General features: G+C 65.7%; 52 protein-coding genes and 1 pseudogene. 25 read left to right on the top strand and 28 right to left on the bottom strand.

The genetic code is table 11. The features are described 5' to 3' along the window. Positions 1-183: 183 nt before the first annotated feature. On the bottom strand, positions 184-900 hold the full coding sequence (locus ACN0SE_RS18620; protein ID WP_417526033.1) for a chromosomal replication initiator DnaA: 717 nt from the start codon (positions 898-900) through the stop codon (positions 184-186). Continuing rightward, complete coding sequence (locus ACN0SE_RS18615; protein WP_417526032.1) at positions 893-1951, bottom strand: AI-2E family transporter; 1059 nt, start codon at positions 1949-1951, stop codon at positions 893-895. Before ACN0SE_RS18615 ends, ACN0SE_RS18620 begins: the two co-directional genes overlap by 8 nt. A gap of 230 nt (positions 1952-2181) precedes the next feature. Between ACN0SE_RS18615 and proS the strand changes: the two genes are divergently transcribed. The 4 genes from proS (at position 2182) to ACN0SE_RS18595 (ending at position 5493) form a co-directional block, all read left to right on the top strand. Further along, positions 2182-3522 (top strand): proline--tRNA ligase, encoded by a 1341-nt coding sequence (gene proS / locus ACN0SE_RS18610; protein ID WP_417526031.1) that lies wholly within the window; start codon positions 2182-2184, stop codon positions 3520-3522. Positions 3523-3624: 102 nt separating this feature from the next. Further along, the gene (locus ACN0SE_RS18605; protein ID WP_417526030.1) at positions 3625-4104 is read left to right on the top strand and encodes a UPF0262 family protein; all 480 of its coding nucleotides are present in this window, start codon (positions 3625-3627) and stop codon (positions 4102-4104) included. Positions 4105-4108: 4 nt separating this feature from the next. Next, positions 4109-4564 (top strand): low molecular weight phosphatase family protein, encoded by a 456-nt coding sequence (locus tag ACN0SE_RS18600; RefSeq protein WP_417526029.1) that lies wholly within the window; start codon positions 4109-4111, stop codon positions 4562-4564. A gap of 560 nt (positions 4565-5124) precedes the next feature. Next, positions 5125-5493, top strand: a complete 369-nt coding sequence (locus ACN0SE_RS18595; protein WP_417526028.1) for a hypothetical protein — start codon at positions 5125-5127, stop codon at positions 5491-5493. Here the strand turns inward: ACN0SE_RS18595 and ACN0SE_RS18590 are convergent. From ACN0SE_RS18590 to ACN0SE_RS18570, 5 genes are all read right to left on the bottom strand, one after another. After that, positions 5490-5996, bottom strand: coding sequence for a DUF2937 family protein (locus tag ACN0SE_RS18590; RefSeq protein WP_417526027.1), 507 nt, complete (start codon positions 5994-5996; stop codon positions 5490-5492). The genes ACN0SE_RS18595 and ACN0SE_RS18590 overlap by 4 nt on opposite strands. A gap of 70 nt (positions 5997-6066) precedes the next feature. Then, positions 6067-6414: an arsenate reductase (glutaredoxin) gene (arsC, locus tag ACN0SE_RS18585; RefSeq protein WP_417526026.1), complete on the bottom strand. Its 348-nt coding sequence runs from the start codon at positions 6412-6414 to the stop codon at positions 6067-6069. A 4-nt stretch (positions 6415-6418) separates the two neighbouring features. Further along, positions 6419-7720 (bottom strand): histidinol dehydrogenase, encoded by a 1302-nt coding sequence (hisD, locus tag ACN0SE_RS18580; RefSeq protein WP_417526025.1) that lies wholly within the window; start codon positions 7718-7720, stop codon positions 6419-6421. Positions 7721-8032: 312 nt separating this feature from the next. Continuing rightward, positions 8033-8737, bottom strand: a complete 705-nt coding sequence (locus ACN0SE_RS18575) for a hypothetical protein (RefSeq protein WP_417526024.1) — start codon at positions 8735-8737, stop codon at positions 8033-8035. 51 nt (positions 8738-8788) lie between these two features. Then, positions 8789-9037: a hypothetical protein gene (locus ACN0SE_RS18570; protein ID WP_417526023.1), complete on the bottom strand. Its 249-nt coding sequence runs from the start codon at positions 9035-9037 to the stop codon at positions 8789-8791. Between the two features lie 199 nt (positions 9038-9236). Here ACN0SE_RS18570 and ACN0SE_RS18565 point away from each other — a divergent pair, with 199 nt between their 5' ends. The 8 genes from ACN0SE_RS18565 to ligD all read left to right on the top strand — a co-directional run bounded on the left by ACN0SE_RS18565 (position 9237) and on the right by ligD (position 19784). Next, positions 9237-9677, top strand: a complete 441-nt coding sequence (locus ACN0SE_RS18565) for a hypothetical protein (protein WP_417526022.1) — start codon at positions 9237-9239, stop codon at positions 9675-9677. A 174-nt stretch (positions 9678-9851) separates the two neighbouring features. Then, positions 9852-10484, top strand: a complete 633-nt coding sequence (locus tag ACN0SE_RS18560; protein ID WP_417526034.1) for a ribonuclease HII — start codon at positions 9852-9854, stop codon at positions 10482-10484. A gap of 89 nt (positions 10485-10573) precedes the next feature. Then, positions 10574-11689, top strand: coding sequence for a site-specific DNA-methyltransferase (locus tag ACN0SE_RS18555; RefSeq protein WP_417526021.1), 1116 nt, complete (start codon positions 10574-10576; stop codon positions 11687-11689). A gap of 446 nt (positions 11690-12135) precedes the next feature. Continuing rightward, entirely contained in the window at positions 12136-13683 is a 1548-nt protein-coding gene (murJ, locus tag ACN0SE_RS18550; RefSeq protein ID WP_417526020.1) for a murein biosynthesis integral membrane protein MurJ, read from the top strand. A gap of 2 nt (positions 13684-13685) precedes the next feature. Next, complete coding sequence (locus tag ACN0SE_RS18545) at positions 13686-15161, top strand: phospholipase D family protein (RefSeq protein WP_417526019.1); 1476 nt, start codon at positions 13686-13688, stop codon at positions 15159-15161. 122 nt (positions 15162-15283) lie between these two features. Next, positions 15284-16303, top strand: a complete 1020-nt coding sequence (locus ACN0SE_RS18540; protein ID WP_417526018.1) for a DNA topoisomerase IB — start codon at positions 15284-15286, stop codon at positions 16301-16303. A gap of 214 nt (positions 16304-16517) precedes the next feature. Continuing rightward, positions 16518-17339, top strand: a complete 822-nt coding sequence (locus ACN0SE_RS18535; RefSeq protein ID WP_417526017.1) for a Ku protein — start codon at positions 16518-16520, stop codon at positions 17337-17339. Beyond that, positions 17340-19784 (top strand): DNA ligase D, encoded by a 2445-nt coding sequence (gene ligD / locus ACN0SE_RS18530; protein WP_417526016.1) that lies wholly within the window; start codon positions 17340-17342, stop codon positions 19782-19784. On the opposite strand, the gene ACN0SE_RS18525 is transcribed toward ligD, so the two are convergent. Further along, positions 19781-20830 (bottom strand): AI-2E family transporter, encoded by a 1050-nt coding sequence (locus tag ACN0SE_RS18525; protein WP_417526015.1) that lies wholly within the window; start codon positions 20828-20830, stop codon positions 19781-19783. The genes ligD and ACN0SE_RS18525 overlap by 4 nt on opposite strands. A 205-nt stretch (positions 20831-21035) precedes the next feature. Here ACN0SE_RS18525 and ACN0SE_RS18520 point away from each other — a divergent pair, with 205 nt between their 5' ends. The 3 genes from ACN0SE_RS18520 (at position 21036) to ACN0SE_RS18510 (ending at position 22596) form a co-directional block, all read left to right on the top strand. Further along, positions 21036-21362, top strand: coding sequence for a hypothetical protein (locus ACN0SE_RS18520; protein WP_417526014.1), 327 nt, complete (start codon positions 21036-21038; stop codon positions 21360-21362). Between the two features lie 112 nt (positions 21363-21474). Next, positions 21475-22074: a BON domain-containing protein gene (locus tag ACN0SE_RS18515; RefSeq protein ID WP_417526013.1), complete on the top strand. Its 600-nt coding sequence runs from the start codon at positions 21475-21477 to the stop codon at positions 22072-22074. A gap of 357 nt (positions 22075-22431) precedes the next feature. Further along, positions 22432-22596: a hypothetical protein gene (locus tag ACN0SE_RS18510; protein WP_417526012.1), complete on the top strand. Its 165-nt coding sequence runs from the start codon at positions 22432-22434 to the stop codon at positions 22594-22596. A gap of 11 nt (positions 22597-22607) precedes the next feature. Here ACN0SE_RS18510 and ACN0SE_RS18505 read toward each other — a convergent pair whose 3' ends face one another. Together ACN0SE_RS18505 and ACN0SE_RS18500 are read right to left on the bottom strand one after the other, a co-directional pair. Beyond that, complete coding sequence (locus ACN0SE_RS18505; protein ID WP_417526011.1) at positions 22608-23087, bottom strand: sigma-70 family RNA polymerase sigma factor; 480 nt, start codon at positions 23085-23087, stop codon at positions 22608-22610. A gap of 476 nt (positions 23088-23563) precedes the next feature. Next, positions 23564-24463, bottom strand: a complete 900-nt coding sequence (locus ACN0SE_RS18500) for an MBL fold metallo-hydrolase (RefSeq protein ID WP_417526010.1) — start codon at positions 24461-24463, stop codon at positions 23564-23566. Positions 24464-24808: 345 nt separating this feature from the next. Between ACN0SE_RS18500 and ACN0SE_RS18495 the strand changes: the two genes are divergently transcribed. Further along, positions 24809-27286, top strand: a complete 2478-nt coding sequence (locus ACN0SE_RS18495) for an NAD-dependent epimerase/dehydratase family protein (RefSeq protein WP_417526009.1) — start codon at positions 24809-24811, stop codon at positions 27284-27286. Positions 27287-27297: 11 nt separating this feature from the next. On the opposite strand, the gene ACN0SE_RS18490 is transcribed toward ACN0SE_RS18495, so the two are convergent. The 5 genes from ACN0SE_RS18490 to ACN0SE_RS18470 all read right to left on the bottom strand — a co-directional run bounded on the left by ACN0SE_RS18490 (position 27298) and on the right by ACN0SE_RS18470 (position 31502). Then, positions 27298-28704 (bottom strand): dihydrolipoyl dehydrogenase, encoded by a 1407-nt coding sequence (locus ACN0SE_RS18490; protein ID WP_417526008.1) that lies wholly within the window; start codon positions 28702-28704, stop codon positions 27298-27300. A 34-nt stretch (positions 28705-28738) separates the two neighbouring features. Beyond that, positions 28739-28924, bottom strand: coding sequence for a PLDc N-terminal domain-containing protein (locus ACN0SE_RS18485; protein WP_417526007.1), 186 nt, complete (start codon positions 28922-28924; stop codon positions 28739-28741). Between the two features lie 87 nt (positions 28925-29011). Then, positions 29012-30751, bottom strand: coding sequence for a sensor histidine kinase (locus ACN0SE_RS18480; RefSeq protein ID WP_417526006.1), 1740 nt, complete (start codon positions 30749-30751; stop codon positions 29012-29014). After that, entirely contained in the window at positions 30748-31302 is a 555-nt protein-coding gene (locus ACN0SE_RS18475) for an RNA polymerase sigma factor (protein ID WP_417526005.1), read from the bottom strand. Before ACN0SE_RS18475 ends, ACN0SE_RS18480 begins: the two co-directional genes overlap by 4 nt. Then, positions 31299-31502: a NepR family anti-sigma factor gene (locus ACN0SE_RS18470; protein WP_417526004.1), complete on the bottom strand. Its 204-nt coding sequence runs from the start codon at positions 31500-31502 to the stop codon at positions 31299-31301. The genes ACN0SE_RS18475 and ACN0SE_RS18470 overlap by 4 nt, the downstream gene beginning before the upstream one ends. An 85-nt stretch (positions 31503-31587) precedes the next feature. On the opposite strand from ACN0SE_RS18470, the gene ACN0SE_RS18465 reads away from it, so the two are divergent. Beyond that, complete coding sequence (locus ACN0SE_RS18465; protein WP_417526003.1) at positions 31588-32406, top strand: response regulator; 819 nt, start codon at positions 31588-31590, stop codon at positions 32404-32406. A 35-nt stretch (positions 32407-32441) separates the two neighbouring features. On the opposite strand, the gene ACN0SE_RS18460 is transcribed toward ACN0SE_RS18465, so the two are convergent. Next, positions 32442-32645 (bottom strand): DUF1328 domain-containing protein, encoded by a 204-nt coding sequence (locus ACN0SE_RS18460; protein WP_417526002.1) that lies wholly within the window; start codon positions 32643-32645, stop codon positions 32442-32444. A gap of 235 nt (positions 32646-32880) precedes the next feature. Further along, a complete protein-coding gene (locus tag ACN0SE_RS18455; protein ID WP_417526001.1) occupies positions 32881-33060 on the bottom strand; it encodes a NepR family anti-sigma factor in 180 nt (59 codons plus the stop codon). Positions 33061-33264: 204 nt separating this feature from the next. On the opposite strand from ACN0SE_RS18455, the gene ACN0SE_RS18450 reads away from it, so the two are divergent. Together ACN0SE_RS18450 and ACN0SE_RS18445 are read left to right on the top strand one after the other, a co-directional pair. Continuing rightward, entirely contained in the window at positions 33265-33852 is a 588-nt protein-coding gene (locus ACN0SE_RS18450) for an exopolysaccharide biosynthesis protein (RefSeq protein WP_417526000.1), read from the top strand. A 111-nt stretch (positions 33853-33963) separates the two neighbouring features. Beyond that, the gene (locus ACN0SE_RS18445) at positions 33964-35139 is read left to right on the top strand and encodes a PRC-barrel domain-containing protein (RefSeq protein ID WP_417525999.1); all 1176 of its coding nucleotides are present in this window, start codon (positions 33964-33966) and stop codon (positions 35137-35139) included. Positions 35140-35723: 584 nt separating this feature from the next. Here ACN0SE_RS18445 and ACN0SE_RS18440 read toward each other — a convergent pair. From ACN0SE_RS18440 to ACN0SE_RS18415, 6 genes are all read right to left on the bottom strand, one after another. Further along, positions 35724-36692, bottom strand: a complete 969-nt coding sequence (locus ACN0SE_RS18440; protein ID WP_417525998.1) for a YihY/virulence factor BrkB family protein — start codon at positions 36690-36692, stop codon at positions 35724-35726. Then, on the bottom strand, positions 36685-37971 hold the full coding sequence (locus ACN0SE_RS18435) for a DUF3618 domain-containing protein (RefSeq protein WP_417525997.1): 1287 nt from the start codon (positions 37969-37971) through the stop codon (positions 36685-36687). Before ACN0SE_RS18435 ends, ACN0SE_RS18440 begins: the two co-directional genes overlap by 8 nt. Next, the gene (locus ACN0SE_RS18430) at positions 37961-38359 is read right to left on the bottom strand and encodes a phage holin family protein (protein ID WP_417525996.1); all 399 of its coding nucleotides are present in this window, start codon (positions 38357-38359) and stop codon (positions 37961-37963) included. The genes ACN0SE_RS18435 and ACN0SE_RS18430 overlap by 11 nt, the downstream gene beginning before the upstream one ends. Continuing rightward, a complete protein-coding gene (locus tag ACN0SE_RS18425; RefSeq protein ID WP_417525995.1) occupies positions 38356-39003 on the bottom strand; it encodes a hypothetical protein in 648 nt (215 codons plus the stop codon). The genes ACN0SE_RS18430 and ACN0SE_RS18425 overlap by 4 nt, the downstream gene beginning before the upstream one ends. Positions 39004-39396: 393 nt before the next feature. Further along, positions 39397-39909 (bottom strand): pyridoxamine 5'-phosphate oxidase family protein, encoded by a 513-nt coding sequence (locus ACN0SE_RS18420; protein ID WP_417525994.1) that lies wholly within the window; start codon positions 39907-39909, stop codon positions 39397-39399. A 9-nt stretch (positions 39910-39918) separates the two neighbouring features. Further along, on the bottom strand, positions 39919-40116 hold the full coding sequence (locus tag ACN0SE_RS18415) for a CsbD family protein (protein ID WP_417525993.1): 198 nt from the start codon (positions 40114-40116) through the stop codon (positions 39919-39921). A 185-nt stretch (positions 40117-40301) separates the two neighbouring features. Between ACN0SE_RS18415 and ACN0SE_RS18410 the strand changes: the two genes are divergently transcribed. Further along, positions 40302-40523 (top strand): hypothetical protein, encoded by a 222-nt coding sequence (locus ACN0SE_RS18410; RefSeq protein WP_417525992.1) that lies wholly within the window; start codon positions 40302-40304, stop codon positions 40521-40523. A 107-nt stretch (positions 40524-40630) separates the two neighbouring features. Here ACN0SE_RS18410 and ACN0SE_RS18405 read toward each other — a convergent pair whose 3' ends face one another. Together ACN0SE_RS18405 and ACN0SE_RS18400 are read right to left on the bottom strand one after the other, a co-directional pair. Then, positions 40631-40906, bottom strand: coding sequence for a hypothetical protein (locus ACN0SE_RS18405; protein ID WP_417525991.1), 276 nt, complete (start codon positions 40904-40906; stop codon positions 40631-40633). 132 nt (positions 40907-41038) lie between these two features. Then, positions 41039-41389, bottom strand: coding sequence for a response regulator (locus tag ACN0SE_RS18400; protein ID WP_417525990.1), 351 nt, complete (start codon positions 41387-41389; stop codon positions 41039-41041). Positions 41390-41795: 406 nt separating this feature from the next. Here ACN0SE_RS18400 and ACN0SE_RS18395 point away from each other — a divergent pair, with 406 nt between their 5' ends. Further along, the gene (locus ACN0SE_RS18395; protein WP_417525989.1) at positions 41796-45788 is read left to right on the top strand and encodes a chemotaxis protein CheB; all 3993 of its coding nucleotides are present in this window, start codon (positions 41796-41798) and stop codon (positions 45786-45788) included. Here the strand turns inward: ACN0SE_RS18395 and ACN0SE_RS18390 are convergent. Continuing rightward, positions 45775-46200, bottom strand: a complete 426-nt coding sequence (locus ACN0SE_RS18390; RefSeq protein ID WP_417525988.1) for a hypothetical protein — start codon at positions 46198-46200, stop codon at positions 45775-45777. The genes ACN0SE_RS18395 and ACN0SE_RS18390 overlap by 14 nt on opposite strands. Positions 46201-46288: 88 nt before the next feature. Between ACN0SE_RS18390 and ACN0SE_RS18385 the strand changes: the two genes are divergently transcribed. Then, a complete protein-coding gene (locus tag ACN0SE_RS18385; RefSeq protein WP_417525987.1) occupies positions 46289-47020 on the top strand; it encodes a Crp/Fnr family transcriptional regulator in 732 nt (243 codons plus the stop codon). A 170-nt stretch (positions 47021-47190) separates the two neighbouring features. Beyond that, entirely contained in the window at positions 47191-48294 is a 1104-nt protein-coding gene (locus ACN0SE_RS18380; protein ID WP_417525986.1) for an AI-2E family transporter, read from the top strand. A 3-nt stretch (positions 48295-48297) separates the two neighbouring features. Here the strand turns inward: ACN0SE_RS18380 and ACN0SE_RS18375 are convergent, their stop codons facing one another. Continuing rightward, a complete protein-coding gene (locus tag ACN0SE_RS18375; protein ID WP_417525985.1) occupies positions 48298-48981 on the bottom strand; it encodes a rhomboid family intramembrane serine protease in 684 nt (227 codons plus the stop codon). A gap of 94 nt (positions 48982-49075) precedes the next feature. On the opposite strand from ACN0SE_RS18375, the gene trpS reads away from it, so the two are divergent. Continuing rightward, a complete protein-coding gene (trpS, locus tag ACN0SE_RS18370) occupies positions 49076-50110 on the top strand; it encodes a tryptophan--tRNA ligase (RefSeq protein WP_417525984.1) in 1035 nt (344 codons plus the stop codon). A gap of 133 nt (positions 50111-50243) precedes the next feature. Here trpS and ACN0SE_RS18365 read toward each other — a convergent pair whose 3' ends face one another. Next, positions 50244-51467, bottom strand: a complete 1224-nt coding sequence (locus ACN0SE_RS18365; RefSeq protein ID WP_417525983.1) for an ATP-binding protein — start codon at positions 51465-51467, stop codon at positions 50244-50246. 453 nt (positions 51468-51920) lie between these two features. On the opposite strand from ACN0SE_RS18365, the pseudogene ACN0SE_RS18360 reads away from it, so the two are divergent. Continuing rightward, positions 51921-52329 (top strand): annotated as a pseudogene (locus ACN0SE_RS18360) (hypothetical protein); the annotation flags it as partial.

Raw genomic sequence — 52329 nt, 5'->3', positions numbered from 1 at the left:
CCGCTGCCCCAAGGTGTTCCTCTCTGCCATCGCGCTCGCGGCTCTCGTCATCTATTGGTTATGAATCCTGACCCTAAATCGCCGTGCCGGTGGGCGGCCCGGCGATGCGCGGCGGCCTTTGGCCGCTGTTAACGCGCAGGAAACACAGACCCGGCGGCAACACTCGCGCCGCACAAACCTACGCTACTCGTCGAAATCCCTCAGGCTCAGCACAGCCCGGCGGGCCATCTCGCGGCTCATCGGCTTGCCGAGGCCCAGCGCCATGTCGTCCAGCGTGCCGACGATCCGCCGCGCCGCATCGAAGGAGCGCGGCGCGTGGCGCACCAGATAGGGGATCACGTCGGGGTTGGGGCTGATCTGCCGGTCGGAGAACAGCTTGCCCAGCACCGCCCCCAGCAGCTCGTCATCCGGCGGGTTGAGCGAAACAACCTGCGTCCCCTGCACCCGGCTTTTCAGGTCCGGCAGGTCAAGCGCCCAATGCGCCGGCTCCAGCGTCGTGGTCAGCAACAGCGCATGCCCCTCGGCCAGCACCAGGTTGTGCAGGTGGAACATATGCGCCTCGGCGTCGGGATTGCCGGCTGCGCCCTCGGCATCCTCGATGCAGAGCGGCGCCTGCGCAAGTTCACCGACGTTGGCCTCTGGCAGGTCGACCGCGCGGATGATCCGCGCGCCCGCCATCTCGGCCCAGACATGGGCGAGATGGGTCTTGCCGCTGCCGCGCGCGCCCTTGAGCACCAGCTTGCGGTTGGGCCAGTCGCGCCAGCTGTCGAGCATGGCCAGCGCCACGGCATTGGCCGGCGAGACGTAGAAATCCTCTCGCCCCAGCGCCGGCCGCGTCGTCAGATCGAATTTCAACTGTCGCGTCATCAAAAATGCCTCGTGGTCCAGGGGACTAGTCATCGGTCACCCCCCGGTACAATCGGCTTTCAAGATACTGCCGTGTTGCAAATCGGGCAATCACCCCCAGCGCCGCAGCCACCGGCACCGCCACCAGCATGCCGACAAAGCCGAAAAGCGAGCCGAAGACGCTGAGCGACAGCAACAGCCAGACCGGATGCAGGCCGACGGAATTGCCCACCAGTTTGGGCGTCAGGAAATTGCCCTCGATCACCTGCCCCACCACGAAGATCAGCCCGACGATGGCGATCTGCAGCCAGTCGCCCCAGAACTGAAATAGCGCCAGCCCCAGCGCCAGCGACCCGCCGACCAAAGCCCCGACATAGGGAATGAAGGTGATCAGCCCGGCGATGAAGCCGACGATCAGCCCGAACTGCAGCCCCGCCAGCATCAGCGCCGCGGCATAATAGGTGCCGAGGATCAGGCAGACCGTGCCCATACCCCGGATGAAACTGGCCAATGTCTTGTCGATGTCGCGGCCAAGCTGGCGGATGGTCGGCGCATGATCGCGCGGCAAGAGCTCGTCGATCCGGGCCACCATGTTGTCCCAGTCGAGCAGCAGGTAGACCGACACCACCGGCACGATCACGAAAAGCAGCACCACGTTGATGATCGAGGCCGCCGAAGACAGCAGCGTTTCCAGCAGCTTGCCGCCGTATTCCTGCACCCGCTCGCCGATCGAGACCAGCGACTGGCGCACGGCTGATTCCGAATCCACGAGGTCCGGGAAGCGCGAGACGAGGAAATCCTTGAGGTTGTTGAAAAGCTGCGGCGCGATGTCCACCAGGTCGGCCGCCTGCCGCACCAGCGCCGGCACCACCAGCAGCGACAGCAGCACGAAGACCACCAGCGCCAGCACGGTGATCACCGCCACCGAGGCGGTGCGGCTCAGCCCCGCGCGCTCCAGCCGGTCGGCCACCGGGTCGAGCAGATAGGCAATCGCCCCGCCCAGCACGAAGGGCAGGAGCACATCCCCCAGAAACCAAAGCACCACGGCAAAGGCCACGGCCGCGACGCCCCAATATTTGAACTGTTCCCGTACCGGCAGGGCCATGAGATCATCCTTTGCTGCGCGGCAAACATCGCCGATGCACAAAGCCGCCGCAAGGCCCGCAGCGCCGGATTTGCCCGCCCGAGCGCCCTTCTCCTCGGGGAAAGTGTCGCCAGCGCCGCGACAGGGCCGTCCCGGCCCCTGCCCCGCTTGCCCCTTGCCAATATCGCGCACATGCAGCACAACCCATGCCAAACCAGAACATTCCGGCCCCTCAGAGGACACCCATATCCATGCGCCTTTCCCGCTATTTCCTGCCTGTTCTCAAGGAAAACCCCGCCGAGGCGCAGATCGTCAGCCACCGGCTGATGCTGCGGGCCGGCATGATCAAGCAGGCCAGCGCCGGGATCTATTCCTGGCTGCCGCTGGGCTTCAAGGTGCTGCGCAAGATCGAGCAGATCATCCACGAGGAACAGGCCCGCGCCGGCCATATCGCCATGCTGATGCCGACCATCCAGTCGGCCGAACTCTGGCGCGAAAGCGGCCGCTACGACGATTACGGCGAAGAGATGCTGCGCATCCGCGACCGGCATGACCGCGACATGCTCTTTACCCCCACCGCCGAAGAGCTGATCACCGATATCTTCCGCGCCCATGTCGGCAGCTACAAGGACCTGCCGCTGACGCTCTACCAGATCCAGTGGAAATTCCGCGACGAGATCCGCCCGCGTTTCGGCGTGATGCGCGGCCGCGAGTTCTACATGAAAGACGGCTACAACTTCGACCTGACCAAGGAAGACGCGCTGCATGCCTACAATCGTCACCTGGTGAGCTACCTGCGCACCTACGAGCGGATGGGCCTGCAGGCGATCCCGATGCGGGCGGACAGCGGCCCGATCGGCGGCGACGACACGCATGAATTCCTGGTGCTGGCCGAGACCGGCGAAAGCGAGGTCTTCTACGACAGCCAGATCACCGATCTGAAATTCGGCGATCGCGAGATCGACTATGACGATCACGCCGCCTGTCAGGCGGTGCTGGAAGAGTTCACCTCGCGTTATGCCCGCACCGACGAGACCCATGACGAGGCGATCTTCAACGAGGTTCCTGAAGAGCGCCGCCGCACCGCGCGCGGCATCGAGGTCGGGCAGATCTTCTACTTCGGCACCAAGTATTCCGATGCCATGGGTGCCACCGTCACCGATGACGCCGGCAACAAGGTGCCGGTGCACATGGGCTCGCACGGGATCGGCGTCTCGCGCCTGCTGGGCGCGATCATCGAGGCCAGCCATGACGACAAGGGCATCATCTGGCCCGAGGGCGTGACGCCCTTCCATTGCGGCATCGTCAACCTCAAGCAGGGCGATGACGAGGCCGACGCGGCCTGTGACGCGCTTTATGCCGCGCTCACCGCGCTGGGGCTGGAGCCGCTCTATGACGACCGCAAGGAACGCGCCGGCGCCAAGTTTGCCACCATGGACTTGATCGGCCTGCCCTGGCGGATCACCGTGGGGCCGCGCGGTCTGAAAAACGGCGTGGTCGAACTGACGTCGCGCCGGACCGGCGAGAGCGAGGAACTGCCTCCCGAAGAGGCGGTCAAGCGGATCGCCGCGATCTATCAGGGCGCTGCCTGAGATGCGGGCCGGGGTCCGGCGCATGGTCCTTTCGGACCGATTGCCCGAGCCCCGGCATTCCGCTAGGCAGGTGGGATTCGCCGCAAGCCGAGGCCCGCGCCCATGAGCCGTATCATCGCGATTGACCTGGACGACGCCAACCTGCCGCCGCCCACCCCCGAGGTCGAGCAGGAGCGCAAGGTCGCGCTCTTCGACCTGATGGAGCAGAACTCCTTTGCCCTGCCTGCCCGCGACGGCGTGGCGGTGCCGCCGGGACCCTATCGGCTGACGCTCTGCATTCGCGACAAGCGGCTGGTGTTCGACCTGAACACCGAAGACCACCAGAAGGCGGCCGAGTTCCACCTGTCGCTCAGCCCGTTCCGGCAAGTGGTCAAGGACTACTTCCACATCTGCAAGAGCTACTTCGACGCGGTCAAGAAGCTGCCCGCCAGCCAGATCGAGACCATCGACATGGCCCGACGCGGCATCCACAACGAGGGCGCGCGCATCCTGCAGGAGCGTCTCGAGGGCAAGGCCGAGCTCGACACCGACACCGCGCGCCGGCTGTTCACCCTGATCTGCGTCCTGCACTTCGGGGCCTGACCTGGTGACGCGTCCGCTGCCGCAATCCGTTCTGTTCTGCTGCGACCACAATGCCGTCCGCTCGCCCATGGCCGAGGGGATCATGAAGAAGTTCTACGGGTTGCAGACCTATGTGCAATCGGTGGGCGTGCGCAACGACCTCGAGATCGACGGCTTTGCCATTGCCGTCTGCCAGGAGATCGGCGTCGAGCTCGACCGTCACCGCTCGCGCTCCTTTGACGAGCTCGAGCAGATGGGCGAGGCGCTGTCGTCGTTCGACCTGGTGGTGGCGCTGTCGCCGGCCTCGCAGCACCGCGCGCTGGAGCTGACGCGGTTCTTTCACCTGACGGTGGATTACTGGCCGATCATGGACCCGACAGCCCAAGGCGACACCCGCGAAGCCAAGCTCGCCGCCTATCGCCAGACGCGTGACCAGATCGTCAACCAGCTGCGGGCCGACTGGGGGCCTGTGCGGGCGTAGGGGTTGGTGCCTTCGCGGCACTGAGCCGGAAGGTGGGCCCTGTCCCGCCAAACGCGCAAGCCGCGCATCGTCGGGCCGCGGTGCGGCGAGCCCTCGTCAGTTCGACAGCGTTTTATCTCCGCCAAATCCGGAAGAGATCGGAGCGATGCGCTCACATCAACCAAATCGCCGCGCCGTGGGGCGGCCCGGCGATGCGCGGCGGCCTTTGGCCGCTGTTAACGCGCTTGGGAAACAGACCCAAGAGGGGCATCTGCCGACCAAATGCACAAGTCGTGCATTGTCGAGCCGCGGTGCGGCGAGCCACCCTCAGTTCATCAGCGCTTTATCCCAGCCAAGCCCGGAAGCCATCAGACCGACGCGCCCACGTCCGCCAAACCGCCATGCCGGGGGCGGCCCGTCATGCCGAAGGCATGCCTTCGGCATGACGGGCGGCGGCCTTTGGCCGCTGTTAACGCGCCAGGACACAAACCCCACCCCACCAAAATCCCTCGCCCCACCTCTGGATGCGCCGCCAGTCCATCCTATCTCTCTAAAGACCCCCGCCGCGATGGAGCCGTGCCATGAAACCGTTTCTCCAAGCCTCAGCCCTTGCCGCTTGCCTCGCCCTGCCAGCCGCCGCGCAGGAGACCGAGGACGACAGCTTCAACCTGATGGAAGAAGGCGCCAAGCTGTTCTTTCGCGGGCTGATGGAGGAAATGGAACCGGCGCTGCGCGAACTCGAGGGCTTTGCTCGCGAGATCGAGCCCAACCTGCGCAGCTTCGTCCAGGAAATGGGTCCCGCCCTGCGCGAGCTGATGACCGAGGTCGAGGACTGGAGCGCCTATCACCCGCCGGAAATCATGCCCAACGGCGATATCGTGATCCGCCGCAAGACCCCGCAGGAGATGCTCGACGCACCGGTCACCGGCAAGGACGAGATCGAGCTCTAGGCCGGCACCGCCCGGCGGCGGCGGCGAAACAGCCGCCGCAGGAGCGACAGCACCACGCCGACCAGCGCCAACCCGGCCACATACCCGACCCCGGCAAAGGTCACGCCTTCGAAGGTCGCTGGCACCGCCGGCTTGTAGGCCTGCCAGGCGCGCTCGGCGATGTCGCTGTCGGTCATCCGCGCGGCGAAATAGGCGCGGGTGAAGGGCCCGGCGCCTTCCAGCGCCTGCAGATCGGCCGAGAGCCTGTCATGCCGCTCAATCGTGGCCTGCATTGTCACAGCGCGCGCCCGCGCCATCGATCCGCCGCGCGCCAGCTGCGACAGCGCCTCCTCGCGGCTGAGGCTCAGGCCGGCCGCATCGGCGTCGAACTCTGAGACCACGCGCGACAGCTCATCCACCGCGCCGCCCAAGCGTTGGGCGTATTGCTGCGAGAACTCGGGGAATTGCGACAGGCTCACCGCACCGGCGAGGCCGCCGGCGAGGCTCAGGGCTTTGGCGATCATGGCATGTCCTGCTCTTCTGCTCGCGCCGAGCATAAGGCGCTGCGCCGCGCCCGATCAAGCCTCTTGCGGCTCAGAGAAGGTCGCCGACCAACTCGGGCGGACGGCAGATCCGCACGCCCTTGGGGCTGCAGACCAGCGGCCGCTCGACCAGCTCGGGATGGGCCACCATGGCGTCGAGGATTGCGTCGTCGCTCACCCCGTCCTCCAGCAGACCCAGTTCACTGGCCGGGCCGCGCCCGCTGCGCAGCGCCTCGCGCGGAAAGATATCCGCCACGGCAAACAGCGCCTGCAGCTGCGGCTTGGTCCATCCGGACTTGAGATAGGGCACCACCACCGGTTCCTGCCCGGCCTCGCGGATCAGCTCCAGCGTGGCGCGGGATTTCGAGCAATTGGGGTTGTGAAAGATCACGATGGCCATGGTCTCACCCGTTCAGCTTGCGCAGACGCGCGGTGACCGAAAGGCCATGCGCCTCGAGGCTTTCCGACCGGGCCAGCACTTCGGCTGCGGGACCGCAGGCGCGCAGCGCATCGGGCGACATCCGAGACAGCGTCGTGCGCTTCATGAAATCCAGCACCGAGAGACCGGAGGAGAACCGGGCCGAACGGGCGGTGGGCAGCACGTGGTTCGGGCCGCCGACGTAATCGCCGATCGCCTCTGGCGTCCATTGGCCGAGGAAGATCGCGCCGGCGTGGCGGATCTTCTGCGACAGCGCCTCGGGGTCGGCGACGCAAAGCTCGAGGTGCTCGGGCGCGATCCGGTCGGACAGCTCCGCCGCCTCGTCCAGGTCCGTCACGGTGATCACCGCGCCGAAGTCGCGCCAGCTGGCTCCGGCGATGGCGCGGCGTTCGAGCGTCTCGAGGCGCTTGTCCACTGCGGCAGCCACGGCGCGGCCGAATTCGGCGTCATCGGTGATCAGCAATGACTGCGCGCTCTCGTCGTGTTCGGCCTGGCTCATCAGGTCGAGGGCGATCCAGTCGGGGTCGTTGTCGCGGTCGGCGATCACCAGAATTTCCGACGGGCCGGCGATCATGTCGATGCCGACCTTGCCGAATACGCGGCGCTTGGCGGCGGCGACAAAGGCATTGCCCGGCCCGGTGATCTTGTCGACCGGGGCGATGGTCTCGGTGCCATAGGCCAGCGCGGCAATCGCCTGGGCGCCACCGATGCGATAGACCTCGTCGACGCCGGCGATCTTCGCGGCCAGCAGTACCAGCGGGTTCACCACCCCGTCGGGCGTCGGCACGGTGATCGCCAGCCGCTCGACCCCGGCGACCTTGGCGGGGATGGCGTTCATCAGCACCGAGGAGGGATAGGACGCCAGCCCGCCCGGCACGTAGAGCCCGGCGGCGGACACGGCGGTCCAGCGCCAGCCCAGCGTCGCGCCCTCGGGGTCGGTCCATTGCTGGTCTTCCGGCAACTGCCGCACATGGTAGGCGCGGATGCGTTCGGCGGCGGTTTCCAGCGCCTGGCGCTCGGCATCGGGCACCTTGGCGCACTGCGCCTCGATCTCCTCGGCGGAAAACGCCATGCCGGCGGGGTCGAGCGTCATCCGGTCGAAGCGCTCGGTCAGCTCGATCACCGCCCGGTCGCCACGGGCGCGCACGTCGGCGATGATCCGGGCGACGGTATCGTCGACATCGGGGCTGTCCTCGCGCTTGGCCCCCAGCAGGGCGCGGAACTTTGCCTCGAAATCGGGCTCCTGGGTCGAGAGAAAGACGGGCATGGCGGGCTCCTGATGGCTCCTGCGAGACATAGACCGCCGGGGGAGAAGGCTCAAGCGGAGGTGGGGTCTGGTTTGGGGTGGGGATATGGCGCCGCATGTCCCAGCTGGCGCGACCGCGCCCCGGACTTGATCCGGGGCCTCTTGGTCTGCTGGTGGAGTGACATAGCCTGACCGGGAGGTCCCGGATCACGTCCGGGGCGCGTATCGAGGCGTTTCTGGGGTCGCGCCTGAAGCGGCGTTGCACGGAAAACTGCTGGATAGAGAAAAGGTCGGAGGCCTGCGCAAATACAAACCGCACGCACCCTGCCCCGCCTACAACACCCGGATCACATCCTTGCCAACCGAAAGCACATAGCCCCGCCGCGCGATGTTCTTGACCAGCAGCGCGCTTACCAGCTGGTTGCCCAGCCCGTCGCGCAACCGCTTGATTCGGGTGGCGCCGGCAGCTTCGTCGCAATCGGACTCGAGCCGGCCCGAGATCATCGCCTCGATCTGCGCGCCGGTCAGCACCTCTTCGTCCATCCGCGCCTCGGCCAGCACACAGAGCGTCTCGATCGCGGCGTCGGTCAGTTTGAAGCCCATGTTGTTGAGGTAGACCGTTTTCTCGTCGCGGCTGATCAGCAGCGAGGACACCTGGATGCCCGACTGCTCGATCTGCGCCATCCGGCGGTTCAGCGTGACCAGCATCACCAGGAACACCAACGTCGCCACCAAAAGCCCGGCGGCAAAGACCAGCAGCACGAAGATCACCATCCGGTAAGAGGTCAGCGTTTCGGAAAAGGCGGTGCCGGAGAGCGCGAGGATTTCCAGCAGCTTGATCTCGGCGTCGCTGGTCAGCGCGTCGTTTTCCACGAAGATGCGCTCGACCCGGGCATTGAAGGCATTGGCGTCTGGCAGGTTGAGAAACAGGAAGATCGCGGCCAGCGCCAGGATCGCCACCACGGCGGCGATGCCCCCTTGCACCACACGGCTTCCCGAACGGCGCAGGTCTGCGGCACTGGTGTCGGTCTCGATCACATCTGTCTCCGGGTCAGCCTGGGTCCATGACGCCTGAAGCGGCGGTCGGCGTCAACCGGCGTCGGTCTCGTTCACCGACAACACCTTGAGCAGGGTCTGGCCCTGCGTCTCCAGCCGGGCCTGCAACTGCTCTTCGGCGTTCTCGATCGTACAGTCGCCGGTGATCGGCGCAATGTCGTAGATCAGTTCGAGCGGATTGTCCCGCTTGGCCTTGTACTCGGCCAGACAGGCGGCCTCGGCCCAGGCGGGCGTCAGGCCGAGGGTCGCCGCGAGGGCGAGATATGCAATGGTTCTTTTCATGACCCCAAGCTGCGCCCTCGCGCGGTGTTTTTCAATAACATGAAGGGCCTCGGGGCGGCGTTATCCGATAACATCGGCCTGATATTGCCTGTCCGGGCCCTTCCGCCGCACCGTCCTGTCATCGCCGGTCCGTTGCATCCATCCCCCGATGCGGACCCCCACGAGACAACGAAGAGGTGCCCCGGAAAGGACATTCCCGATGCGCAAGTTCACTCATTCCCTGCTGGCCGCTGCCATGGCCCTGACCAGCCTGGTGGCCGCCCCCGCGGCCGCCGAGCACCAAAGGTTCCAATTCGGCTTTTCCATCGGTAACGGCACGATCCAGCTGTTCAACCCGGCCAATCCGTTCGGCCGACATGCCTATCACAAGGATCGCGGCTACGACCGTGGCAAGGGCAAGGGATATGCGCGCCGCGTGCCGCTGCCCGCCTATTGCCTGCGGCGCATCGAGACCCACCGCGGCCCGGTCCGCATGTTCGGCAGCCGCTGCCTGCAGCGGAACTACCGCCAGGCCGACTGGCTGCCGCGGGCCTGCCTGATGGAGGTCAGAACCTGGCGCCACGGCCGCCCTGTCACCCGCGTCGGCTATCACCCGCGCTGTCTTCGGGACCGGGGCTACCGGGTGGCGAACTACAGATAAGGCCCGATCATGGTCGCACGCGATCGGGCATAGGTGCAGGACATAGCCCCTGCGTCCTGCACCGCACCGGGGCGCTCCTTCACGGGAGCGCCCCGGTTTATGTGCGGCGGACGGTTCGCGCGACCGACGTGATTCTTGCTTGAAATGCCCGCCGCGCCGGGCCACTCCCAAGGCATGACACAGCCTGACACGAGTTTCGAAGACCTCGCCCGCGCCGAGGGTTACCTGCGGATTGCCGGCGTCGACGAGGTCGGCCGCGGCCCCCTGGCCGGGCCGGTGATGGCGGCAGCGGTGATGCTCGATCCGGTACGGGTGCCGGTGGGGCTCAACGATTCCAAGGTCTTGTGCGAGAGCAGGCGCTGCGCCCTGGTGGAAGAGCTGGAAGTTTGCGCGCATATCGGCGTCGGTACCGCCAGCGTCGAGGAGATCGACAGCCACAACATCCTGCGCGCCAGCCACATCGCCATGCTGCGCGCCGTGGCCGCCCTGCCCGAATCGCCGGACTTCCTGCTGATCGACGGCAACCTTCTGCCGCGCGGGCTGACTCTGCCTGCGCGTGCGGTCGTCAAGGGCGACAGCCGCTCGGTGTCGATCGCGGCGGCCTCGATTGTGGCGAAAATCAGGCGGGATTATGTCATGCGGGATTTGGCGCAACACTTCCCCGGATATGGCTGGGAAACCAACGCGGGTTACCCGACGAAAAGCCACAAGGCGGCTCTGGCAAATCTTGGGGTGACCCCACACCATAGACGTTCCTTCAAGCCGGTCCACAATATCTTGTATCAAGAGGAAAACTTAACCCCTTGATTCAAAAAAGAAATTGACCACGATTCGCCTTTGACTCATCCTGTGTCCAACCAATGAGTGCGATAACGCACCGGGGACAGAGGCAGAAAATGAAGACGAAAACCAAGACAAAGGGGGCTCTCGAGCTCCCGCTCAACACGATTCTTGCCGGCGATTGCATCGAAGTGATGCAAAGCCTGCCGGCGAATTCTGTCGATCTGATCTTTGCGGATCCGCCTTACAATCTGCAACTCAAGGGCGAGCTTCACAGGCCCGACAATTCCCGGGTCGATGCGGTGGACGACCATTGGGACCAGTTCTCGTCCTTTGCCGCCTATGACCGCTTCACCAACGAATGGCTGGCCGCCGCGCGCCGCCTGCTCAAGCCCAACGGGGCAATCTGGGTGATCGGCTCCTATCACAACATCTTCCGCGTCGGCGCGGCGCTGCAGAACGCCGGCTACTGGATCCTCAACGACGTGATCTGGCGCAAGTCGAACCCGATGCCCAATTTCCGCGGCAAGCGGTTCACCAATGCGCATGAGACGATGATCTGGGCCTCCAAGGAAGAAGGCGCCAAGTACACCTTCAACTACGAGGCGCTGAAGGCGCTGAACGAAGGCATCCAGATGCGGTCCGACTGGGTGCTGCCGATCTGCAACGGCGGCGAGCGCATCAAGGACGATGCCGGCGACAAGGCGCATCCGACGCAGAAGCCGCAATCGCTGCTGCACCGGGTGCTGGTCGGCTCGACCAACCCCGGCGACGTGGTGCTCGACCCGTTCTTCGGCACCGGCACCACCGGTGCGGTGGCCAAGATGCTGGGCCGCGATTTCATCGGCATCGAGCGTGAAGAGGCCTATCGCAAGGTCGCCGAGACCCGCCTGTCCAAGATCCGCAAGTTCGAGCGCGAGGCGCTCGAAGTCACCGCCTCCAAGCGCGCCGCCCCGCGGGTGCCCTTTGGCCAGCTGGTCGAACGCGGCATGCTGCGGCCGGGGGAAGAGCTGTTCTCGATGAACGAGCGTCACAAGGCCAAGGTGCGCGCCGATGGCACGCTGGTCGGCGGCGATGTGCGCGGCTCGATCCACCAGGTGGGCGCGGCGCTTGAAGGGGCGCCGTCATGCAACGGCTGGACCTACTGGCACATCAAGCGCGATGGCAAATCGGTGCCGATCGACGTCTTCCGCCAGCAGATCCGGGCGGAAATGGGCCACCGGCCCAACTGAGATACCCTCCAGAAAAGACGCAAACCGCCGGTGCCACTCCCTCGTGTTGGCATCCACCTGACCCCGCCATCACTGGCGGGGTTTTTTTGGTTTTGGCCGGACATTATGTCCCCGGTCCGGAACCAAGGCCGCAGGCCGCCGGACCAGCGGCTGCCCGCCTCACCGGGCTGCCGCTTGGGTGACGTGCGCGCGCCGCTCACAGGTCTTGCGGATTTGGCGTAGATAAAGCGCTGCCGAACCCCGGGTGCGGCGGCCCCCCGCGAGCAGCCGCTGGTCCGGCTTTTGCGTATTGGCTGGCCGGGAGGCCCCGGATCAGGTCCGGGGCGGCGGGCGCTCATGCGGCGGGCGTCATGCGCCCCCTCAGGAACCCGCCCCCTTCCGCCGCGTTGGCCAATCGGATAAGCCGATGCCAGCCCTTTTCGCCCTGCACGAGGCCCAAACACATCATGAAACCCATCCGCCTGATCTCCGGCATCTTCACCGTCGGGATATGGACCCTGCTGAGCCGCGTTCTCGGGGTCATCCGCGAGGTGATGATCCTCGGGTTGATCGGCCCGGGTCCGGTCATGGACGCCTTTGTCGCCGCCTTTCGCCTGCCCAACATGTTCCGCCGCTTCTTCGCAGAGGGCGCCTTCAACGCCGCTTTCGTGCCGATGTTCTCCAAGCGCGTCGAGGCCGACGAAGACCCGGACGGCTTCGCCTCCGAGGCGGCCTCGGGGCTGGCCTTCGTGCTGCTCTGCCTGACCGGTCTGTCGCTGGTCTTCATGCCGGCACTGGTCTGGGCCACGGCCGAGGGCTTTGCCGGCAACGAGCGCTTCGACCTCACGGTGAGCTATGGGCGCGTGGTCTTTCCCTATGTGCTCTTCATCTCGCTGGCGGCGCTGTTTTCCGGCATGCTCAATGCCTCTGGCCATTTCGCCGCCGCCGCCGCCGCGCCCTCTCTGCTCAACATCTTCGTGATCCTTACCATGGGGATTGCGGCGCTGATGGGCGGGCCGGTGTCGGAGGTGCTGATCTGGACGATCCCCTTTTCGGGCATCGCCCAGCTGGCGCTGGTCTGGGCGGCGGTGCGAAGGGCGGGGTATCGCATCGACTGGCGCTGGCCGCGGCTGACGCCGGACATGAAACGGCTGGCCATCGTGGCCCTGCCGGCGGCGCTGGCGGGCGGGGTGATGCAGGTCAACCTGCTGGTCGGCCAGCAGGTCGCCTCGCATTTCGAGAACGCCGTGGGCTGGCTCTATGCCGCCGACCGCCTCTACCAGCTGCCCTTGGGCGTGGTTGGCATCGCGGCGGGGATCGTGCTCTTGCCGGACCTGTCGCGCCGGCTCAAGGCCGGTGACGACGCCGGCGCCCGCGAGGCGCTGTCGCGCGCCTCGGAGTTTGCCTTCATCATCTCGCTGCCCTGCGCGGTGGCGCTGGTGGTGATCCCGCTGCCCTTGGTCTCGGTGCTGTTCCAGCGCGGCGCCACCGGCCCCGACGACGCCGCCGCCATTGCGGTCGCCGTGGCGATCTATGGCCTGGGCGTGCCCGCCTTCATCCTGCAGAAACTACTGCAGCCGCTCTACTTTGCCCGTGAGGACACCAAAAGCCCGTTCCGCTACGCCGTCTGGTCGATGCTGGTCAACGGCGTGGCCGCGATCGGCCTGTCCTTTGTCATCGGCTGGATCGCCCCGGCGGTCGCCACCACGCTGGCCGGCTGGGCCATGGTCTGGCTGCTGATCCGGGGCAGCCGCAAGTTCGGCGACACCGTGAAGTTCAACGCACGGTTCCACAGCCGGATCTGGCGGATTGTCCTCGCGTCACTGGCGATGGGCGTGGTGCTCTGGGTCTTGAATGCGGCGCTGGGACGCTATCTGACGATGGACTACATCCGTTACCCCGCCCTCGTGGCACTCATCGGTCTGGGCAGCCTGAGCTACTTCGCCTTCGGCCAGCTCTTTGGCGCCTTTACCTACAAAGACATCAAGGGCGCAGTGCGCCGCAGGAGAGCCTGACCATGTTACGCCCGCTGATCACTGCCGCCCAGGGGTTTCCGGCGCTCGAACAGCTGGCGGAGGGGGCGGAAGAGACGCTTCACATGTCGTTCCGGATCTTCGATCCGGCGACCCGTCTGCATGGCGAGGGGCCGCGGTCTCGCGGGCTCGAGACCTGGGCCGACCTGCTGTCGGAAACCACCGCGCGCGGCGTCAAGCTGCGGCTGTTGCTGGCAGATTTCGATCCCTTCTTCACGCCTGATCTGCACCGGCTGGCCTGGCGCTCGGCCAACCATGTCCGCGAGGCGGTCGAGGGCGATGTCCAGGTGCTCTGCGCGCCGCATGGTCAGGTCGCCGGCTGGATCTGGCGGCTGCTGATGCGCGGCACGCTCAGCAAACGCATCGCCGAGCTGAAGCAGGAGGACGAGACCGGCCTGACCCCGGTGGAAAAGGCCGCGCTCAAGGGCGTGGCGCATCTGCGACCGGTGACCCTGCACCAGAAATTCGCCGTGGCCGACGCCTGCCGCGGCATGATCGGCGGGCTCGACATCAACGACCGTCGCTACGACACGCCGGGCCATGACCTGCCGCCGGAAGAGACCTGGCACGACGTTTCGATGGCGGTCGACGGCGATTTCTGCGGCCCGTTGCTGCGCCATTTCGTCGATTGCTGGAACCGCTCTCTCGAATGCGGCGCGGCGCCCGAAGGCAGCAGCGCCACCCGGATGGAAGAGCCCGGGAACGCGCCCGACACACCGCAAAGCCCCGTGCTGCTCCGCACCATGTCGACCCCCTGCCCGGGCGTCAGCCGGCTCAGCCCCCGGACCGAGGTACGCGAGATCGAGGACGGCACCCTCGAGGCGATCCGAAGCGCCCGCGACAGCCTCTATATCGAGACCCAGTTCCTGCGGCACAAGCCCGTGGCCGATGCCCTCGTCGAGGCCGCCAGACACCCCGAGCTCGATCTGGTGATCATCCTGCCGGCCTTTGCCGACCGGGTGCTGTTTGACGGCGACAGGGGCTGGGACGCGCGCCACGCCCATGCGCTTCAGACGAGGGCGCTGGAACGCATCGACGCGGCCTATGGCGAGCGCTGCGCCGTCATCGCCCCGGCCCAGCCGCGTCCCGCCAATGAAAAGACCCTCGCCATTCATGGCGCCGGGCCGGTCTATGTGCATTCCAAGGTGATGCTGGTCGACGATCACACCGGCATCGTCGGCTCGGCCAACCTCAACGGCCGGTCCCTGCGCTGGGACACAGAGGCTTCGATCCGCTTTCACGACACGGATACCATTGCGGCGATGCGACAAGAGCTCGCGCAGATCTGGCTGGGCGGGACCGAAGACGACATCACCCGCGCCGCCACCTGGCGCGCGGCCGCCGCCGCCAACGCCGATCTGCCGCCGACCGAGCGCAAGGGGTTTGCCGTGCCCTATCCGCTTGAAAGGGTGCGGCGGTTCTCGCGGTTCCTGCCGATCCTGCCGGACGACATGTTCTGACAGGCGGGGCGCCTGCGCGCGCCCAAGGGAACCTCAGGCCACCGTCACGCATTGTCTCCGCAATCGAGGTCACACCGGCGCGGGAGGCGTGTGGATGGCATCCCTGACACATCTGAAACAGCATGGCTGATGGCGGCGGGGTCCGCGCGCCGGCGGCGGTCCGCGTGCCGGGGCTGATCTACTATCCCGACAGCCAGCCCGGCATCACCCGCCGCCGCGCCGGCCGGGGCTTTGCCTATTACGCGCCCTGCGGCACGCTGATCCGCGCCGGGGCCGAGCGCGCCAGGCTGGCTGCGCTGGCGGTGCCGCCGGCCTATCGCGACGTCTGGATCACCCCGCATGAGAACGGCCACCTGCTGGCCACCGGCCGCGATGCCAAGGGCCGCAAGCAGTACCGCTACCACGAAAACTGGGCCGCCCATCGCGCCGCCAGCAAGTTCGACCAGCTGGCGAGCTTCGGCCATGCGCTGCCACGGCTGCGCGGCTTCATCGCGCGGTCACTCAAGGCCGAGGCGGGATCGCAGGAGCTGGCGGTGGCGGCGGTGCTGGCGCTGATCGACCGCGCCTCGATCCGCGTCGGCAACCCGGCCTATACACGTGAGAACCGCACCTTCGGCGCCACCACGCTCAAGGCCCGCCACGTCACCATCGCCAGCGATCACGTCGCGATCCGCTTTCGCGCCAAGGGCGGCACGCGGGTCGAACAGACCCTGCGCGGTGCCGCCCTGCAGCGGGCGCTGGCGCGCATCCACGACCTGCCCGGCGCCGAACTGGCCACCTGGACCGGCGACGACGGCACCCCGCGCAATGTCCGATCGGACCATGTGAACGCCGCCATCGCCGAGATCTGCGGCGAGGGTGTGACCGCCAAGACCTTCCGCACCTGGAACGGCACCCGCGCGGCCTTTGCCCTCGCCCTGCGCCCCGGCCCGCTGACCATTACCGAGATGACCGAGGTTGCCGCCGAAGCGCTGTCCAACACGCCGGCGATTGCCAAATCGAGCTACATTCACCCGGAGGTGCTCGATCTGGCACGGCTGGAGCCCGAAGTGCGTGAAAGGCAGTTGTCAAAACTGCCAGAAAAGGAGATCGCCGGGCTGCGCGCCGGAGAGGCGCAGCTGATTGCCTTTCTCGAGGCCTGATCCACGGGTCCCGCTTCCTTTCAACCCGGTCGAAGCGCAACGGGCGGTCTGGCGTATTTGCCAAAGAGAAGAAGACCCTGCCGCTTCTTCTCTTTTTCAAATACGCGCGCCTCGCGGAACAATCACGTGAGCGTTCCGGTTGAGCAAGGAAAGGAGTCCGGCCAATGACTTACCTGCGTTCCGTTCCCCCCTGCCCCGCAAGGAGGGCCTGACCATGGCCCCCCGCGCCCTCTGGAAAGGCCAGTTGCGGCTGTCGCTGGTGTCGATCCCGGTCGAGCTCTATTCCGCCACCCGCAGCGCCGCCAGGATCTCCTTTCGTCAAATCCACAAGCCCTCTGGCAAGCGCATCCGCTACGAGAAGTCGGTGCCCGGCATCGGCCCGGTCGACAGTGACGAGATCGTCAAGGGCTACGAAGTGGGCGACGACGAATACATCCTGCTCGATCCCGAGGAGCTCGACGCCATCAAGCTCGAGACGAAGAAGACACTGGAGCTGGTGCAATTCGTCGACATGTCGGAAATCCCGCCGATCCATTTCGACAAGCCCTACTACCTCGTCCCGTCCGACGAGCTGGCGCAGGACGCCTATCGCGTGGTGCGCGATGCGCTGCGCCAGTCGGGCAAGGCGGGGCTCGGCCAGTTGACCATGCGGGGCAAGGAATACCTTGCCGCCGTGCGCCCCTGCGGTGACGGCATCCTCCTGGAAACCCTTCATTATGCAGACGAGCTGCGCGATGCTGAGCCGATGTTTTCCCAGATCGAGGACGCCAAGGCCGACAAGGAGCTGCTCGAGGTCGCGACCTCGCTGATCGACCGCAAGACCGCGCCGTTCGACGCCTCGAGCTACACCGACAGCTACGCCGAGGCGCTGCGCGATCTGCTCGAGGCCAAGCAGAAGAACAAGAAGACCCCGCGGGTGACCACCGGCGACGAAAAGGAAGGCCGGGGCGAGAACGTGGTCGACCTGATGGCGGCGCTGAAGGAAAGCCTGAAGACCGCCGAGAAGAAGGGGTCGCGCAAGAAGAAGGCGTCCTAGATGGCCGAGGCCCCGGAAAAGCTCTCAGACTACATCTCCAAGCGCGACTTCGACCAGACGCAGGAGCCGCGCGGCGGCACAGGCACGCGGCCCGACGGCAAGCTGGGTTTCGTGGTGCAGAAGCATGACGCCACCCGGCTGCACTATGATTTCCGGCTGGAATGGGAGGGCGTGCTGCTGAGCTGGGCGGTCACCAAGGGCCCGAGCCTCGACCCCGGCGAAAAGCGCCTAGCGGTGCGGACCGAGGATCACCCGCTGGACTACGCTACGTTCGAGGGCACCATTCCGAAGGGCCAATATGGCGGCGGTACGGTGATGCTCTGGGACAACGGCACATGGACGCCCGAGGGCGACGTTCCCAAGGGGCTGAAGAGCGGCAAGCTGAAGTTCACCCTCGACGGCCAGCGGATGCAGGGCGCCTGGGCGCTGGTGCGGATGCGCACCAAAGAAAAGCGTGAAAACTGGCTGCTGATCAAGGAGCGCGATAACCTGGCGGGCGAGGATGCCGATGCGCTGACCCGCGATTTCATCACCTCGATCAGCACCGGGCGCAGCATGGAGGAAATCGCCGAAGGGCTGGAGAAACCCGCCGCGCGACCGCGCAAGAAGAAGGCCCCGGCCTTTCGCGACGTGCAGCTCGCCGCGCTCTACAAACAGGCGCCCGAGGGCGACGACTGGTCCCACGAGATCAAGTTCGACGGCTACCGCACGCTGGCCGCACTGGGCAAGGGCGGCACGCGGTTCTACACCCGATCCGGCAAGGACTGGACCGACCGCTACGGACCGTTGGCCGATGCCTTTGACACCCTGCCCTGCGACAGCGCGCTGATCGACGGCGAGGTGATGGCGGCGCGGATCGAGGGCTCGGCCTTTTCCTCGCTGCAGCGCGCGCTGTCGGAGGGCGGCGATCTGGTCTTCATCGCCTTCGACCTGCTGTCGCTGGATGGCAAGGACCTGACCAAGGCGCCCCAGGAAGAACGCCGCGACGAGCTGGCAGTGTTGCTGGCCGGATTGCCCAAGGATGGCGCGCTCAGGATGAGCGAGCATGTTGTGGGCCACGGGCCGGAGGTCTTTGCCCAGGCCTGCGAAGGTGGCGCCGAGGGGATCATCTCGAAGCGCCGCGACGCGCCCTATCGCGGCAGCCGCACCAAGGCCTGGCGCAAGATCAAGTGTTCGCGCCGGCAGGAGTTCGTGATCGGCGGCTTCAACCCCTCGGACAAGCCCGGCCGGCCCTTTGCCTCGCTGCTGGTGGGCTCTCACGAAGACGGCAAGCTGCGCTATCGCGGGCGCATCGGCACCGGATTCAACGAGGCGGATTTCGAAACGCTGTCGAAGGCGATGAAGCCGCGCAAGACCCCGCCTTTTGTCGAGGTGCCGAAGGATGTGGCGAGAGACGCCCACTGGGTCACCCCGGCCCTGGTGGCCGAGGTCGAGTTCACCGAATTCACCGCCGATGGCCATGTGCGCCACGGCAGCTTTCAGGGGCTGCGAGAGGACAAGACACCGGACGAGGTGCAGCTTGAGACCGGAAAGGAGAGCGCCGTGGAACAGATGGTTCTGGGCCAGAAGATCACCAGCGCCGACCGGCAGGTCTTTCCCGATGCGGGTTGCACCAAGCTCGATATCGCGGAGCATTACGCCCGGGTCGGCGAGCGGATGATGGCGCTGATGTCGCATCGGCCGCTGTCGCTCTATCGCTGCCCCGGCGGCCTGGGCGAGGCCTGTTTATTCCAGAAACACGCCGGCACCCTGCCGGACGCGGTGGCGCGCATCGAGATCGAGGAAAGCGACGGCAAGACCGAGGACTACCTCTATGCCACCCGGCCAGAGAGCCTGATTGCTGCGGCGCAGATGGGCACGGTCGAATTCCACATCTGGGGCGCACGCACCGACCGGCTGGATCGGCCCGACCGGCTGGTCTTCGACCTCGACCCCGACGAGGGTCTGGCCTGGGAGGATGTGCGCGACGCCGCCTTCGAGCTCCGCGCGCGGCTGCAGGACCTCGGCCTGGCCTCCGGCGCCATGGTGACCGGCGGCAAGGGCGTGCACGTCTGGATGCCGCTCAGGCGCACGCGGGGTTGGGATACGGTCAAGCTGTTCTCCAAGACCTTTGCCCATGTGATGGCCGAGAAGGCGCCAGACCGCTACACCGCCACCATGTCGAAATCCAAGCGCAAGGGGCGGATTTTCATCGACTGGCTGCGCAACGAGCGTGGCGCGACTGCCGTGGCCCCCTATTCGCTGCGCGCGCGCAAGGGCGCTCCGGTGGCGGTGCCGGTGTCCTGGGAGGAACTGGAGACGCTGGAGGGCGCCAACGTGTTTTCGCTGGCGGATATCCCGGCACGGCTGAAACAGCCCTGCCCCGCCGTGGCATTGCAGGACGAGCTGCAGTCGCTGAGCGACGGCGTGATCGACAGGCTGCACGACTGGGCCTCGGAGGATTAGGCCTCGACGTCCGTGTCACAGTCGTCGCCGCTCATCCACGGGCACCAGAGCTCTCGCGCCAGCACAACGCCGACCACGGTCAGCGGCGCGGCCATGATCACCCCCAGTGGCCCCAGCAATACGCCCAGCGCGACGATCGAGAACACCGTGACGGCCGGCGGCAGGTCGACGACCTCGCGCTGGATCAGCGGGATCAGCAGGGCGCCTTCGATCTGCTGCACCGCGAGGTAGAGCAGCAGCACCCAGAGCGCCGTCGTGGGCCCGTCCATCAGCCCCACCGCCACCGCCGGCACGGCGCTGGCCACCGGGCCGACGTAGGGTACAAACTCCAGCAGGCCCGCAATCGCGCCCAGCGCGACGGGCGTCTGCACGCCCAGCATCCAGAGCCCCGCCGTCGTCATCACGAAGACCGCGAACATCGCCACCAGCTGTCCCACCAGCCAGGCGCGCAACGCCCGGCCCAGCACCGCCATGACTTCGCGCGACCGCGGTCTCAGGTGCGCGGGGATCATCGCCAGAGCGCCCTCGCGATAGCCCTCGGGGTTCAGCGCGAGGTAGATGCCGCCGACGCAGACCAGCGCGATGCCGGTGCCGACGGCAATCAGGACAGAGGTGACGTTGGTCAGCCCGGCAAATACCGGGCCCATCTCCATCGGGCCTTCCATCTTTTCGCCGATCCAGGATTCCACGTCGCCGAGGTCGATATAGCCGTCGATGGTGCGCAGCACCTCGGGCAGCTGGGTGCGGATCTCCATAAGCCCGCTGACGATCTGAGCACCGAGCAGCAGGAAGGCCCCGACCCCGATCAGGACCAGCAGCGCCACGCTCAGCGCCACGGCGGCGATCTGGCCCAGCGGCAGCACCTGGCGCAGGCACCAGGCGGCGGCGTTCAGCAGGATGGCCGAGAGGATTGCACCGAAGCCCAGAAGCACGATCGCGCGAAGCTGCCAGAGCACGACGCAGAACAGCACCATGGCCAGCAGGCTCAGCCCGACGAGAAAGGGTTTCGCCCGGCCCGAGCGGCGGGGTGGCTGCGTCATCGCCATGAGAGCGCCCCCCGCGAGGGGCGGGCCGACGCTGGCGCGACGGAGCGAGGCGGGCGGAGGGGTGCGGCCTGGGACATGTCAGGGGAACCCGCCCGGGCAGGTGCTTGTTCCGTCGCGCGCGGGAACATTGCGCGCGCTTGCACGTTGACATGGCGGACCCATTCATCACTGGCAGAGGTGCGGCATGGCACATTTCGACAGAACAATGAGCGATAAGAGCGCCCGCGCGGATGCCGCCGGGGCCGCCCGCCTGCGCCACGCCATCGATCATGGCGGCGCCGGCGACAAGGTGGCCTTTCCCGATCCGGCCGCCGCACCACTGGGCACCGATGACGAGGCCGCCGGCCATCCGCCGACCCGCGCCCAGGTGCGCTATGCCGAAGCGGTCGAGCTGAGCCGCGCCAGGCCTGTCAGACGCCGCCCGCCGCTGCGCCAACGCCAGGTGCGGCAGCTGAACTGGCGTCCGGCCATGCTGGCCGGCCTGATGGTGATGTTCGGCCTTGTGCTGACACTGGCCTTCGGCGCCGCCTGACGCCGGAAAAGACTATCAGGAACAAAGCGCCCTGCCATCTGTTTCCTCGGAACCTGCCCCGCCAGACGCCCTGTTGCTTTGGCGGGCACGACAATCCGAAAGGAGCGAAGTTATGGCAAGACACGACACTGACATGACCGAGCAGGAAGCGCGCGACGAGCTCTACCGCCGCAACCATTCCCGCCGCGACGACCGCGATCCCTATGCCCGCGGCGCCGAAGGCTGGTGGGTGCCGCCGGGCTATGGCATGGCCGCCATGGCGCCGCAGATGTACGCCGCCCCCTTCATGCCGCCGATGCGCCGTGGCACCGGCTACGACCCGCATGCTGCCCCCGAGGCCGCCGACCGGCGCTATTATGGCCGGCAGGATCATCACGAGCGGGACTTCATGGACAAGGCCGGCGACGAGATCGCCTCGTGGTTCGGCGACAACGCCGCCGAGGCGCGGCGCGAGGCCGACCACCGGGGCCGCGGGCCGAAAGGCTATGCACGCTCTGACGCACGCATCGAGGAAGACGTGAACGACCGCCTGACCGATCACCCCGGCGTCGATGCCTCCGAAATCGAGGTGACGGTGAAGGACCGCGAAGTGACCCTGAACGGCACCGTCGACAGCCGCCGCGCCAAGCGCATGGCGGAAGATTGCTGCGATCACGTCAGCGGCGTGACCCACGTGCAGAACAACCTGCGCATCCAGCCCCGGTCACTGTGAGTTACCGGCGGGGCGGCACCCTCGTGCCGTCCTGCCCCGATATCTGTCCGGCCGCTCCTTGTCCCTTGGCGGCGACAGATAAGCCCGTCCTTTGATGCCCTTCTCGGGCGGGCTATTCCTGGCTGGCGTGAACCGCGCCAGCCAGGCTTTTTTCCGCGGTGCGAATCCGCGCCGCCAGCCAATCCCTTGAAAATCCGTCCAGTGTGACCACGGCACCGCGTGAGGTCCGTCAACGCCCGGCAAACGGGCGGATTGCTTGTGCCCTGCGGCACTGGCGGCTACCGTGAATTGACATTTACCGGGTGGCGGGGCTAGCAGACGCAAACCGTCGCATTTCGCACCGCCAAAGGGCATGCAATGACACAACGTGACAACCTGCCCGAGGACGACGCCGCGCTTGATGCGGAATTGCGCCGCAAGCTCGAGGAATTCCAGTCGGAAGAAACCCCCGAGCGTCTGGTCGAACTGGCGCGCGAGCTGCAGCGGATGCTGCGCGAACGCAGTGCCAAGAGCTCTGACTGAGCCTTGCCAGATTATTTCCTGGGGCGTTCGACGCCGTCGGGCTCGTTGCCTTCCAGCGCTTCCATCAGCATCTTGCGGGCGCGGTTGACCCGGCTTTTCACCGTGCCGACCTCGACATCGCAGATTTTCGCCGCCGTCTCGTAGCTTTCACCCAGCATTACCACAAGGATCAATGTCTCTCGGTAGTGGTCGGGCAATTCGGCGACCTTGTCCATCATCTCGTGTCCGCGCAGGGTCCATTCCTGGGTGGCGGGCACCGAGATCGTGTCGGCAATGCAATCCTCGGCCCCGGTCTGCATCCGGGCCGAGCGCTTGGCACCATTGAGAAACGTATTGCGCATGATGGTCATCAGCCAGGCACGCAGATTGGTGCCCGACTGATATTGATCGAACTTGTCGATCGCTTTCACAAGCGTGTCCTGAACCAGGTCGTCCACATCCTCGTGGCGGCGCGTCAACACCCAGGCGTAAGCCCGAAGAGCCGGGATCATTTCGACAATGTCTTCCTTGGCTCTCATAACCTTCCCCGAACACACAACAAGCCTCATCCCACCGGACACCGATGAGGGTGTCACTGGTCCGACGTGGTCTTGCTACCTAAAGACGTGTTTGGCGCGCAGGGGCTGAAAGATCAGCGGTTCTGCAAGCGGCGGAGCCTTGGCCCGCGCCATGCGCCGATGTCACATCGACTGGCTCAGAGGACAAAGCCCACGATTGCCAGAACGATCACGACCAGACCAACGATGTAGATGATATTGTGCATTTTGTAGTCTCCCTTTGAGGTTAGCGGCCCTTCGACCCTCTGAATTCCCAACGCAGCCCGAAGTGAAAAGGTTCCTTGATCTCGCGCTGTATCAGGGGTTTGTCACCTTTCTGCCCGGTCGCGCCGGGCGGATCGGTGACGCAGGACTGGACCGGAGGCCTGGGAGGGCCCCCGGTGCGTCATTCTTTTGGAAAGCGCGTCTGGTTACAGCCGGTTGGCCGGGATCTTGAAATAGACGTTGCCGTCATCCTCGGCGGGCGGCAGCCGACCGCCGCGCAGGTTGACCTGCAGTGCGTGCAGCATCCGTTCGGGCAGCGATAGCGTGGCATCACGCTCTTCGCGCTTCTTGACATATTCCTGCTTCGAGACGCCGCCACCGATGTGGATGTTGTCTTCGCGCTGCTCCTTGACCGTGCTTTCCCAGGCCGGCTCTTCGCGGTCGTCACTGCCGTAGTCATGACCGATGAAGATCCGGTGATCGTCGGGATGGTCGAGCAGGCGCATCAGCGTGTCATAGAGCTCGGAGGCCGAGCCGCCGGGAAAATCGCATCGCGCAGTGCCGGCGTCTGGCATCATGAAGGTGTCATGCGCAAAGATCGCGTCGCCGATCACGTAGCTGATCGAGCCGAGCGTATGGCCGGTCGACAGCAGCACCTTGCAGTCCAGCTCGCCCAGCTTGAACGTCTCGCCATCGGCAAACAGCCGGTCGAAATCGCGCTCGGGGTGGAAGGCATCGGGTAGGTTGTAGAGATCGGCCCAGAGCTCGGCGATCTCGTGCACCTTGTCGCCGATTGCCATCGGCGCGCCGGTCTTCTGCGCCAGAAAATAAGCCGCCATCAGGTGGTCGGCATGGGGATGGGTGTCGAGGATCCATTCGAGCGACATCTCGCGCTCCTTGATCTGCTTGAGCGCCCATTCCGCGCTGTCGAACCGGGTGCTGGCGTTTTCCGGGTCGAACTCCTGCACGATGTCGATCAGCGCCGCCTTCTTGGTGGCGGGATCGATGCAGATGTATTGGCAACTGCCGGTGTCGGGTTCGTAAAATCCGATCACGTCGGGGCTCCCCTTGCCCCGCGACGGGCTGAGCTTGTGCTGAAAGGTCATGAGGGCCTCCTGAAATGTTCGAGGTTGTACCAGATCACGCGCCTGTCGCGCGGATAGCCGGAGGCCGCTTGCCGGACAAGCGCCCTGTCACGGTCTCCGGTCAGAGATTACCGGCCGCCGTTCTGGCGGACCTTGGCCGGGATCATGACGGCGGTGACAAAGAGCGTCGCCGTCAGCATGGTCGAAATCAGCATCAGACTGTCCATGGGTCTCTCCTTTCACCGGGCCAACGCGCCCCCGCGCCCGCCGGTTCCCTCGCCCGGCCCCCTTTCAGGGGGAACAGAGCCCTTGGCGGGGCGTTGGCCCGGTGACGCGCAGCACAACCAAAGGCCGAGGGGAGTAGCCGTGACCGAGCCCGACAAACCGACCGTCCTGATCACCGGTGCCGCCGGCCGCATCGGCCGCGCCCTGACCGAGAAGCTCTCGGATCGCTACAACGTGCTGGGCCTCGACCTGCCCGACAATGCCGAGGGCGAACACATCTTCGGCTTCGACATCACCGACGAGGGGTCGGTTCTGCAGGCCATGGAGCAGGTGCGTGAGGCCAGTGGCGGCAGGCTGGCGGCGGTGATTCACCTCGCCGCCTATTTCGACTTTTCCGGCCGCGAAAGCCCGATGTACGACAAGGTCAACGTTCAGGGGACGCGCAACCTTCTCAAGGGGTTGGAGGGGCTCGAGGTCGCGCATTTCATCTATGCCGGCACCATGCTGGTGCACGCCCCCGGCCGACCCGGCGAACGCATCTCCGAGGCCACGCCGTTGGCCCCCGGCTGGGCCTATCCCAAGTCCAAGGCCGAGACCGAAGCACTGATCCGCGATCTCGCGCCGAAGACCAACCCCGGCATGTCGGTGCTGCTGCTGCACTTGGCGGGGCTTTATGACGACAAGACCGCGGTGCCGACGCTGAGCCATCAGATCGCGCGAATTTACGAGCGCCACGTCAAGTCGCATGTCTATGCCGGCGACACCCAGGCCGGGCAGGCCTTCATCCATCTCGATGACATGCTCGATCTCTTTGCCAAGGCCGTCGACCGGCGCGACCGGATCGAGGGCGTCGAGGTTGTGCTGGCCGGCGAGCCCGACGCGGTAAGCTACGCGCGGCTGCAGGACGAGATCGGCGGGCTGATCCACGGCGAGGACACTTGGCGCACGCTGACGCTGCCCAAGCCGATCGCCAAGCTGGGGGCCAAGGTCGAGGTCGCGGCGGAAAAGCCGATTCCCGATGCGCTCGACGAAGGTGAAAAGCCCTTCATCCGGCCGTTCATGATCGAGCTCTCATCGGATCACTACGCGCTCGACATCTCGCGCGCGCAGGAGCTGCTGGACTGGACGCCGAAGCACAACATTCTCGACGGGCTCAAACCCATGGTGGCGGCGCTCAAGGCCGATCCGGTGGACTGGTACCGCGCCAACGGCATTACCACGCCGGTCTGGCTGCGCTCGGCCAGGGAGGCTGGCGCCGATTGCGAAGCATTGCGGGCTGCCCATGAACAGGACTACCGCAGGCAGCACCGCGCCAACCTCTGGGCACATTGGGCCAACTTCGGTCTGGGGCTCTGGCTGCTGACCTCGCCGCCGCTGCTGGGCTATGGCGACAGCTGGCTGGCGGTCAGCGACGTGATCGCCGGGCTGGCGCTTTGCCTGCTGGGCCTGATCTCGCTGTCCTGGCAATGGCCGCATGCGCGCTTTGCCGCCGCCGCCGTAGGCTGCTGGATCATGTTCGCGCCGCTGGTCTTCTGGACGGAAAACGGCGCGGCCTATGTCAACGCCACGCTGACCGGCTTGCTGGCGGTGGGCTTTGCCCTGGGCCTGCCCCCTGCCCCGGGCGTTTCGCCCGCGGCCTCGCAGACCGGGCCGGTGATCCCCAAGGGCTGGAGCTATTCGCCCTCGGACTGGTTCCAGCGGCTGCCGGTGATCCTGCTGGCGGTGGTGGGCCTGCTGGTCTCGCGCTACCTGACGGCCTATCAGCTGGGCAGCATCGACAGCGTCTGGGAGCCGTTCTTTGCCGGAAGCGAGCCGGGCAAGAACGGTACCGAACAAATCATCACCTCGGAGGTGTCAGAGGCCTGGCCGGTGCCCGACGCCGGGCTCGGCGCGTTGACCTATGCGCTGGAGATCCTGGTCGGGCTGATCGGCTCGGCCAAGCGCTGGCGGACGATGCCCTGGCTGACGGTGCTCTTCGGCGTGATGATCGTGCCCTTGGGCGCGGTGTCGATCTTCTTCATCATGATCCAGCCGATCGTGATCGGCACCTATTCGACGCTGGCGCTGATCGCAGCCGGGGCGATGCTTCTGCAGATCCCCTATGCCGTCGACGAGATCGTGGCGACGATCCAGTTCCTGATCCGCCGCCACCGCGCTGGTCGGCCCTGGCTGCTGGTGTTCTTTACCGGTGACACCGACGAGGGCAGCGGCACCCTGAACGCCGCACCCTTCGAGCGCCCGCCCAGCGCCATCCTGCGCGACATGCTGACCGGCGGGGTCACCCTGCCCTGGTCGCTGGCGGCGTCGATCGGCGTGGCGCTCTGGCTGATGCTCTCGCCGCTCTACCTGAGCTGGGACAGCCCGGTCGCCCCGGCGGTCCACATCTGCGGCGCGCTGGCGCTGACCGTCTCGGTCACGGCGCTGGCCTCGGTCATGCGGTTGGCGCGGGGGTTGAACGTGATCATCGGGGTGGTGCTGATCTTCGTGCCCTTGGTCACCGGCGGCACCTGGATGGCCTATCTGACCTGCATCCTCGCCGGTCTCCTGCTGATCGGGCTGGCGGTGCCGCGCGGTCCGATCGGCGGCAGCTATGGCCCGATGGACGCCTGGATTAGGTAGCGCGCAGGGGCCTACAGCCCCTGCAACGCATCGTCCTCGCGGATGTTCGGCCCGTCGCGGCCAGAGGCCTTGCAAAGCGCGCGCAGCGCCGGTTTCAGACCCTCTTCGAGCGTCGGATGGTAGTAGGGCATGCTCAGCAGGTCGTTCGCCGTCATGCCGCATTCCAGCGCCAGCGCCAGCAGATGCGCCAGGTGCCCGCCGTCCGGCGCACAGAGGCTGGCGCCGGTCAGCAGCCCGTCGGACCGCCGCGCATAAATCCGGCAGAGCCCGCCCAGGCGGTGCTCGACCCGCGCCTTGCCCTGATCGTCATAGGGCGCATCGGCCGAGATGTGATCGGGATCGTCGGGCTCGGGAATGGTGCCGACCTCCGCCGCCTCGGGCCGCGAAAACGTCAGGACAAAGGGCACGAGGCGGGTGAATTGCTTGATCTCGGGACAGGTAACGGCGTTCTTGCCGGCGATCCGGCCTTCGTGCGACGCCTCGTGCAGCAGCGGCCGGTCCTGGTTGGCGTCGCCGGCGATGAAGATCGCCGAGGTGCCGCAGCGCAGGGTCTGGGGGTCGAACTCGGGCGTGCCGCGATCGTCGAGCGCGATGCCGGTCTTCTCCAGGTCCAGCCCGTCGAGGTTGGGCGGACGCCCCACCGCCAGCAGCAACCGGTCGAAGCGCCGGCTCTGGCCGTCCCAGCTGACCTTGACGCCCGTCTCGGCCGGCGTGACCTCGGGCTCGGTGCCGAGATAGAGCGGCAGTTCTGCGGCCAGCAGGTCGCGCAGGGTGTCGCTCACCGCTTTGTCTCGCAGCCCGGCGACGCCGTCGCCCTTGTCAAAGACGGCAACCTCGACGCCGAGGCGATGCAGGGCCTGGGCCAGTTCGATGCCGATGGGACCGGCGCCCAGCACGGCGACCGACCGGGGCAGGTCATCCATCTCGAAGATGTTTTCGTTGGTCAGGAGATGGTCGGACACCGCCTCGAAGGCCTCGGGCACCGCGGCGGAAGAGCCGGTGGCGATCACTACCGCCCGCGCCGTCACCCGGCGACCGTCGTCCAGACGCAGCGTGTCAGGTCCGTCAAACCGCGCGCGAGCCTCGATCCTGACGTTCTTTGGCAAATCGGCGATGCTGTCCTTCACGCCACCGACAAAGCGGTCGCGCAGCGCCCGCACCCGGCGCATCACTGCCTTGCCGTCGATCTCGGGCGTGGCGGAGATGCCGAAGACCTCGGCCTCGCGCACCGCGTGGGCGGCGTCGGCGGCGGCGATCAGCACCTTGGACGGCATGCAGCCGTTGCTAGCGCAGGTGGTGCCGCTGAAGCTCGGATCGATCAGCAACGTGCTGGCGCCGGCGGCGCTGGCGCTGCGCTGCGCGGCCAGCCCGGCGGTGCCGGCGCCGATGATGGCCACGTCACAGGTAAGCTCGGTCATGGCTGCCTCTTGTCGGGTCGGGCCGGGGCCCGCGTCACGTGCGCGCCGATCTCGGGCCGAAGATGAGCCAGAGGATGAAGCCGAGGAGCGGCAGCAGCAGGATCAGCAGGACCCAGAGCACCTTCTTGCCGGTCGAGGCGCGCGAGCCCACGACCGAGACGATGGCCCAGACGTCGAGCACAAGCAGAATGAAGCCGCCAATTCCGGTAATCTCTGTCATGATGGGTCCCTTCCCGTGGTGATGCCCTGCCGAACGAACGCCCGGGTCGCTCGGCAGGTTCCCGCTCGGGTCGGAAAGTTTTCCCGCCTAGTCGTCGGGTTCCTTGTGCCAGGCCAGCGGGAAGGTGACATGCAGTTCGAACCGGGTGTCTTCCTGCACCGTCTCGAGCGTGCCGTTCAGCTGGATGACAAAGGTCTCGATCAGCCGCGAGCCGAGGCCGGTGCCCTCTGGCTGGACGCGCTCGCCCTCGTGCTTGACCCGCGAATTCACCACGCTGAGCTGGATCGTGCCGGGCACGGTCTCTTGCAGGGCGATGTTGATCCAGGCGCCCTGGGTGTCCTTGTCGACATCGCAATGCTTGACCGCGTTGATCGCGGCCTCGGCCACCAGCAGCGACAGCGGCACCGACTGGTCTGGCGAGATCTCGATCGGGTCGAGCTTGGTCGAGACCGCGATGCTGTGACCGGCCTCGTCGAGCGAGCCCAGCGCCACCTGCTGTTCGATGATGTCCTCGAGCAGCTTGTCGGCCCGCACCATCGACAGCTTGCGCGCCATGTAGAGGTAGCGGTGGATCGCCGACAGCGCCATCACCCGGTCCTGCACCCGCCGCAGCAGATGCTTGGCCCCGGGGTTCGAGGTGGCGCGGATTTGCATGTTCATCATCGAGGCGATGAGCTGCAGGTTGTTCTTGACCCGGTGGTGCACCTCGCGCAGCAGAACGGTCTTTTCCTCGAGGTCCTCCTGCCGCCGCCGGTCCTGTTCGCTCAGCCGTTCGGTCATGGCGCGGAAGGCATCGGCAACATATTCGACCTCGAGCGGCGGGCTGTCGAGCCGGGCATTGGCGAAATCGGTCTGGCCTTGGGCATAGAGCCGCATCCACGACCGCAGTCGGCGGATGTGGCGGATCACCAGACGATGCACGCCGACATAGGCCACAGCGATGGCAATCACCCAGATGAAGATCGGGAAATAGAGCGCCAGCGTCTCGGCGTAATTGGTCACCAGCAGGCCCTGATGGCGCGGCGCCCAGCTGCCCAGCACAAAGACCGCATCCTCGACAATCGGCGCCACGGCGAAATCGCGCAGGTCGCCGGCGCGGTTGTGGCCCCGGAAGGTGTGGCGGCCGCGCTGGGCCAGCTCATCCAGAGCACCTTCGGTGGGCAGCACGCTGCGGCGGTCGTCGGTGAATTCCTCGGTGGCCAGAACCTCGCCGCCGGGCTGGAACAGCACCAGCTCGACATCCGGCGCGGCGCGGCGCAGGGCGGCGTTCAGGTCGACCAGCGGCACCGAAACCCAGACCGTGCCGCGAAATACGCCGGATTCCATCACCGGCACGGTCACGTTCAGCGTGGCCCGGCCAGCCAGAAAGCCCAGCGAGCGAACAAAAAGACCGGGCGCCGGATTGCGCAGCTCGGTCTCGAGCGCGGTTATGCCGGCAGGATCGAGGGTAGGATCGGAGCTGCACATCAGCCCCTGACGATTGTCGACATAGCCGGCGAAGATGAAGTCGCGGTTCTGCGCCACGATGCGCGCCAGCACGGCGTCGCAGGTCTCTGGCGTCTCGCGCACCACCGGCATGGTGACGCTCAGCGTCTCGGCAGTGCTGGCCGCGGCGCTGATCACGTTGCGCGCGACCGAGACCGCCTGCTGGGTCTCTTCGAGCAGCGCCGAGCCCGACAGGCTCTGGCGCTCCTCGATGAGCTTGTAGGTCTGGTAAACGGAAATGAGCCCGAGCGGAAGGATCGCCAGGCTCAATACAAAGGCAAGCTGAAGGGCCAGCCCGGGCCGTTTGAAACGGCGCCGTGCCAGCGAACTGGTTTCACTCATGCAGCAGGTTTCCCGGTCACCACAGCGAGCGTCGCCGCATCCGTGATCTCGAAATCGTCGTCATCATCGAGCTCCATCAGCTCTGCAAGCCGCTTGCGCGCCCGGTTAGTACGGCTCTTGATCGTGCCGACCGCGCAGCCGCACATTTCGGCTGCATCCTCGTATGAAAACCCCTCGGCGCCGACGAGGATCAGCACCTCGCGCTGTTCGTCGCTCAGCTTGGCAAAGGCGACATGGAAGTCGGCCATCGCCAGGTGACCGTCATGCGCCGGTTTTTCCGACAGCTTTCCGGCCATGATGCCATCAGGGTCTTCGACCTCGCGCTTGCGCTTGCGATAAAGTGAATAATAGGTGTTGCGCAGGATGGTGAACAACCAGGCGCGCAGGTTGGTTCCCGTCTTGAACTTGTCAAAGTTCGACCAGGCCTTGACCACTGCGTCCTGCACCAGATCGTCTGCTGCTGCACTGTTGCGTGTCAAGCTCATGGCAAAAGCCCGCATGGCGGGAAGATGCTCTACAAGCTCGTCTCTCGGGTCCTTGGTCTGGGTCACGCGTCACCTTCAGGCTGCGGCGCCCCGGTTTTGGCTTCTTCCTGCTGACGCAGTTTTTCGAGAAGCTGAGAGAAACGATCTGGCAGAGGTTCTTCCGACAGGTCCGAGTAGACGCGCCGCAAGTTTTCATCGATTTGCCGATCAAGCTTGGTTGTTTTGCTGTTATTTGCCATCATGCCCTTCAGAATAATCGTCCCCACGTGGATGCATTTTCGCACCTAGGCTGGAACATAACATCGAGTTATGCGTTTTTGTTCCCAGCGCATCAAATTTTTCGAGGACCACATGACTGAAAGCCACACCCAGACCGACGTGACCGGGCAGATCGCCACCGAGTTGCCGTACCTGCGTCGTTATGCACGGGCGTTGACCGGAAATCAGCAGACTGGCGACCATTATGCCGCGGCGACGCTCGAGGCGTTGCTGACTGATGACAGCGTTCTCGAGGGCGCGCAACACCCCAAGGTGGCTTTGTTCAGAACCTTCCATGGCATCTGGGCATCCTCCGGCTCGCCGGTCGAAGAGATCGACGAAGACAGCTCGCCCGAAGCGCGTGCGCAATGGCGCCTCTCCGGCCTGACGGCCAACACCCGCGAGGCGCTGCTGCTCCATTCGATCGAGGGCTTCTCGATCCCCGACATCGCCTGCATTCTCGACGTGTCAGAGGAAGAGGCCGCCGAACTGGTGGTGATCGCGCGCAACGAAATGTCCGGCGTCATCCGCGGCCGTATCCTGGTGATCGAGGATGAGGCGATCATCGCGCTCGACATCTCGGCCATCGTCGAGAGCATGGGCCACATGGTTACGGGCAATGCCCGCACCCGCGACGAAGCCATCGCGCTTGCGCGCCGCGATCCGCCCGACATGGTGCTGGCCGACATCCAGCTGGCCGACAATTCCTCGGGTATCGACGCGGTCAACCATATCCTTTCGGAGTTGGGCGAAGTGCCGGTTGTCTTCATCACCGCCTTCCCCGAGCGTCTGCTGACAGGCGAACGGCCGGAACCGGCCTTCCTTATTGCCAAGCCCTATACCGAGGAGCAGGTGCAATCGGCGGTCAGCCAGGCGATGTTCTTCTCCAGTACCCAAACGCTGAAAGCGTAACACCTACCTTTACCTTGCAAGGCGTCCTGACCCGGTCAGGACGCCTTTTTTTCGTCGCTGGCGGTGCGGCTGCGGCTGCGGTTCCGGATGACCCGCAGGATCAGCGCCAGCACGAAGAACCCGCTGAAGAGGTAGAACAGGACCTGGGCGACGGCCGTCGAGGCCGAAGGATGGGCGCCAAAGCCGAACAGGCCCGCGACCACCGCCACGATCAAAAACATCCACGCCCAATACAACATGGACCTCTCCTTCCTCACTTGCGGGTAACTGCTTGATAAACAGTCAGGTGGTGGCAAGTGTTCCGAGAAGAGGCCAGGGCTCTGCGCGATCTGCACGAGACCGGCGGGTCATTCCGAAATGTCTGGGGGGGGGGAGGTCGGGCGGCGGTGCGCCCCCGGGGCCGCAGCCCACCGGTGGCTCACCGGCGCGCTCTGGCAATTTCAAAGGACAGGATCGGGGGAAGAGACGGCCGGCTCAGTGCTGGCGGGCCGCCTCTTTCTCGCGCAGCTTCTCCAGAAGGTGCGCCATACGGTCAGGCAGCTTGCTCTGGCAGGGCTGACTGTAGATACGCATCAGGTTGGTATCTATCTGGCTCTGCAGCCACTCCTCTTTATCGTAGTCTTTTTCTGGCATTTTGATATTCCACGGCTTCATTCTATCTCTCTTGCTCAGGGGCTAAACAGCACAGCCTCCGGGTTGTTCCATCGACGGGCGGATGACCGCTCGTCGTGGGCCTGTGCGACACTTCCGCAACAGCTGTTTTTCGCCACCCGGGAACCTTCTCCGAAACAGAGGGAACAATGACCCGGTCGCCGGGTTGGCCCGGCAGAAGGGACACCCCCCAGGAGGTACAGGCAGGTGACGGCACGGCAGCCCAGAACCCTCGGTGAACTGGCAGACAGCATCCTGTCGGTCAGCGACCGCGAGAAGGTCTCGGTCGAGACCATCGTCGATGCGGTCGGCCAACGCAGCCTGTTGCCGCTTCTGCTGGTGCCGGCGCTGCTTTGCGCGACGCCGCTGTCGGGCGTTCCCGGGGTCTCGATGGTCTGTGGCGTGGCGATTGCCATCATCTCCTTTCAACTGCTGATCAGCGTCGACGAAGTCTGGCTGCCGAAACGGCTGCTGCGGCAGAAGGTCGACGGCAAGGCACTGACCAAGGCGCTGAAGTCTTCGCGCTCGGTGATTTCCTGGGTTGACCGGCATACCCACAACCGTCTTTCGGTGCTGTTTCACCGGCCATTGATATACCTTCCGGTGATCCTGAGCCTGATCTCAGGGGCGCTCATGCCCTTCCTCGAATTCATCCCGTTTTCGTCCTCGGTGGCGGCCATCGGCGTCAGCCTTCTGGCGCTGTCATTGCTGACCCGGGACGGGGTTTTCTTCCTCCTCGCGCTGGTGCCATATGCCGGGCTCGGCTGGCTGATCGGCGGGCGACTTCTGGGATAAAATGGCCCGCCCGCCAGGGCCGAAACCGACATTCAACAAGACCGGAGGGATCGCCGATCAGGCGGTCCTTCAGTCATGTCCACCAGATTGAAACCAAAGAATTAATGCCAGATGAACGCCTGGCCGGCGACACGAAAAAACTTTGTCGAATTTCGCAGTTTTCTTTCAACTTTCGGGAACCTGTCTGCAGGGCGCACGTTTGTCCATCAGGCGCGCAGCAGCGCTCCACATGGTTCTTACAAGGAGACCGAGATTATGAAACGGCTTTTGATTTCCACTGCCCTCGTTGCAGCGACCAGCGGCACCGTCATGGCACAGGAAAATGACGGCATGTTCCGTGCCGAAACTGACCCGAACGCAATCCATGCCTCCGACTTTATTGGTATGCGTGTGTACCGCGCAGAGAATGATGCCGAGTCGGTGGAAGGGCTGCAGGATGACTGGGACGACATCGGTGAAATTCACGACATCGTCCTGACCCGCGAAGGCGAGGTCGACTCTGTTCTCGTCGATATCGGCGGCTTCCTCGGCATCGGCGAAAACCGCGTTGCCGTCGACATGGGCTCTGTCCGCTTCGTGTCGGACGACGCCACCCCCGATGACACCAGCGACTTCTTCCTGGTCCTGAACGCCCCTGTTTCGGCCCTGGAAGAAGCACCTGCCTACCAAGGCATGATGCGCACCGAAGGTGACGCCGAGATGGAGGCCGAAACCGAAGCGGCCGAGACCGAAGCCAACGTCGAAGCCGAGATGGAAAAGGCCGAGACCGAAGTCGAAGGCGAAGTGAAAGAGGCCGAGGCTGAAGTCGAGACCGAAATGAAGGAAGCCGAGGCCGAGGTCGAAGGCGAAATGAAAGAGGCCGAAGCCGAAGTCGAAGGCGAGATGAAGGAAGCCGAAGCCGAAGCCGAGGTCGTCTCGACCCAGGTTGACGCCGAAGTGAACGAAGAGATGAACGAAGGTGTGGGCTACGGTGCCGGCCTCGTCGAGCGCGAAGGCTATGCCAACGCCCCGATGGAAGAACTGACTTCGGAAAACCTCACCGGCGCTCCGGCTTATGACAGCAACGACGAGCGCATCGGCGAAGTGTCCGAGCTGATCCTGACCGACGGCGGCGAAGTCAAATCGGTGATCGTCGACGTAGGCGGTTTCCTCGGCCTCGGCGAAAAGCCGGTCGAGCTGGAACTGTCGCAGATCGACATCCTGCGCACCGACGATGGCGGCGACATCCGCGTCTACATCTCGATGACCGAGGAAGAGCTCGAAGCAATGCCGGATTACGAAGGCTAAACTTCACTCACCAGTCTAACGGAAAAGCCCGCCCCTTGGCGGGCTTTTTCTTATGCGAGGGTAGGCAACGTGGGTTGAGGTTAGACCCCCAGACGCTCAATGACCGCTTGTCTGGTTACCATCACTCTAGCGGCAGAAAGGCTCTTTCACGCACACCCGTCTCAACCCTATCCATCAGAGCCTCGCCACCCTGCGCGATGTCGCCGCGTCTCTCAGCGCCACATTGAAGCAACTCTGCCAGCAACTGGCCATCCGCGCCCTCCCGGCAATCCCCACCCACAAGTTCACAGACCGCGAAAGGAAGGCCCACATAGAGTCCCGTCCCTCCCCGACTGACTCGCCTACGCCTCTATTGCTTCCTCTTGCCGAAAATACCCTTGGGGGAGTCCTCGCCCCGCGAGGACGGGGGCAAAGCCCCCCACCCCCCTCCGCCACAGGCACAACGCCCCCATCAAAGACCACCCACCGCCCGTCCGCACGAACGCGCCAGCCGATCGAAAGCTGCCAGAAACCCACTGCCCGAACAAAAAACGCCGGAGCCCGAAGGCCCCGACGTTCCAGCTTCTCAAATTCCGGCCTGACGCTCAGGCGTCGCGCGTCTTCGGCTGCGTCCCGCCGGCCAGTTCGTTGGCCTTGACCGCGCCGCGCATGCCCAGCGGCATCCCGGGGCCGGTGGTGGTGTCGGGGCGGACCTGGGCCTCGGCCTCGGCGTTGATCTCGGCGCCAAAGAGCAGCACGTAGGAGGAGATCCAAAGCCACATCAGCAGCACGATCACCCCGGCGAGTGTCCCGAAGCTCTCGTTGTAGCTTCCGAAGTTCTCGACATAGACCGAAAACCCGTAGGACGCCGAAATCCAGGCGACGCAGGCCAGTACGGCCCCGGGCCAAAGCCAGATCCAGCGCGCCGACTCGCGGTCGGGCGCGGTGCGATAAAGCACGAGGATGCCGCCGATGGTCATTGCCAGCAGGATCGCCCAGCGCGACATGCCGATGATCATCTCGGTCAGCGGGCCGAGCGAGACGATCGACAGTATACCGGGCAGGATCAGCGCCGCGCCCAGACCGGCGATCAGGCCGACCAGCAGGATGAAGGTCAGCCCCAGCTTGGTCAGGGTCAGCTTGATGAAGCCACGGGTCTCGGGCTCGTTATAGGCGACGTTCATGCCTTCGATCAGGCTCGCCACGCCCTTGGACGCTGAATAAAGCGCCACGGCGATGCCGAAGACGGCAGCAAGTCCCAGACCGCCCTCCTGGCTGCCAGCGACCTCGATGGCCTGGCCCAGGACGATCTCGGCCACGTTCTGTGGCATGAAGGCGGTCACCGTTTCCAGCTCGCCGGTGAATGTTTCGGGGTCGAAGATCAGCCCGGAAATCGCCATCAGCGCGGTAATTGCCGGAAACATCGCCAGCAAACCGTAAAAGGCCACGCCGGCCGCAATCAGGCCGACGTGGTCCTCGTTCACCTTGCGCCAGGCGCGCAGGAAGATCATTTTCCAGCCGCGCAACGGAATGTCGCGCGGCCGGGTGGCATTGCGGCCAGGGACCTCAGCCATCGGCTCCGGCCTTCGGCTTGCCGAGGTCTTCCTCTTCCGCCTTGGACTTGGCGGCATCGGCGACGCGCTTGCCGGCGTCACGAACCTCGTCAGCGGCGGCCTCGATGGCCGATTTGCTGCCGGGGGCGGCACCGTCAATGGCGTCGCGCTTTTCCTCGGCGATGGTCTTGGCCTCGGAGAGTGCGGCCTGCGCCACGCGCTCGGCCTTTTCACGCTCTTCCTGGAAGATGCGCTCGGCCTCGTCGAACAGCTCGTCGCGGGTCTGGCCCAGCAGCTCGTCTTCGCGGCGGGTGCGCGGCAGGGCGCCGGCAAGGGCCGCACCGACCGCAAGGGCAATCGCACCGGCGACCAGCGGCTGGTCCTCGATGAACTCGGCCGTGGCATCGCGTCCGCGCGCGTATTTCTCGCGGGCGGTCTCGTCGGCACGGCGGGCCACGTCGAGCGCACGGGCCCGGGCGGTGATGATCCGCTCGCGGGCGGCTTCGCTCATGTCCTCGGTGCCACGGGCCAGACGCTCGCGGGCCCGGGCCATGCGGTCGGCGGTGCTCTGGGCGGCGCGGCTGACGCCATCCCTGGCGCTGCGGGCGCCATCGGCGACGGCAGACCCGGCAGCGCTGGCACCGGAGCCGACGGCCCCTGCGGCAGAGCGCGCACCGGAGCTCACCGAACCGGCGGCAGAGCTGGCACCCGAGGCCACGCTCGAGGCACCGCTCTTGACGCTGTCACGGGCCGAGCCTGCGGCATCGGCGGCGCGTTCGGTCAGCGAGGGGCCGTCGTCGTCACGGCCGTGCCAATCGTCGTCCCATGCGTCCTCGTCGAGGTCGTGACGCGCCCAGTCGGGATAGCCCGAATAGGTCGAGCCATAACGCGCCTCGCGCTCCGAGGTGGTGCCGTAACCGGCGCCGGCATAGCGGTCACGCCCGGCGAACTCGCGGGTCGGACCGGCGGCATAGCCCAGCTCGCGGCGGTCGTGGTTGCTGCTGTGGTGGGTGACGCCGTTGTGGCGCACCTCCTGTGCCGGATCGTTGTGCGAACGGCCGAACATCAGCCAGGCAAGGCCGATCCCGGTCACGGCCAGCGCCACGGGGTTCTGCTTGGCCGAGCGGGTAACCGCTTCGCCGAATTCGCCACCGTGGCGGCGGAACCCGTCGGTCAACTCGCGGATCACGGCCTCTGGCGAGAACTTGTCCTGCAGCGCATTGACGGTATTGGCGAGCTCGGCGCGTTCACGTTCGATATCGCGCTCGATCTCATCGGGGGTACGAGGATCATTTGACATTTGCGGCTCCTTTGACGGCTTCGACATCGCGCTGCACATTGGCCGCGGCGCGGCTCGGAGCGATGCTGCTCAGTTTGAGATCGTTGAGGCCCTTCTGGACGAAGAAGTAGGCGATCGCGGCCAGTACGACGCCGACGAAAAAGGCCGCCCAACCGGCATCCATACCGGCCTCGGTCAGACCGGCGACAATCGCGCCGACCAGCACGTTCAGCGCCGTCAGGGCGACCACCAGAGCGGCCACCAGAAGGCCGATGGCGGTGCCGGCGCGGCGCAGGTTCTGATCGATCTCGGCTCGGGCCAGATCGACCTCGTTGCGCACCAGCGAGCTGACATGCGTCATTGCATCGCCCAGCAGGCTGGAGGTGCTTTCATTCGGTGACTTGTTCATGATGTCTCTCCTTTGCCGCTGTAGGCCGCACCGGGCGTTCTGCCGCCGGTGCTGGCGGTGGTGGAACCGGTGGCGCCTGTGGGGCTGACGCCGCCGGGCGAGGTGCTGGCGCCGGTCGTGGGCGAAACCCGCGGTGCGCCCGAGCCAGCGTGCTGACCGGAGCCGTAGTAGGGCTGGGCGCCGCGGATGCGGTCTTCGCGGTCATCGCTCATCCGCGAGCGGCGCGAAGCCTTGGCCATGCGGACGCCGGCAAAGCCCAGAAGCGCCGCGCCACCGAGAAAGGCCATCGGGTTGCGGCGGGCGAAATCGCCCAGCTCGTCGACCATCTGGCCCAGGTCCTTGTCACGGACGGTGTCGGCAAATTCGGCCAGCGACGACGCCGCTGCCCCGAATGTGCGTTCCTGGGGCGAACCGCCCCGCAGTTCTTCGGAGGCCTTGCGCAGCGCACGGGAGACCGAGGAGATTTCGTCGGCCACACCTTCCTTGGCGGCGTCGGCCCGGGCATGGGCTTCGCCCACCACGGTGTCGCTCACGTCGCGGACGGTATTTTCGGCATCCTTGCGCAGGGTGTCGGCTTGGGACTTGGCAGCCTCGGCGCCGCTTTTACGCGTTCCGGTTGTGCCTTCGTATTGCGTGGTACTCATGATAAATCCTTTCGGCAGGGGTCACAGAACAAAATTCACGATCGCGAGAACGATGACGATCAATCCGACGAGGTAGATGATGGCATGCATGACTGCCTCCCTTGGTTGCTTGGCCAGTGGCCGTCTCACGTCTCAACACGGTTTGATCAGCTTTGTTCCGTTGTTTCGGGAACCTTTGCGCCGAAGTCGGGAAGCTTGAGGGACAACAAGGGATTGGTCGCCACGCCGCGTGCCGTAACGTGACAGCGCGCGCAGACGGGCGGTCCGGCGTCACCCGGACGTCGGCCACAAATACAACTATAAAGTGAGCATCAAAATCCTCAGGCCCCGGACACCCCGGGCCTGACAGGCTATCGGCACCGCCACTGGCGATGCCATCTCTTCGTTACGCCGTCACGCACCTGCGCCGAAATTGACGATGCGGTGGTCGCCTAGATCGGGCTGTTTGTCAGCGTTGAACTTGGCCCTTGCGATCTCGAGCCCGAAGGTCACGGCGCTGTCGGTCGCGGTCCAGATCGCGGCGTCCTCGAGCGCAAAGCGCAGCAGGGTCACGTCGGGATCGTCCCGCCCCTCCTCGAACCAGGCCGAGGCCACAACCGACCAGACCTCGTCGAGCTTGGCCGCGTCGTCGCTGGGCATCAGCCGCCCGGTCAGACAGGCATAGAAGGTGCCGTCGCCCTTGGTCAGGCAGTAATGCGCCTTGCCGCCCTGCCCCATCGTGCGCACCAGATCGGTCTCGGCCGAGGTGATGAACCACAGTTCAGCGGTGTCACGATCGGCGTGATGGGTCATCGGCTGCATGTGCTGATCGGCGTTCTTGAGCCCGAGCATACCTGCGCGGGTCTCGTCCAGAACGTCGAACAGAGCGGTGCGCGCATCAGCGCGCACCTTGTCTATCATCGACATCTCGGGGCCTCAGAGACGGCTGGCCCAGTCGTCAACTTCCCGCTCGGCTTCTTCGCGGGTCTTGCCGTATTTCTCCTGGATGATACCGGCCAGTTGGGTGCGGTTGCCCTTAGCGCGCTGCACTTCATCATCGGTCAGGTCGCCCCATTTCTCTTGGGCCTTGCCGGTGAATTGCTTCCAGTTACCTTCGATTTGGTCCCAGTTCATGACGTCCTCCAATTGCTGTTGCGTTGGTACTGGGGAGTAAACTCTGGCGGGCTGTGACGGTTCCCGGCAGTTGCGAATATCGGCGGCAAATATCGCATGCGCCGAACAGGCGATTTTCGGGAACTTCGCAGGCCGCGGGGTGTTCACAGATGAGTGACCGGTACCGGCAAAGGACAATCCACCTCATGGGACACCCGCAACGCGACGCCTCGTCCGAGCCGAACGTGATCTACCTCGACAGCCGCCGCCCGCCGCGCCCCAAAGTCGTGGCCAGCACGCCCGAGCCCGAGCAGATGCCGCCGCCCCTCGAGACAGAGACGCCGGGCTTTCCCTGGCACCGGGTTCTCTGGGCGCTGCTTGCCGTGGCGTTCCTGAGCACGATCTCCTGGGCGGCCTGGGCGCTCTGAACTAAACCCATCGAAATGCAAAACGCCCCCGGCCGGGGGCGCTGTCACAGGCGTTGTCATCTGACAAAAGCAGAAGGCCCTGCCGGAAGCAGAGCCTTGCGTGGTGCTTATTGTTCGACCTGGACCTCGGTGTCGCCGGGCGCCACCTCTTCGACATTGGCCGACGGATCGACCTCGGCTGTCCCGCTGTCGAGTTCCGAGGGGCTCACGCCTTCGCTGGTCTCGACCGCCGGTTCATTGTCCGGGCCGGGCGCGGTGACAAAGACCTCGCCGATCCAGAACAGGATAAGACCGATGGCTAAAACGGCCACGATGGCCATGCCGATCAGCGGCCCGCGATGGCGGCGTTTCTGTTTCGTCAGGTTGGTGTCTGGTGAGCTCATCTTCCGTCTCCGCTATGGTTGGCGGGGGATGCCTTGGTCCGCACTCCCACCTCTCTGGGTTCACGGGCTCAACGCAATGCGCCTTGGGCGGGTTCCCGACGGGCCGCGCGCGACGGCGACATTCCGCGCGTCTCAGACGGGCAGGCCCTCGCGGATCGCCTTGAGCAGGACCGGAAAGCTCACCGGTTTCTGCACCAGCCGCGCCTGCGGCAGATCCTCGAGGATGGCGGTGCCGGAATAGCCAGAGAGGTAAAGGAACCCGGTGCCTTCGGATTGCAGCCGTTCGGCGATCTTCTGAGAGGTCGCGCCGTTCAGGTTGACGTCGAGAATCGCAAAATCCGGCAGGCCCTCGTCAAGCAGCGCCAGGGCCGCGCCCACGGTCGGGGCCGGGCCCATAACGGTGAACCCCTCATCCTCAAGCTGGAGCTTGAGGTCCATGGCAACGATGGCTTCGTCTTCAACGAGAAGAAGGCTGTGCGCCATTCGTCCCCTCCGCAATGATCGTTTCGATGCCGGATGTGCGGCCCGGCGGCTTTCTCACGGTTCCCCGTAGGGCCGGTCGAGGCAGAGTGCCACCGCCGATCGCCCGGTCAAAGAGGAAAACACGCACCTTCGTCGCAACGTCGCGCCGATCAAGGCTCTGGCGACCGGCGACGGCCCGTGACATGGATAGGGGGTGCACAGCACCTGCCTGTGCGCCAGCGCTACCGTGGAGATGATGTCCCTTGTCCATGACCTTGCGAACGCCTTGGAACGATTCCGGTTCCATCGAGTTTTGCCCTAGGCAATTCCGAGGCGTCTCAGCTACGCTTCCGTCCGTACAATGGTCTAGAGAGGGTTGATGCACACAGACGGCAGCAGCGACACTGCGAGTTCCAGGGCGCCACAGGTGCCCGTCGTTGGCATCGGCGCCTCTGCTGGCGGTCTGGATGCGCTCAAGCATTTGCTGATGCAGATGCCCGAGCAGACCGGCGCGTGCCTGGTGGTCGTGCAGCACCTCGATCCCGCGCACAAGAGCCTGCTGTCAGAGCTTCTGGGGCGGGTCTCGACCCTGCCCGTGACGGTGGCCGAAGACGGCATGAAGGTCGCGCCCGATCAGGTCGTGGTGATCCCCGAGGATGCCACTCTGATGCTCGACGGCGACAGGCTGCGGGTCGAGCACCCTGCCCCGCCCCGGCCCCTGCGCACGCCGATCGACACCTTCCTGTCGAGCGTTGCCCGCGAACGCGGCGATGCGGCCATCGGCGTGATACTGTCGGGCGCCGGCAGCGACGGCACCGAGGGCGTGCGCGAGCTCAAGAAGGCCGGCGGATTCGTCATCGCGCAGGAACCCGACGAGGCGACCTATGACAGCATGCCGCGCAGCGCCATCAGCACCGGGCTGACCGACCGGGTGCTGCCCGCTGCCGCGATTGCCCAGGCCATCGCCGATCACGTCGCCAACCTGCGCGAAGGGGTCGACCGGGCCCTTCGCGAGGCCCCCGACATCCAGCAGACGCTGGCGCGGATGTGCCAGAACCTGCGCCTCGCCACCGGCCATGACTTCCGCCCCTACAAGGAGCCGACGCTGCTGCGGCGGGTCAATCGGCGGATGCAGGTGCTGAATATCTCCTCGCCAGAGGCCTATGCCGACCGCCTGCACGACGACGTCGACGAGGCGCAGCGCCTGTTCCGCGAGCTTCTGATCAGCGTCACGGCGTTCTTCCGCGACGGCGAGGCCTTTCGCGCGCTCGAGGCCGCGGTGGACGAGCTGATGGCCAACAAGAAGGTCGGCGAGACGATCCGCGTCTGGGTGCCGGGCTGTGCCACCGGCGAAGAGGCCTATTCCATCGCCATGCTGCTGCGTGACAAGATCAAGCAGGCCGGCAGCGGCCAGCGCGTGCAGATCTTTGCCACCGACATCGACGAGAACGCGCTCGAACTGGCGCGGCGCGGGGTCTATCCCGAAAGCATCACCGGCGACCTGCCAGAGGGCTATCTGGACCGCTACTTCCGCAAGAGTGGCCAGGAATATCAGCTGACCGACGAGATCCGCGAGCTCTGCATCTTCTCGGTGCAGAGCGTCATCAAGGACCCGCCGTTCAACCGGCTCGACCTGCTGTCGTGCCGAAACCTGCTGATCTACCTCAAGGCCGAGATGCAGTCGCGGCTGGTGCCGGTGTTCCATTATGCGCTGCGGCCCGACGGCCTGCTGCTGCTGGGCCCGTCCGAGAGCCTGACCGGCCATGAGCGCCTGTTCGAACCGATCGACAAGAAGTGGCGGCTGTTCCGGCGGCGCGGCGATTCCGGGGTGAGCCCGCGGTTCCCGCTGATGGCGCTCTCGGGCGAGCTGACGCCGGCGCCGCGCGCCTCGACACAGCAACCCGCCGCTCCCAACCGCGACCCCACCGTCGCCCGTGCGCAGCAGTTGCTGCTCGACGAAATCGGGCCGGGCTATATCATCGCCGGCGCCAACCGCGAGCTGCTCTATTCCGGCGGGCCGGTCGGGCGTTACCTGCGGCTGCAGACCGGCACGCCCTCGCTCGAGCTGATCAACGTGATCGAGCCCGAGCTGCGCATGGACATGCGCGCACTCTGGCACCGGCTGACCGCCGAGAAGAAGCTCGTCACCCGCGAGCGCGTGCGCCACGAGACCGAGGCCGGCCCGCGCCGTCTTCGGCTGTCGGCGCGGCCCCTGGGCGAGGATGCGCGCGGCCGGCTGACCTATCTGATCACCTTCGAAGACCTCGGCCCTGCCGATGGCGACGCGGACCGCAGCGCGCTGGAGAGCCGCGACAGCGACGATATCGAGGCGATCGAGGCCGAGCTGCGCTCGACCCGGGAATACCTGCAGACCACCACCGAAGAGCTCGAATCCTCGAACGAGGAACTGAAATCGGCCAACGAAGAGCTGATGTCGATGAACGAGGAGCTGCAGAGCTCGAACGAGGAGCTCGAGACCTCGAAGGAAGAGCTGCAATCGGTCAACGAAGAGCTCGAGACGGTGAACGTCGAACTGTCGCACAAGGTCGAGCAGCTGGCCAAGCTGAACGCCGATCTGGAGAACTTCCTGCAGAGCACCGACGTGGCGACGCTGTTCCTCGACCGCAAGGCTCGGGTGCGCCGCTTCACCCCCGCCGCGCAGGAGCTGTTTCACCTGCTGACCCATGACATCGGCCGGCCGATCTCCGACATCACCTCGCGGGTGGCCGAGGTCGACATTGCCTCGGAGGTCGAGGGCGTGCTGCGCAGCCTCAAGCCGGTCGAGCGTCAGGTGCATCTGGCCTCGGGCAAACGCTCCTTCATCATGCGGCTGACGCCCTATCGCTCGCCGGGCAACGTGATCGACGGCGCCGTGGCGACCTTCTCGGACGTCACCGCGCTGCAGGACACCCAGCGGCTGGCGGATGAGCTGAACGACCAGCTGGCGCACAAGGTGGCCGACCTGACCGCGCTGCTTGATCTGGTGCCGATCGGCATCGTCTTCGCCGACAATCCCGACTGCCGCCGGGTGCACGTCAACCGATTTGCCGCGCGCATGCTCAACCTCGGCGACCGGACCGAGGCCACGGGGCTGCTCGACGGCGGCGCGCGGGTGCTGCGCGATGGCAAGGCGGTGGCGCCGAAGGACCTGCCGCTCGAAACGGTCTGGCGCACCGGCGAGCCGGTGCAGGATTTCCAGGCCCGCTACGAGGCCCCGGGCGGACCGGAGTTCGACCTGCTGATGTCCGCCGCGCCGGTGTTCGACGCCGACCGCAAGATCCTGCGCGTGGTCGGCATCATCAACGACATCAGCGAACTGGTGCAGGCCAAGGCCGCCACCGAGACCCGTGAACGCTTCAACCGCTTCGTGGCCGAGATCGGCCGCAAGAGCCTGGCCGGCATGCAGGCCCGGTCGCTGATCCACACCGCGCCGCACCGGCTGTCGGCGATCACCGGCGTGCCGCTGGCCGACGTGCAGATCCTGAGCTCCGACGCCGACGCCTTCGAGCTGGTCTCGGCGCATGGCTTCCCCGCCCCGCAGGGCACCGCCCTGCCGGTCGAGAGCGGCACGCTCACCGGCTTTGCCCTGCAACAGGCCGCGCCTGTCGTCTCGCAGAACCTGGCCGAGGAAACCCGCTTCAAGGCCCCCGACATCCTGCGCGAGGCCGGCGCGGTCAGCAGCATCAGCGTGCTGATCGGCACCCCGAAAGAGCCCTTTGGCGTGCTCTCGCTGCACAGCACCGAAGAGCGCAGCTTCAGCCAGGACGAGATCAACCTGGCGCAGTCGGTGTCCTACCTTCTGGCGGCGGCGCTGCGACGCGATGCGGCCGACCGGCAGAAACAACTGCTGCTCGAAGAGCTGCGTCACCGGGTCAAGAACATGCTGGCGACGGTGCAATCGGTGGCCTCGCTGTCCCTGCGCGAGGCGCGGACCGATCCCGCCGTCGCGCGTGCCATCAGCGAACGCTTCCAGGCGCTGGCCATGGCGCATGACCTCAACTTCCGCCGCGACGACGGCAACGTCGATCTCAAGGAACTGGTCGAGGTGCAATGCGCGCCCTATGACCGCGAGCGCATCACCGTCACCGGCGCCTGCACCTCGGCGCTCGATCCGAGCCAGGCGATCGACATCTCGATGGTCATCCACGAGCTGGTGACCAACGCGGTCAAACACGGCGGGCTCAGCGGCGAGGACGGCCGGATCGAGATTGCCATCAGCTCTGGCAAGGACGCCGATTCCGAGGGCTGCGTGATCGACTGGGTCGAACATGGCGCGGTGATGGACCCCGACAGCCAGCGCTCTGGCAGCGGGTCCAAGCTGATCCAGGCGATCTCCATGCAGACCCATTTCGACATCGAGCGCGAGATCGGTGCAAACACCCTGCGCTACACGATCCATTGCCGGCTCAGGGAAGCCTGACGCAGCCCGCTCCGGGGCGCAGCACCGATTTCAGCGCCTCGCCGATCATCCTGTCGGAGAAGGGCCGGATCAACATGCTCCAGCCCCTCTCCTCTGCCTGCTCGGCATCGTCCTCACCCACGGTCAGGACGATCCCCGCTCCCTGCTCTGCAAGCATCCGGTCGATCCCGGTGTCCAGCACCTTGGCCAGGTGCAGCTCGAGGAAGGCCGCCAGAACCTGCGCCTCATGCCGCAGCATGGCCAGAAACTCCGGCAGGCGGCTGGCGTGGGCCACACGGAAATCGCAGACCGCCGCAAGCGATCCGATGATGTCCTCGGCGATCAGCGGATCACGCTCAAGCACGAGGATGACCGGCCCGGCGCGCCCATGGGTGAGGCCGCCCGGCGAACAGCTTTGACGGCCGTCTTCCATCGATTCTCCTTCTCTCTCGAGCGCATATTTGTTCCCATGTCGGCCGGCCTGCATTAAAGTATGACATATCCAGACAAGGATATTTGACTTGGCCACCGCATGCCGCACCTGCCCGCTGAGAAAGTGGCCGATCTTCGATCCTTTGACCGAAGCCGAAATCACCTTCATGGAGAGTTTCAAGTCGAGCGAGCAGGTCGCAGCCCCTGGTGCGACCCTGCTGAACGAAGGCGAAAGCAGCCCGCAGCTCTTTACCGTGCTCGAAGGCATGGGCCTGCGGTACAAGACCCTGCCCACCGGCGAGCGGCAGGTGGTGAACTTTGTCTTTCCCGGCGATTTCCTCGGGCTGCAGGCGGGGGTCATGGCCGAGATGCAGCATTCGGTCGAGGCCACGACGCCGATGCGGCTCTGCGTCTTCAACCGGTCGTCGCTCTGGTCGCTGTTTGCCGATCACCCCGACCGGGCCTTCGATCTCACCTGGATTGCCGCCATCGAAGAGCACCTGCTTGGCGAGAGCCTTGCCGTGATCGGGCGGATGAGCGGACTGGAACGGATTGCGCGGGCCTTCGTGCGGCTGCATGACAGGGGCACCGCGCAGGGGCTGGTCGACGGCGACAGCATGCCCCTGCCCTATCGCCAGCATGATCTGGCCGATGCGCTCGGGCTGTCGCTGGTGCATACCAACAAGATGCTGACCCGCATTCGCGGGCTGGGCCTGGCCTCGTGGCAGAACGGGCGACTGCGCATCCTGAACTACCCCGCGCTCTGCGATCTGGCGCAGCTCGAGGCCGAGCGTGGCCCGCTGACCCGCCCGCTGCTCTGACGGGCGCGCCACACGGGCGCGATTGCAGAGGCTTGACAGTCTCACCCTCAGCAGCATCCCATGGGCCACGTCCCGCCCAGCGCCGATCTGTCGCGGGAACGAATTCACCCCGAGGTCACGATTGTTGGCGTCCCGAGGGAACAGGCTGCGCTCTCGCAAGTTGCCTGCCTGTGATATTCAAACAGAAAACCCCTGACCCGATCCTGCGGTCCGCCGTCATCGTCATCGCCGCGATCCTGGTGTTTGCGGCGCTCAAGGCGGGGGCGGACATCTTTGCGCCGCTGGCCCTGGCGACCATCACCGGCGTGATGCTGGCACCGGTCACAGACGGGCTGGAAAAACTCGGGCTGTCGAGCGGTCTGGCCTCGGCGCTGGTGCTGCTGGCGGGAGTCTGCGCCATGGGCATGCTGGTTATCCTGATCGAGCCGGTGGTCTGGCGGGTGGCCGAGGAAATCCCCCGCATCCGGCTCGAATTGCGCAGCTTCATCGAGGAAATCCGCGGGCTGATCCGTGGCCTCGAGGACGTCAACCGCGAGGTCGAGCAGGCGCTTGGCGGCGACGGCAACGGCAGCGGCAAGTCCAATGGCGAGGCCGAGGCGGTGGTGCCCAGCCTGACCAGCGCCATCCTGCTGGCGCCGGTGTTCCTGGCGCAATTCCTGATCTTCTTCGGGGCGCTGTTCTTCTTTCTCTTCACCCGCAAGAACATCTACGTCTACATGTCGCGCACGATCGGCTCGTCCGCCGACACGCGCGAAATCATGCGCCGGTTCACCCGCGCGGAGCGCGTCGTCTCGCGCTATTTCCTGACCATCTCGGTGATCAACTTCGGGCTCGGGGCCGCGGTGGGCGGCGCACTGATGCTGCTGGGCCTGCCGGGGCCGGTGCTCTGGGGGCTGGCGGCGGCGATCCTGAACTTCATCCTCTACATCGGGCCGATTGCCATGGCCCTCGGGCTGTCGCTGGCGGGGCTGCTGGCCTTTGACGGTGCCATGGTAATCCTGCCGCCGGCGATCTACCTGTTGCTGAACGTGATGGAGGCGCAGTTCGTCACGCCGTCGCTGGTGGGCAAGAACATCGCCATCAACCCGCTGCTGATCTTTGTCTCGCTGGTGGTCTGGCTCTGGCTCTGGGGGCCGATCGGCGCCATCGTGGCGATCCCCATGCTGGCGATCCTGCTGGTGATGCTCGACATCTTCGAAGGCGAGGTGCCCGGCGAGGCCGACGCCGAGGCGGCGCTGGTGCCCGAGGCCGAGCTGGCGGCCCCGGAGAAGTGAGCCCTAGCGGCGGATGCGCGCCAGCATGGCGCGCCAGCCGCCCGGCGCCAGCAGACCGGCCAGCAGGAAGCCCGCGGCAAAGCCGGTGAAGTCAGCCGCCCAGGTGGCATCGGTGCCGAACAGCAGGCCGAAGACCAGCCGGATCAGCAGCAGACCGCCGATCAGAAAGAACGCCCGCGCCTGCGGCGCACCCTCATCCCCCAGCCGGCGCCAGAGCAGCAGGGTAAAGCCGCCGATGATGCCGTAGACCCCGGGAAAGCCACCGATCAGCGGTACGGGATCGTCGAGCAGCAGGCCATAGGCAAACGCCCCCACGATCGAGGAAAAGAAGAACAGCGCGATCACCCGCGCGCCGCCCATCACCTCGCCCACCCATTTGCCCAGTGCCAGCAGCATCACGCCGACAAAGAGCGCATGGGTGAAATTGGCCTGGATGAAGGGATAGCTGACAAAGCGCAGCAGCTGTTCTGGCGGATAGACGCCATTGGCCAGCATCCAGTCGAAGATATCGCCGGAGAAGGCGTATTGCTGCAGCGCGCCCAAGCGCCAGCCCACCGCCTGCGGCCCGCCGATGAAGCCCTGCGCCCCGGCCTGAAAGGCCAGTTCGATCGCCATGAGCACCAGAAACAGCCCGGTGATGGCCGGCGGCAGCGGATTGATCGGCGGCTGGTGAAACGGATCGGACATGGGCGCTCCTGCTGTGGCTCCGGGCCTTCGGCTTGACGGCCTCGGGTGCCATGGGTAAGCGCTGAACGATCGGAAATCCAGACGGAGAAATCCCATGACAGAGGGCGTCCAAACCCCATCTGCCTTTACCCCGCGCGTCTTCTCGGGCATTCAGCCCTCGGGGAACCTGCATCTCGGCAACTACCTCGGCGCGCTCAAGCGCTTTGCCGACAGCCAGAACAGCGGCGTTCAGTCGATCTATTGCATGGTCGACATGCATGCGATCACCGTCTGGCAGGACCCGGCCGACCTGCGCCAGGCCACCCGCGAACTCGCGGCGGGCTTTATCGCCTCGGGCGTCGACCCGGACAAGTCGATCCTGTTCAACCAGTCCCAGGTCTCGGCCCATGCCGAGCTGGCCTGGATCTTCAACTGCGTCGCCCGCATGGGCTGGATGAAGCGCATGACCCAGTGGAAGGACAAGGCCGGCAAGAACCAGGAGAACGCCTCGCTCGGGCTCTTTGCCTATCCGGCGCTGATGGCCGCCGACATCCTGACCTATCATGCGACGCATGTGCCGGTTGGTGAGGACCAGAAGCAGCACCTGGAGCTGACCCGCGACATCGCGATCAAGTTCAACAACGACTTCGGCGTGGATTTCTTCCCGATTACCGAGCCGGTGATCGAAGGTACGGCAACCCGGGTGATGTCGCTGCGCGACGGCTCGAAGAAGATGTCGAAAAGCGATCCGTCGGACGCCAGCCGCATCAACCTCACCGATGATGCCGACACCATCGCCAAGAAGATCCGCAAGGCCAAGACCGACCCCGAGGCGCTGCCGTCCGAGGCCAAGGGGCTGGAAGAGCGGCCCGAGGCGCGCAACCTCGTCAACATCTACGCCGCGCTGAACGACCAGAGCGTGGCCGAGGTGCTGGCGGATGTCGGCGGGCGGCAGTTCTCGGAGTTCAAGCCGATGCTGGCCGATCTGGCGGTGGCGAAGCTGTCGCCGATTTCTGGCAAAATGGCGCGGCTGATGAACGATCCGGGCGAGATCGACCGGATCCTCGCCCATGGTGCCGGCCGGGCGCGGGAGATCGCGGCGCCGATCCTGGAAAAGACCTACGAGATCGTGGGGATGGTGCGGGGCTGAGTTTCAGGCGGCTGCGCCAGGCGTTCAGGGTGGACCTGGGGGGCCAGCCCCCCAGACCCCCCGAGGGTATTTGCAAACAGAAGAAGAGACCAAGGGGCGCTTTTGGCGCGGCCCTGGTCTGCTTTTGCCTGTCTCAGGCGAAGAGGGGGAGGCGGAAGGAAAAGGTAACCTCGCCTTCGCCGCTCTTGACTTCGAGATGGCCGTTGTGGGCGGTGGCGATGGCCGAGGCGATGTAGAGCCCGAGGCCCAGACCGTCGTTGCCCGAGGCGGCGGCGCGGCGGAAGGGCTCGAAGAGCTTCTTGGCGAGGTCGCTGGAGAGCTCAGGGCCCTTGTTGGTGACGGCGATGGTCAGGCCGGCGTCGTCGCAGAAGGCCTCGACCCGGATCGGGCCGTCCTTCTGGCCGTGCTGCACCGCGTTCGACAGGAGGTTCGCCACGGCCTGGGCCACCCGCGGGGCATCGCAGCTGACCGCGCGGTCGATGGCAAGATCGAGCGTGACCTCATGCGCGGGATGGGCGATGCGCACCTCTTCGACCACCTGGGTGATCGCCTGGCGGATCGGCGCATCCGAGGTCACCGAGACCGAGAGACCACCGCCGAGGCGCTGCTTGGCATGCAGCAGCATGTTGTTGATCAGGTCCTCCATCCGCAGCACCGTCGCCCGCATCAGCGAGACCGCCATGGCGGCGCGGTCCGACAGCGTCTCGTCGCGCAGCTGCCGCAGGCCGGCGCCGAAGGCGGTGACCGGGTTGCGTAGGTCATGGCCGAGAATGGCGACGAATTCCTCGCGCGCGGCGGCGAGGCGGCGTTCGTGTTCGACCAGTTGTTCCTGCGCCTCGAGCCGCATCTCGGTGTCGAGAATGCGGCCGATCAGCTCGGCGAACATCTTGAACATCGCCTGTACCTTGGGCCGCTTGACCCGGCGCGGCACGGTGTCGATGCCGCAGAGCGTGCCGAAGAAGCTGCCGTCCGAGCGGTAGATCGGCATCGAGACATAGCTGACGATGCCGAACTGCCGTGCGATCGGGTGATCGAGGTAGCTGTCATCGGTGTTCACGTCATCGAAGATCACCGGCCTGGAAGTGTCGCGCACGGTCTGGCAGAAGGTGTTCTCGATGGCGATCTCGTCGCCGGCCTTGAGATCGAAGGCGATGTCATCGGCGGTATGGCAGGCCACCCAGCGCTGGTCGGTGACCCGCGACACCGCGGCAAAGCGCATGTCGGTGGCCAGGCGCACGGTCTCGAGGATCACGTTCACCGTGTCGCTGCCCGAAATCAGATCGATGTCGGCCTGAAAATCATGTGTCCCCGCAAGATAGGCCTGATGATCCTGCATGCGGGTGAGTGTATCGGTCATTGCGGTCTTGCCTGTGCCTTGATCGTTGACGCCCGGATGACAGTTAGGGATTTTAACTGCCCGTTGCCAAGGGGTTAGAGGAAAAATTGCCTGCAGCCGGAGGTCAGTCTGGCGGGGTCTGCCCGCAGGATCGGCGCGGTGAACGTCGGGGTCGTGAAACGGCAGCCTGCCCGGCCAGCCCTCTGGCGCATCACGCGCGGATCAGGGGGTCTGACAGCCGGCCTGCCGCCCCGGGCGGTGCCCGGTGCCTTGCCCTAGAGCATATAGGGCGTTCTGCAAAGCAGCAAAGCGGAAAACCGCCGGTTGCCAGCCAAAGCCCTTTTACCGAAAAATTTCAGAGCTTTGCCGCAATCCCGCCGTCGTGGCCTGCGACCCCGGTGTCATCGCCAACCGCCGGGCCCGGAGCCAGAAGGCTTCCGAGGGTTCGGCACGACCAGACGACAGGAGAGAGTGATGATTTCCCGCAGAAGCCTGTTTCTTGCGGCCCCGGCTGCTGCCTATTTCGGCACCTCCAAGGAAGCGGTGGCCGGCAGCGTGACGATCGACCAGCTGCGCCGAGAATTCGAGAAGCGATCGGAAAGCTTTCCTCGCATGGCGCAGGACGGGCTGAAGGCCGAGGGCTATTACACCGGCGCGATCGACGGCGCCTGGGGGCCCGGCACCGCCGGCGCCTACGAGACGCTGATGGCCTCGGCGCGCAATCGCCGGCATGCCAAGCGCTGGACCTATTCCCAGGAGGTGCAGGTCATCGAGACGCTGCTGTTCCTGATCCCGGCGCGGCATCTGCTGCGCAAGATCAGATCCGTCGTCAACGATGCGCTGTGTTCCCTGGATGGCGAGTTCGACAGGCTCTACGCCGGCG

The sequence above is a fragment of the Marinovum sp. genome (genome assembly GCF_048263515.1).
GTDB lineage: Bacteria > Pseudomonadota > Alphaproteobacteria > Rhodobacterales > Rhodobacteraceae > Marinovum.
The sequence above is the reverse complement of the archived record's forward strand: the minus strand, read 5'-3'. Positions and strand labels throughout refer to the sequence as shown.

Excerpts from the sequence above, each read along its gene's own strand:
- ACN0SE_RS18590 (WP_417526027.1), bottom strand. The coding sequence starts at position 5,996 with ATGATCGCCAAAGCCCTGAGCCTCGCCGGCGGCCTCGCCGGTGCGGTG.
- ACN0SE_RS18620 (WP_417526033.1), bottom strand. The coding sequence starts at position 900 with ATGACTAGTCCCCTGGACCACGAGGCATTTTTGATGACGCGACAGTTG.
- ACN0SE_RS18605 (WP_417526030.1), top strand. The coding sequence starts at position 3,625 with ATGAGCCGTATCATCGCGATTGACCTGGACGACGCCAACCTGCCGCCG.
- ACN0SE_RS18365 (WP_417525983.1), bottom strand. The coding sequence starts at position 51,467 with ATGACCGATACACTCACCCGCATGCAGGATCATCAGGCCTATCTTGCG.
- trpS (WP_417525984.1), top strand. The coding sequence starts at position 49,076 with ATGACAGAGGGCGTCCAAACCCCATCTGCCTTTACCCCGCGCGTCTTC.
- ACN0SE_RS18455 (WP_417526001.1), bottom strand. The coding sequence starts at position 33,060 with ATGAAGCCGTGGAATATCAAAATGCCAGAAAAAGACTACGATAAAGAG.
- ACN0SE_RS18555 (WP_417526021.1), top strand. The coding sequence starts at position 10,574 with ATGAAGACGAAAACCAAGACAAAGGGGGCTCTCGAGCTCCCGCTCAAC.
- ACN0SE_RS18545 (WP_417526019.1), top strand. The coding sequence starts at position 13,686 with ATGTTACGCCCGCTGATCACTGCCGCCCAGGGGTTTCCGGCGCTCGAA.
- ACN0SE_RS18405 (WP_417525991.1), bottom strand. The coding sequence starts at position 40,906 with ATGAGCTCACCAGACACCAACCTGACGAAACAGAAACGCCGCCATCGC.
- ACN0SE_RS18420 (WP_417525994.1), bottom strand. The coding sequence starts at position 39,909 with ATGTCGATGATAGACAAGGTGCGCGCTGATGCGCGCACCGCTCTGTTC.
- ACN0SE_RS18410 (WP_417525992.1), top strand. The coding sequence starts at position 40,302 with ATGGGACACCCGCAACGCGACGCCTCGTCCGAGCCGAACGTGATCTAC.
- ACN0SE_RS18615 (WP_417526032.1), bottom strand. The coding sequence starts at position 1,951 with ATGGCCCTGCCGGTACGGGAACAGTTCAAATATTGGGGCGTCGCGGCC.
- ACN0SE_RS18500 (WP_417526010.1), bottom strand. The coding sequence starts at position 24,463 with ATGACCTTTCAGCACAAGCTCAGCCCGTCGCGGGGCAAGGGGAGCCCC.
- ACN0SE_RS18570 (WP_417526023.1), bottom strand. The coding sequence starts at position 9,037 with ATGAAAAGAACCATTGCATATCTCGCCCTCGCGGCGACCCTCGGCCTG.
- ACN0SE_RS18440 (WP_417525998.1), bottom strand. The coding sequence starts at position 36,692 with ATGGCTGAGGTCCCTGGCCGCAATGCCACCCGGCCGCGCGACATTCCG.
- arsC (WP_417526026.1), bottom strand. The coding sequence starts at position 6,414 with ATGGCCATCGTGATCTTTCACAACCCCAATTGCTCGAAATCCCGCGCC.
- ACN0SE_RS18505 (WP_417526011.1), bottom strand. The coding sequence starts at position 23,087 with ATGATCCCGGCTCTTCGGGCTTACGCCTGGGTGTTGACGCGCCGCCAC.
- ACN0SE_RS18565 (WP_417526022.1), top strand. The coding sequence starts at position 9,237 with ATGCGCAAGTTCACTCATTCCCTGCTGGCCGCTGCCATGGCCCTGACC.
- ACN0SE_RS18430 (WP_417525996.1), bottom strand. The coding sequence starts at position 38,359 with ATGAACAAGTCACCGAATGAAAGCACCTCCAGCCTGCTGGGCGATGCA.
- ACN0SE_RS18425 (WP_417525995.1), bottom strand. The coding sequence starts at position 39,003 with ATGAGTACCACGCAATACGAAGGCACAACCGGAACGCGTAAAAGCGGC.
- ACN0SE_RS18445 (WP_417525999.1), top strand. The coding sequence starts at position 33,964 with ATGAACGCCTGGCCGGCGACACGAAAAAACTTTGTCGAATTTCGCAGT.
- ACN0SE_RS18485 (WP_417526007.1), bottom strand. The coding sequence starts at position 28,924 with ATGACAGAGATTACCGGAATTGGCGGCTTCATTCTGCTTGTGCTCGAC.
- ACN0SE_RS18390 (WP_417525988.1), bottom strand. The coding sequence starts at position 46,200 with ATGGAAGACGGCCGTCAAAGCTGTTCGCCGGGCGGCCTCACCCATGGG.
- ACN0SE_RS18480 (WP_417526006.1), bottom strand. The coding sequence starts at position 30,751 with ATGAGTGAAACCAGTTCGCTGGCACGGCGCCGTTTCAAACGGCCCGGG.
- ligD (WP_417526016.1), top strand. The coding sequence starts at position 17,340 with ATGGCCGAGGCCCCGGAAAAGCTCTCAGACTACATCTCCAAGCGCGAC.
- murJ (WP_417526020.1), top strand. The coding sequence starts at position 12,136 with ATGAAACCCATCCGCCTGATCTCCGGCATCTTCACCGTCGGGATATGG.
- ACN0SE_RS18595 (WP_417526028.1), top strand. The coding sequence starts at position 5,125 with ATGAAACCGTTTCTCCAAGCCTCAGCCCTTGCCGCTTGCCTCGCCCTG.
- proS (WP_417526031.1), top strand. The coding sequence starts at position 2,182 with ATGCGCCTTTCCCGCTATTTCCTGCCTGTTCTCAAGGAAAACCCCGCC.
- ACN0SE_RS18525 (WP_417526015.1), bottom strand. The coding sequence starts at position 20,830 with ATGGCGATGACGCAGCCACCCCGCCGCTCGGGCCGGGCGAAACCCTTT.
- ACN0SE_RS18540 (WP_417526018.1), top strand. The coding sequence starts at position 15,284 with ATGGCTGATGGCGGCGGGGTCCGCGCGCCGGCGGCGGTCCGCGTGCCG.
- ACN0SE_RS18415 (WP_417525993.1), bottom strand. The coding sequence starts at position 40,116 with ATGAACTGGGACCAAATCGAAGGTAACTGGAAGCAATTCACCGGCAAG.
- ACN0SE_RS18490 (WP_417526008.1), bottom strand. The coding sequence starts at position 28,704 with ATGACCGAGCTTACCTGTGACGTGGCCATCATCGGCGCCGGCACCGCC.
- ACN0SE_RS18435 (WP_417525997.1), bottom strand. The coding sequence starts at position 37,971 with ATGTCAAATGATCCTCGTACCCCCGATGAGATCGAGCGCGATATCGAA.
- hisD (WP_417526025.1), bottom strand. The coding sequence starts at position 7,720 with ATGCCCGTCTTTCTCTCGACCCAGGAGCCCGATTTCGAGGCAAAGTTC.
- ACN0SE_RS18520 (WP_417526014.1), top strand. The coding sequence starts at position 21,036 with ATGAGCGATAAGAGCGCCCGCGCGGATGCCGCCGGGGCCGCCCGCCTG.
- ACN0SE_RS18465 (WP_417526003.1), top strand. The coding sequence starts at position 31,588 with ATGACTGAAAGCCACACCCAGACCGACGTGACCGGGCAGATCGCCACC.
- ACN0SE_RS18460 (WP_417526002.1), bottom strand. The coding sequence starts at position 32,645 with ATGTTGTATTGGGCGTGGATGTTTTTGATCGTGGCGGTGGTCGCGGGC.
- ACN0SE_RS18515 (WP_417526013.1), top strand. The coding sequence starts at position 21,475 with ATGGCAAGACACGACACTGACATGACCGAGCAGGAAGCGCGCGACGAG.
- ACN0SE_RS18560 (WP_417526034.1), top strand. The coding sequence starts at position 9,852 with ATGACACAGCCTGACACGAGTTTCGAAGACCTCGCCCGCGCCGAGGGT.
- ACN0SE_RS18400 (WP_417525990.1), bottom strand. The coding sequence starts at position 41,389 with ATGGCGCACAGCCTTCTTCTCGTTGAAGACGAAGCCATCGTTGCCATG.
- ACN0SE_RS18510 (WP_417526012.1), top strand. The coding sequence starts at position 22,432 with ATGACACAACGTGACAACCTGCCCGAGGACGACGCCGCGCTTGATGCG.
- ACN0SE_RS18375 (WP_417525985.1), bottom strand. The coding sequence starts at position 48,981 with ATGTCCGATCCGTTTCACCAGCCGCCGATCAATCCGCTGCCGCCGGCC.
- ACN0SE_RS18535 (WP_417526017.1), top strand. The coding sequence starts at position 16,518 with ATGGCCCCCCGCGCCCTCTGGAAAGGCCAGTTGCGGCTGTCGCTGGTG.